The sequence below is a fragment of the Streptomyces roseirectus genome, assembly GCF_014489635.1.
Taxonomy (GTDB): Bacteria; Actinomycetota; Actinomycetes; order Streptomycetales; family Streptomycetaceae; genus Streptomyces; species Streptomyces roseirectus.
The window spans coordinates 6423537-6481207 of record NZ_CP060828.1; the positions used below are offsets into that span (position 1 = coordinate 6423537).

General features: G+C 71.2%; 46 protein-coding genes and 1 pseudogene (2 of these 47 cut by a window edge). 27 read left to right on the forward strand and 20 right to left on the reverse strand.

All coding sequences use genetic code 11. The features are described from left to right. The 12 genes from IAG44_RS27460 to IAG44_RS27515 form a co-directional block, all read left to right on the forward strand. A protein-coding gene (locus IAG44_RS27460; protein WP_187749746.1) for an immunoglobulin domain-containing protein crosses the window boundary here: on the forward strand, nucleotides 1-2316 show its 3' portion. It extends 330 nt beyond the left edge of the window; only the last 2316 of its 2646 coding nucleotides appear in the window; its start codon lies beyond the left edge, outside the window; the stop codon is at nucleotides 2314-2316. Between the two features lie 74 nt (nucleotides 2317-2390). After that, nucleotides 2391-3680, forward strand: a complete 1290-nt coding sequence (locus tag IAG44_RS27465) for a glucarate dehydratase family protein (protein WP_187749747.1) — start codon at nucleotides 2391-2393, stop codon at nucleotides 3678-3680. Between the two features lie 663 nt (nucleotides 3681-4343). Beyond that, nucleotides 4344-5486 carry a carbohydrate kinase family protein gene (locus IAG44_RS27470; RefSeq protein WP_425508471.1) on the forward strand — a complete coding sequence of 381 codons (1143 nt, stop codon included), beginning with the start codon at nucleotides 4344-4346 and terminating at the stop codon, nucleotides 5484-5486. Between the two features lie 937 nt (nucleotides 5487-6423). Then, nucleotides 6424-8484 carry a PhoH family protein gene (locus IAG44_RS27475; protein ID WP_425508472.1) on the forward strand — a complete coding sequence of 687 codons (2061 nt, stop codon included), beginning with the start codon at nucleotides 6424-6426 and terminating at the stop codon, nucleotides 8482-8484. Nucleotides 8485-8497: 13 nt separating this feature from the next. Beyond that, the gene (gene ybeY / locus IAG44_RS27480) at nucleotides 8498-8995 is read left to right on the forward strand and encodes an rRNA maturation RNase YbeY (RefSeq protein ID WP_187749749.1); all 498 of its coding nucleotides are present in this window, start codon (nucleotides 8498-8500) and stop codon (nucleotides 8993-8995) included. Next, nucleotides 8992-10287, forward strand: a complete 1296-nt coding sequence (locus tag IAG44_RS27485) for a hemolysin family protein (protein ID WP_187749750.1) — start codon at nucleotides 8992-8994, stop codon at nucleotides 10285-10287. Before ybeY ends, IAG44_RS27485 begins: the two co-directional genes overlap by 4 nt. Further along, nucleotides 10284-10643 (forward strand): MmcQ/YjbR family DNA-binding protein, encoded by a 360-nt coding sequence (locus tag IAG44_RS27490; RefSeq protein WP_187749751.1) that lies wholly within the window; start codon nucleotides 10284-10286, stop codon nucleotides 10641-10643. Before IAG44_RS27485 ends, IAG44_RS27490 begins: the two co-directional genes overlap by 4 nt. Before the next feature lie 166 nt (nucleotides 10644-10809). Further along, complete coding sequence (locus tag IAG44_RS27495; protein WP_187749752.1) at nucleotides 10810-12204, forward strand: SMI1/KNR4 family protein; 1395 nt, start codon at nucleotides 10810-10812, stop codon at nucleotides 12202-12204. Between the two features lie 1433 nt (nucleotides 12205-13637). Then, entirely contained in the window at nucleotides 13638-13991 is a 354-nt protein-coding gene (locus IAG44_RS27500; RefSeq protein ID WP_187749753.1) for a cytidine/deoxycytidylate deaminase family protein, read from the forward strand. Between the two features lie 146 nt (nucleotides 13992-14137). After that, nucleotides 14138-14611, forward strand: coding sequence for a hypothetical protein (locus tag IAG44_RS27505; RefSeq protein WP_187749754.1), 474 nt, complete (start codon nucleotides 14138-14140; stop codon nucleotides 14609-14611). Nucleotides 14612-14794: 183 nt separating this feature from the next. Next, entirely contained in the window at nucleotides 14795-16114 is a 1320-nt protein-coding gene (locus IAG44_RS27510; RefSeq protein WP_187749755.1) for a beta-xylosidase, read from the forward strand. A 91-nt stretch (nucleotides 16115-16205) separates the two neighbouring features. Next, entirely contained in the window at nucleotides 16206-17210 is a 1005-nt protein-coding gene (locus tag IAG44_RS27515) for a COG1470 family protein (protein WP_187749756.1), read from the forward strand. On the opposite strand, the gene IAG44_RS27520 is transcribed toward IAG44_RS27515, so the two are convergent. Together IAG44_RS27520 and IAG44_RS27525 are read right to left on the reverse strand one after the other, a co-directional pair. Next, nucleotides 17207-17545 carry a P-II family nitrogen regulator gene (locus IAG44_RS27520; RefSeq protein WP_010354845.1) on the reverse strand — a complete coding sequence of 113 codons (339 nt, stop codon included), beginning with the start codon at nucleotides 17543-17545 and terminating at the stop codon, nucleotides 17207-17209. The two genes, IAG44_RS27515 and IAG44_RS27520, sit on opposite strands and share 4 nt — an antisense overlap. Continuing rightward, nucleotides 17542-18852 (reverse strand): ammonium transporter, encoded by a 1311-nt coding sequence (locus IAG44_RS27525; protein WP_187749757.1) that lies wholly within the window; start codon nucleotides 18850-18852, stop codon nucleotides 17542-17544. Before IAG44_RS27525 ends, IAG44_RS27520 begins: the two co-directional genes overlap by 4 nt. 197 nt (nucleotides 18853-19049) lie before the next feature. On the opposite strand from IAG44_RS27525, the gene era reads away from it, so the two are divergent. Beyond that, nucleotides 19050-20012, forward strand: a complete 963-nt coding sequence (gene era / locus IAG44_RS27530; RefSeq protein WP_187749758.1) for a GTPase Era — start codon at nucleotides 19050-19052, stop codon at nucleotides 20010-20012. A gap of 8 nt (nucleotides 20013-20020) precedes the next feature. Here the strand turns inward: era and IAG44_RS27535 are convergent, their stop codons facing one another. From IAG44_RS27535 to IAG44_RS27555, 5 genes are read right to left on the reverse strand one after another with little or no spacing between them, the layout of a single operon-like run. Further along, a complete protein-coding gene (locus IAG44_RS27535; protein ID WP_187749759.1) occupies nucleotides 20021-20419 on the reverse strand; it encodes a DNA-binding protein in 399 nt (132 codons plus the stop codon). Next, nucleotides 20416-20667 carry a type II toxin-antitoxin system CcdA family antitoxin gene (locus IAG44_RS27540; protein WP_187749760.1) on the reverse strand — a complete coding sequence of 84 codons (252 nt, stop codon included), beginning with the start codon at nucleotides 20665-20667 and terminating at the stop codon, nucleotides 20416-20418. Before IAG44_RS27540 ends, IAG44_RS27535 begins: the two co-directional genes overlap by 4 nt. Before the next feature lie 44 nt (nucleotides 20668-20711). Then, the gene (locus IAG44_RS27545) at nucleotides 20712-22022 is read right to left on the reverse strand and encodes a GH1 family beta-glucosidase (protein WP_187749761.1); all 1311 of its coding nucleotides are present in this window, start codon (nucleotides 22020-22022) and stop codon (nucleotides 20712-20714) included. A 58-nt stretch (nucleotides 22023-22080) separates the two neighbouring features. Beyond that, a complete protein-coding gene (locus tag IAG44_RS27550) occupies nucleotides 22081-22347 on the reverse strand; it encodes a protealysin inhibitor emfourin (RefSeq protein WP_187749762.1) in 267 nt (88 codons plus the stop codon). Between the two features lie 21 nt (nucleotides 22348-22368). After that, complete coding sequence (locus IAG44_RS27555; RefSeq protein WP_187749763.1) at nucleotides 22369-23436, reverse strand: M4 family metallopeptidase; 1068 nt, start codon at nucleotides 23434-23436, stop codon at nucleotides 22369-22371. Between the two features lie 320 nt (nucleotides 23437-23756). On the opposite strand from IAG44_RS27555, the gene leuA reads away from it, so the two are divergent. Then, complete coding sequence (leuA, locus tag IAG44_RS27560; RefSeq protein WP_187749764.1) at nucleotides 23757-25478, forward strand: 2-isopropylmalate synthase; 1722 nt, start codon at nucleotides 23757-23759, stop codon at nucleotides 25476-25478. Between the two features lie 181 nt (nucleotides 25479-25659). Further along, a complete protein-coding gene (locus tag IAG44_RS27565; protein WP_187749765.1) occupies nucleotides 25660-26355 on the forward strand; it encodes a TerB family tellurite resistance protein in 696 nt (231 codons plus the stop codon). A gap of 38 nt (nucleotides 26356-26393) precedes the next feature. Here IAG44_RS27565 and IAG44_RS27570 read toward each other — a convergent pair whose 3' ends face one another. Together IAG44_RS27570 and IAG44_RS27575 are read right to left on the reverse strand one after the other, a co-directional pair. Then, entirely contained in the window at nucleotides 26394-27140 is a 747-nt protein-coding gene (locus IAG44_RS27570) for a hypothetical protein (protein ID WP_246564503.1), read from the reverse strand. Between the two features lie 751 nt (nucleotides 27141-27891). Then, a pseudogene (locus IAG44_RS27575) lies at nucleotides 27892-28401 on the reverse strand (SigE family RNA polymerase sigma factor); the annotation flags it as partial. 71 nt (nucleotides 28402-28472) lie between these two features. Here IAG44_RS27575 and IAG44_RS27580 point away from each other — a divergent pair. Next, on the forward strand, nucleotides 28473-28901 hold the full coding sequence (locus IAG44_RS27580) for a protein-tyrosine phosphatase family protein (RefSeq protein ID WP_187749767.1): 429 nt from the start codon (nucleotides 28473-28475) through the stop codon (nucleotides 28899-28901). A 283-nt stretch (nucleotides 28902-29184) separates the two neighbouring features. Here IAG44_RS27580 and IAG44_RS27585 read toward each other — a convergent pair whose 3' ends face one another. Next, on the reverse strand, nucleotides 29185-30426 hold the full coding sequence (locus IAG44_RS27585; protein ID WP_187749768.1) for an MFS transporter: 1242 nt from the start codon (nucleotides 30424-30426) through the stop codon (nucleotides 29185-29187). Between IAG44_RS27585 and recO the strand changes: the two genes are divergently transcribed. From recO to IAG44_RS27600, 3 genes are read left to right on the forward strand one after another with little or no spacing between them, the layout of a single operon-like run. Continuing rightward, nucleotides 30425-31174 carry a DNA repair protein RecO gene (gene recO / locus IAG44_RS27590; RefSeq protein ID WP_187749769.1) on the forward strand — a complete coding sequence of 250 codons (750 nt, stop codon included), beginning with the start codon at nucleotides 30425-30427 and terminating at the stop codon, nucleotides 31172-31174. The genes IAG44_RS27585 and recO overlap by 2 nt on opposite strands. Nucleotides 31175-31233: 59 nt before the next feature. Next, nucleotides 31234-32112, forward strand: a complete 879-nt coding sequence (locus IAG44_RS27595; protein WP_187749770.1) for an isoprenyl transferase — start codon at nucleotides 31234-31236, stop codon at nucleotides 32110-32112. 59 nt (nucleotides 32113-32171) lie between these two features. Further along, nucleotides 32172-33512, forward strand: coding sequence for a histidine-type phosphatase (locus IAG44_RS27600; RefSeq protein ID WP_187749771.1), 1341 nt, complete (start codon nucleotides 32172-32174; stop codon nucleotides 33510-33512). Here IAG44_RS27600 and IAG44_RS27605 read toward each other — a convergent pair. The 4 genes from IAG44_RS27605 to IAG44_RS27620 all read right to left on the reverse strand — a co-directional run bounded on the left by IAG44_RS27605 (nucleotide 33509) and on the right by IAG44_RS27620 (nucleotide 36618). Then, nucleotides 33509-33919, reverse strand: coding sequence for a Fur family transcriptional regulator (locus IAG44_RS27605; protein WP_187749772.1), 411 nt, complete (start codon nucleotides 33917-33919; stop codon nucleotides 33509-33511). The two genes, IAG44_RS27600 and IAG44_RS27605, sit on opposite strands and share 4 nt — an antisense overlap. Nucleotides 33920-33980: 61 nt before the next feature. Next, nucleotides 33981-34877, reverse strand: a complete 897-nt coding sequence (locus IAG44_RS27610) for a metal ABC transporter permease (RefSeq protein ID WP_187749773.1) — start codon at nucleotides 34875-34877, stop codon at nucleotides 33981-33983. 1 nt (nucleotide 34878) lies between these two features. Then, the gene (locus IAG44_RS27615; protein WP_187749774.1) at nucleotides 34879-35634 is read right to left on the reverse strand and encodes a metal ABC transporter ATP-binding protein; all 756 of its coding nucleotides are present in this window, start codon (nucleotides 35632-35634) and stop codon (nucleotides 34879-34881) included. Nucleotides 35635-35658: 24 nt separating this feature from the next. Continuing rightward, the gene (locus IAG44_RS27620; protein WP_187749775.1) at nucleotides 35659-36618 is read right to left on the reverse strand and encodes a metal ABC transporter substrate-binding protein; all 960 of its coding nucleotides are present in this window, start codon (nucleotides 36616-36618) and stop codon (nucleotides 35659-35661) included. Between the two features lie 208 nt (nucleotides 36619-36826). On the opposite strand from IAG44_RS27620, the gene IAG44_RS27625 reads away from it, so the two are divergent. Beyond that, on the forward strand, nucleotides 36827-38209 hold the full coding sequence (locus tag IAG44_RS27625; protein ID WP_187749776.1) for a glycine--tRNA ligase: 1383 nt from the start codon (nucleotides 36827-36829) through the stop codon (nucleotides 38207-38209). A gap of 318 nt (nucleotides 38210-38527) precedes the next feature. On the opposite strand, the gene IAG44_RS27630 is transcribed toward IAG44_RS27625, so the two are convergent. After that, nucleotides 38528-39973: an MFS transporter gene (locus tag IAG44_RS27630; protein WP_187749777.1), complete on the reverse strand. Its 1446-nt coding sequence runs from the start codon at nucleotides 39971-39973 to the stop codon at nucleotides 38528-38530. A gap of 106 nt (nucleotides 39974-40079) precedes the next feature. On the opposite strand from IAG44_RS27630, the gene dusB reads away from it, so the two are divergent. Then, nucleotides 40080-41222: a tRNA dihydrouridine synthase DusB gene (gene dusB, locus IAG44_RS27635; protein ID WP_187749778.1), complete on the forward strand. Its 1143-nt coding sequence runs from the start codon at nucleotides 40080-40082 to the stop codon at nucleotides 41220-41222. Between the two features lie 46 nt (nucleotides 41223-41268). After that, nucleotides 41269-41796 (forward strand): hypothetical protein, encoded by a 528-nt coding sequence (locus IAG44_RS27640; RefSeq protein ID WP_187749779.1) that lies wholly within the window; start codon nucleotides 41269-41271, stop codon nucleotides 41794-41796. Between the two features lie 4 nt (nucleotides 41797-41800). Here the strand turns inward: IAG44_RS27640 and IAG44_RS27645 are convergent, their stop codons facing one another. The 3 genes from IAG44_RS27645 to IAG44_RS27655 form a co-directional block, all read right to left on the reverse strand. Then, nucleotides 41801-43747, reverse strand: a complete 1947-nt coding sequence (locus tag IAG44_RS27645) for an LTA synthase family protein (RefSeq protein ID WP_187749780.1) — start codon at nucleotides 43745-43747, stop codon at nucleotides 41801-41803. A 132-nt stretch (nucleotides 43748-43879) separates the two neighbouring features. Then, the gene (locus tag IAG44_RS27650; RefSeq protein ID WP_187749781.1) at nucleotides 43880-45817 is read right to left on the reverse strand and encodes an amylo-alpha-1,6-glucosidase; all 1938 of its coding nucleotides are present in this window, start codon (nucleotides 45815-45817) and stop codon (nucleotides 43880-43882) included. Then, on the reverse strand, nucleotides 45814-47307 hold the full coding sequence (locus IAG44_RS27655; protein ID WP_246562134.1) for an MGH1-like glycoside hydrolase domain-containing protein: 1494 nt from the start codon (nucleotides 47305-47307) through the stop codon (nucleotides 45814-45816). Before IAG44_RS27655 ends, IAG44_RS27650 begins: the two co-directional genes overlap by 4 nt. Nucleotides 47308-47431: 124 nt before the next feature. Here IAG44_RS27655 and IAG44_RS27660 point away from each other — a divergent pair, with 124 nt between their 5' ends. The 3 genes from IAG44_RS27660 to IAG44_RS27670 all read left to right on the forward strand — a co-directional run bounded on the left by IAG44_RS27660 (nucleotide 47432) and on the right by IAG44_RS27670 (nucleotide 52859). Further along, nucleotides 47432-48652, forward strand: coding sequence for an ROK family protein (locus tag IAG44_RS27660; protein ID WP_187749782.1), 1221 nt, complete (start codon nucleotides 47432-47434; stop codon nucleotides 48650-48652). A gap of 346 nt (nucleotides 48653-48998) precedes the next feature. Then, nucleotides 48999-51719: a pyruvate, phosphate dikinase gene (gene ppdK / locus IAG44_RS27665; RefSeq protein WP_187749783.1), complete on the forward strand. Its 2721-nt coding sequence runs from the start codon at nucleotides 48999-49001 to the stop codon at nucleotides 51717-51719. Nucleotides 51720-51941: 222 nt separating this feature from the next. Beyond that, nucleotides 51942-52859, forward strand: a complete 918-nt coding sequence (locus IAG44_RS27670; protein ID WP_187749784.1) for an oxidoreductase — start codon at nucleotides 51942-51944, stop codon at nucleotides 52857-52859. On the opposite strand, the gene IAG44_RS27675 is transcribed toward IAG44_RS27670, so the two are convergent. After that, the gene (locus tag IAG44_RS27675; RefSeq protein ID WP_187749785.1) at nucleotides 52844-54676 is read right to left on the reverse strand and encodes a SulP family inorganic anion transporter; all 1833 of its coding nucleotides are present in this window, start codon (nucleotides 54674-54676) and stop codon (nucleotides 52844-52846) included. The genes IAG44_RS27670 and IAG44_RS27675 overlap by 16 nt on opposite strands. Then, nucleotides 54673-55278 carry a carbonic anhydrase gene (locus IAG44_RS27680; RefSeq protein WP_187749786.1) on the reverse strand — a complete coding sequence of 202 codons (606 nt, stop codon included), beginning with the start codon at nucleotides 55276-55278 and terminating at the stop codon, nucleotides 54673-54675. The genes IAG44_RS27675 and IAG44_RS27680 overlap by 4 nt, the downstream gene beginning before the upstream one ends. A 252-nt stretch (nucleotides 55279-55530) precedes the next feature. Here IAG44_RS27680 and IAG44_RS27685 point away from each other — a divergent pair, with 252 nt between their 5' ends. Both IAG44_RS27685 and IAG44_RS27690 read left to right on the forward strand, forming a co-directional pair. Then, on the forward strand, nucleotides 55531-56397 hold the full coding sequence (locus IAG44_RS27685; protein ID WP_187749787.1) for a response regulator transcription factor: 867 nt from the start codon (nucleotides 55531-55533) through the stop codon (nucleotides 56395-56397). Then, a protein-coding gene (locus IAG44_RS27690; RefSeq protein ID WP_187749788.1) for a sensor histidine kinase crosses the window boundary here: on the forward strand, nucleotides 56394-57671 show its 5' portion. Its footprint extends 222 nt past the window's final position; 1278 of the gene's 1500 nt are visible here — the first part of the coding sequence; its start codon is at nucleotides 56394-56396; its stop codon lies off the right edge, out of view. Before IAG44_RS27685 ends, IAG44_RS27690 begins: the two co-directional genes overlap by 4 nt.

Consider the following 57671-nt stretch of genomic DNA (forward strand, 5'->3'; position numbering starts at 1 on the left):
TCGAAGTGGATCGTCCCCGCCGACTCGGCCGAGGCCCCGGCCGGCGTCGCCGAGAAGTGGGGCGCGGGCGGCACCTTCGACGTCCGGCTCGACCTCGAGGCCGCGGGCGGCGGCCTCGACTGCGCGCGGGTCGCCTGCTCGGTCGTCACCCGCGTCGACCACAACGCCCCCGGCGACCGCTCCCAGGACGTCCGCATACCCGTAACCTTCAAGGGCCAGAACCCGGGCGGCGGTGACGGCGGCGGAGACGGCGTCGACGTGCCCGCCGGGACCGTCAGCTACGTCCGGGCGGCCGAGTTCACCACGGCGGGTCGTCCTCTGGATGTACTGGTCCACCCCGACTCCGGGAAGCTGTACGTCGGTTCGGACAACATCCCCGACACCTCCGACGTCGCCGAACAGGGCCTCTACGCCCTCGACCCGGCGACCGGCAGGGCCCTCAGTCACATCGCTCAGGCCCCCGGCGCGGGCGGCACGCTCGCCGCGCGCGTGGTCCGGCAGATCATCGCCCCGCTGGCCGGCGACGGCGTCTCCTTCCACTTCCCCCTGCGCGGCCTCGCCACCGCCAAGGACGGCGACGCGCGCGCCCAGGGCAGCTGGCTGAACGGCTCGACCGTCACCGGCACCGGGCCCGCGACCGCCTCGACCGTCCTCGTCGCCCAGGGCGCGACGCTCTCCGAGGTCGAGACCGCGACCGGCACCGTCAGGCGGGCCATCTCCCTTGAGGGCGGCGCCCAGTTGGGCGTCGACACCGCCAACGGCGTCGCCTGGTCGGTGGGTTCGGAGGGCGGCAAGAAGGTGCTGCGGCGCGTCGACACGCGGTCGGCCGAGTTCAAGGTCACCGCGACCGCCGAACTCGGCGCCGGAGCCGTCTACTTCGTCGAGGCCGACCCCGCCACCGGGAACGTCTGGGTCACCAGTGACGACGACGTCGTCGTGTACGACCGGAACGGGGCGCGGCTCAAGACGCTCACCGCGAAGGACCGTCCGCTCGCGATGGCCTTCGACAGGGCCACGGGCCGCGCGTTCGTCCTGCGCGAGGACTACGGCACGGCGGCCGAGGGCGCCGACGGCGCCGGGTCCCTCCAGATCCTCTCCAGCACGACCTTCGAGCCCGCCGCCGCGCCGGTCGCCCTGCCGGGCAGCATCGCCGGCACGGTCCACGCGGGCGTCGCCGTCGCCCCCGGCGCGACCTCCGTCTACCTGACCAAGTACGCGGAGAGCAAGGTCGTCAAGCTGGACCTACGGGTATCCCCTAAGGTCACCCAGACCCCGACCGACCAGACCGTGAACGCCGGGGACACCGTCACCTTCGTCGCCGCCGCCGACGGGGTTCCGGCGCCCGCCCTGAAGTGGGAGGTCAGCCCCGACGGCGGGCAGACCTGGAGCGCGATCGCGGGGGCCACGGCCAACACGTACTCCTTCACCGCCCGCGCCGCGCAGGACGGGTACCGCTACCGGGTCGTCTTCACCAACCCGGCGGGTACGACGCGGAGTTCGGAGTTCACGCTCACGGTCAGGGAAGCCGGGGGCGGCACCGGCGGGGGTAGTACCAGCGGGGGCGGGGAGTCGCCGGGGACGACCGAGCCGTCCGGCACCAGGACCGGCACCGGGGCCGGGGGCCAGAAGCTGACCGTCACGCCGGTCAACGGCCTCGCCGTCGCCAAGCAGACGGTGAAGGTCACCGGCTCCGGGTACGACGAGGCGAAGGGCGTCTACGTCGCCCTCTGCGTCGACAACGGGGCGGGGGAGCTGCCGACGCCGTGCGTCGGGGGCGTCGACATGACCGGCGCGTCGCACTCGTCGGCGTGGATCTCCTCCAACCCGCCCGACTACGGGGAGGAGTTGGCGACTCCGTACGGGGCCGGGGGGACGTTCTCCGTCGAGCTGACCGTCGACGCGAAGGACGCGTACACCGACTGCTTCAAGGTGACGTGCGTGCTGGCGACGCGGGCGGACCACACGCTCTCCGGGGACCGGTCGCAGGACGTGAAGGTGCCGGTGAGCTTCGTGGGGCAGGCGCCGGTGGAGACGGACCCGGCGGGTACTACGGGGGGTACGGGGGGATCGTCGAACGCCGGAGGTACTACGGGTACTACGGGGTCCACCGGGGGCGACTCAGGTACTACGGGTAGTACGGGGTCCACGGGCGGGACGGCGTCGTCCGGGTCCGGGGGGTCCGCCGGAGGTACTACGACCTCCGGGGGGAGCCTCGCCTCCACCGGGGCGACGGTCGGCACGGTCGCCGGGATCGCGGCGCTGCTGACGGGGGCGGGGGTGTACGCGATGCGGCGCGCTCGGGCGGCCACCCGTTGACGGCACCTGTTCAGCTACCTAGCCTCTGTCTTCGTATGTGGATGACGGCTGGCGGCTGACAGGGAGATGACCAGGTGGACCTCACGATCACCGACGTACGCCTCACACCGATCCTGGTCGCCGACCCGCCGCTGCTGAACACGCAGGGCGTGCACCAGCCGTACACACCCCGCCTGATCATCGAGGTCGAGACCGCCGACGGGGTCACCGGGCTTGGGGAGACCTACGGGGACACCAAGTACCTGGAGCTGGCGCGGCCGTTCGCCGGGCGGCTGCTCGGGCGGTCCGTCGCCGACCACAACGGGCTGTTCACGGTGATGAACGGGGTGGACGTCGACCGCGAACGGGTCGTCGACCAGGTCGACGTCGGCGGGCTGCGGGGCGTGCAGACGGCGGACAAGCTGCGGCTGTCCGTCGTCTCCGGCTTCGAGGTCGCCTGCCTCGACGCGCTCGGCAAGGCACTCGGGCTGCCCGTGCACGCGCTCCTCGGCGGGAAGGTGCGCGACGCCGTCGAGTACAGCGCGTACCTGTTCTACAAGTGGGCCGAGCACCCCGCGGGCGTGGCCGCCGAGCGGGACGACTGGGGGGCCGCCCTCGATCCCGCCGGGGTCGTCGAGCAGGCGCGGAAGTTCACCGAGCGGTACGGGTTCACGTCCTTCAAGCTCAAGGGCGGCGTCTTCCCGCCCGAGGAGGAGATCGCCGCCGTCCGCGCGCTCGCCGAGGCGTTCCCCGGACACCCCCTGCGGCTCGACCCCAACGGGGCCTGGTCCGTGGAGACGTCCCTCACCGTCGCCAAGGAACTCGGCGACGTCCTCGAATACCTGGAGGACCCCGCCCTCGGCACCGACGCCATGGCCGAGGTCGCCGCGCGCGCGGGCGTGCCGCTCGCGACGAACATGTGCGTCACGACGTTCGCCGAGATCCCCGACGCGTTCACCCGGGGGGCCGTCCAGGTCGTCCTCTCCGACCACCACTACTGGGGCGGCCTGCGCAACACCCAGCGACTTGCCGCGATCTGCCGGACGTTCGGGGTGGGCGTCTCCATGCACTCCAACACCCACCTCGGCATCTCCCTCGCCGCGATGACCCACGTCGCCGCCACCGTCCCCGGCCTCCACCACGCCTGCGACTCCCACTACCCCTGGCAGTCCGAGGACGTCCTCACCCAGCGCCTCACCTTCGACGCCGGCCGCGTCACGGTCACCGACACCCCGGGCCTCGGCGTCGAACTCGACCACGACCGGCTCGCCTTCCTCCACCGCCGCTGGCTCGACGACGACGGCACCCTGCGCGACCGCGACGACGCCGCCGCGATGCGGGTGGCCGAGCCGGGGTGGGAGACGCCCTCGGTGCCGCGGTGGTGAGGGTGGTGAGTGGGGGTACGCGCGCGTAGGGCGTGAATCGAGCTTCCACGCGTGCGTGGAGGGTGAGTCGGGGTGCACGCGTGCGTGAGGGCGGGGCGGGGAGGGGGTGTGTGCGGGCGTGTGGGTGAAGAGGGCTGTGCGCGTCAGCCGTGGCGGCGGACGTATCCGGCGTTCGCGCGCGGGAGGATCGGGACGGGCGAGAGGGCACCGTGCGCGCACGCGCGTGCGTCAGGGCGGCCTGGCCACGCGCGGGCCGGCTGGCCGGCTGTCCCCGTGCGCGCGCCGCGCGGTTCTGGGCCGCTCAGGAGGCCGTGACGTCTCCCGCTCGTCTTCGTGCGCGCACGCGCGTGAGCTTCGAGGCCGAGCCGCAGGTGTGGGGGCGTCCTGCCTGCCTGCGCGCCCGCTTTCCGCCAGTGCCCCGGCGGCCTGCTCATGCCGGACGGTCTGTCCATGCCGGGTGGAGCGTCCCCCGATGCCCCGGCCTCGCCCCCGGTTCGCTTCCCATGTGGGGGTCCCGTGAGGCTCCGGGCGGTGGCGGGCCTGTTGTGGGGCCCGTTGTCGGTGGGGTGGTGCACACTGGCCGGATCGGCACATCGCGAGGGCGCACCGTCGGTGGGGCGTCGTCGGGGTGGCTGGATCGGCACCACTCGCAGGGAGCGCACCGTGACCCCGTCCGACGCGTCGGCAGGAGAGACCGTATCGAGGAGCAGGATCCGTCCGGACCGGCAGTGTCCGATGGATCCGCTGGCCGCCGTGCGGAGGCCCGACGATCCGGCGTGCGACGTGTACCTGACGGGAACGGTCTTCCTGGACATCATCTTCACCGGCCTCGACTCCGCGCCCGTGCGGGGCACCGAGTCGTGGGCCAGGGGGATGGGATCGAGCCCCGGCGGCGTCGCCAACATGGCGACCGCGCTGGCCCGCCTCAACCTGCGGACGTCCCTCGCGGCGGCCTTCGGCGACGACCACTATGGCGAGTACTGCTGGGACGCGCTGGAACAGGGCGAGGGCATCGACCTGACGCCCTCGCGCACAGTGCCCGGCTGGCACTCCCCGGTGACCGTGTCCATGGCGTACGAGGGCGAACGCACGATGGTCTCCCACGGCCACGAGGCACCCCCCGAGAAGCCCGCCCCCACCTGCCCGCCGCCCGCGCGCGCGGCCGTCGCCTCCCTCACCCCCGGCAGACGCGAACCCTGGATCGCGCAGGCCGCCTCGAAGGGCACCCGCATCTTCGGCGACGTCGGCTGGGACGACACCGGCGCGTGGGACCTCGCCGGGCTCGCCGACCTGGAGCACTGCGAGGCGTTCCTGCCCAACGCGGAGGAGGCGATGCGGTACACGCGCACGGACTGCCCCCGCAAGGCCGCCCACGCCCTCACCGAACACGTGCCGCTCGCGGTCGTCACGCTGGGCGCGCAGGGCGCGTACGCGGTGGACCGGCGCACCGGCGAGACCGCCGAGGTGCCCGCGATCGCCGTCGAGGCGCTGGACCCGACCGGCGCGGGGGACGTCTTCGTCGCCGGTTTCGTCACCGGTACCCTCGCCGGCTGGCCCCTCGCCGACCGCCTCGCCTTCGCGGGCCTCACGGCGGCCCTCTCCGTCCAGGAGTTCGGCGGCTCCCTCTCCGCCCCCGGCTGGTCCGAGATCGCCGCCTGGTGGCGCAAGGTCCGCTCCCTGCCCGACCAGGACCCCGAGGCCCTGCGCCGCTACGCCTTCCTCGGCACCGTCCTGTCAGCCGACGACGCCCGCCCCTGGCCCCTCCGCAGAGCCGTACCGACGATCGGCTTCCGCCGCTCGGCCTGAACCACGCGCCCCCGCGGACGCGCATGGCCGGACGGACGAACAACACCGACCACCGCCGAACCGCCGGCCGGCGTACGGGGGGCCACTCACACGCGGGGCCACACGGCGGACCGCCCCCCCCCGCGCGCGTGGGCGACTCCGCGAGGGTGTCCGCTTCGTGGACGTCGCACGGGGACCGCCCCCGCGCGCGTCGGTGACTCCTGCGGCGCCGCACCGCCGAGTCGCCGACGGCCGGGCCGCACTCCCGCGCGCGGGCGACTCCGTGCCGGGCACGGAGGTATCCGGCGTCGACCTGGCCCACACACGCGTGCGTGGCCGACTCCCCGGGGCACGGGGTCGGCCCGGCGAACCGCACCCTCGTGCGCGGGGGCCCAGAACTATCAGGACCCCGCTGACTACCCGCACGCCCGTGCGCGCGGGGCGACGAGGCGTCCGGGAAACCGGGCGTGCACAGCCCGTCATCCGCCCGCCCGTGCGTGGGGGCGAGGAAGCCGAGCGGCGGTCACGGAGCCCCCACCGGCCCGCCCGCACACGCGGAGGGCGAGGGGCAGCCGTCCGGAGCACGCGCGAGCGACGGCCGTAGCCGGCCGTCGGAGGCCGCCGCGGTCGGATGTCGCCCTCCGCGCGCGTGGCCCCCGGCGCCGCAATGATCCAGCTCGGCGGCAACAGCCGCCCTCCGCGCGCGTATGTCCCCGGCGGCGCCCACCGCACCCCCTTCCGCCTCCCCACCACCCCCGCACTCCCGTGCGAAAAGCCCTTCGGTGTTGTCAGTGACAGGGCGTAGGCTTGAACGTGCCAGGCCGCCCTTGTGGTAGGCGAGACGCGTTCGGGAGGACGTAGAGGCCCAGCGGGCCGGACTATGACTCAGACACCCACAGCCCAGACCCCCGCGCAGGGGAAGGCGAGAGCACAGTTCACTGTCCCCGCCCAGCACCCCATGGTGGCCTTGCTGGGATCCGGCGACGCCCTCCTGCGCGTGATCGAGAAGGCTTTCCCGGCGGCCGACATCCATGTCCGGGGCAACGAGATCAGCGCGGTCGGCGACGCGAGGGAAGTCGCCCTGATCCAGCGCCTGTTCGACGAGATGATGCTGGTGCTCCGCACCGGGCAGCCGATGACGGAGGACGCAGTGGAACGCTCGATCGCCATGCTGCGGGCGAGCGAGAACGGGACGAGCGACGGCCAGGAGACCCCGGCCGAGGTACTCACACAGAACATCCTGTCCTCGCGCGGTCGCACCATCCGCCCCAAGACCCTCAACCAGAAGCGCTACGTCGACGCCATCGACAAGCACACGATCGTCTTCGGCATCGGCCCCGCGGGCACCGGCAAGACCTACCTCGCCATGGCCAAGGCCGTCCAGGCCCTCCAGTCCAAGCAGGTCAACCGCATCATCCTCACCCGCCCCGCGGTCGAGGCGGGCGAACGCCTGGGCTTCCTCCCCGGCACCCTCTACGAAAAGATCGACCCGTACCTGCGCCCCCTCTACGACGCCCTCCACGACATGCTGGACCCCGACTCGATCCCGAGGCTCATGGCGGCCGGGACGATCGAGGTGGCGCCGCTGGCATATATGCGTGGGCGCGCGATGCCGGTCTTCACCAACGTCCTGACACCGGACGGCTGGCGTCCCATCGGCGACCTTGAGGTCGGCGACCTGGTCATCGGTTCCAACGGCGAGCCGACCCCGGTCCTGGGCGTCTACCCGCAGGGCGAGAAGGACGTCTACCGGGTCACCGCCCAGGACGGCTCCTGGACGCTGGCCTGCGGCGAGCACCTGTGGACCGTCCGCACGCGCGACGACAAGCGCCGTGACAAGCCGTGGCGGGTCCTGGAGACCCAGGAGATGATCGGCAACCTGCGGGCGGGGCACTACCGTCGCTACGAACTGCCGATGCTCACGGCCCCGGTGTGCCTCCCGGAGCAGGAGGTCCCCATGGACCCCTACGCGCTGGGACTCCTGCTGGGCGACGGCTGCCTGACCGGCTCCACCACGCCTTCGTTCGCCACGGAGGACCCCGAGCTGGCGGTCGCCCTGGAATCGGCGCTGCCCGGCGTGCGGCTACGGCACAAGGGCGGGCCCGACTACGTCCTCAACCGGATCAAGGCTCCCGGAGACGTCGTCACCCTGGAGAACCCGGTCACCCGTGTCCTGCGCGAACTCGATCTCCTGCGGACTCGCTCGCACACCAAGTTCGTGCCGGACGCCTACCTGCACAACTCCGCCGAGGTACGGCTCGCGGTCCTGCAGGGCCTGCTCGACTCCGACGGCGGCCCGGTCACGCAGAAGGACCGGACCTGCCGTATCCAGTACGCGACGACGTCGATCATGCTCCGCGACGACGTGATCGCCCTCGTGCAGTCGCTCGGTGGGGTGGCCTACACCCGGCGCAGGCCGGCTGAGGGACGGAAGCCGGGCCTCGCGAAGGGGCGGGAAGTCACCTACCGCCACGACGCCCACATCATCGACATCCGTCTCCCCAAGGGCATCGAACCCTTCCGCCTCGCCCGCAAGCGCGACAAGTACCTCGCGGCCGGTGGCGGTGGACGTCCGATGCGGTTCATCGACTCGATCGAGCCGGCGGGCCGGGAGGAGACGGTCTGCATCCAGGTGGCGGCGGAGGACAGCCTCTACGTCACCACGGACTACCTGCTGACGCACAACACCCTGAACGACGCTTTCATCATCCTCGACGAGGCGCAGAACACGTCGCCCGAGCAGATGAAGATGTTTCTGACGCGGCTCGGGTTCGATTCGAAGATCGTGATCACGGGGGACGTGACGCAGGTCGACCTGCCGAGCGGGACCAAGAGTGGGCTGCGGCAGGTGCAGGACATTCTGGAGGGGGTCGACGACGTGCACTTCGCGCGGCTGTCGTCGCAGGATGTCGTCCGGCACAAGCTGGTGGGCCGTATCGTCGACGCGTACGAGAAGTACGACAGCCAGAACGGTACGGAGAACGGCGGCCACAAGGGCGGCCGGACCAAGCGGAAGTAGCGAAACCAGCGCCATGTCGATCGACGTCAACAACGAGTCCGGAACCGAGGTCGACGAGCAGGCGATCCTCGACATCGCCCGCTACGCGCTGGCGCGGATGAGGATCCACCCGCTGTCGGAGCTGTCGGTGATCGTCGTGGACGCCGACGCGATGGAGCAGCTGCACATCCAGTGGATGGACCTGCCCGGACCGACGGACGTGATGTCGTTCCCGATGGACGAGCTGCGCCCGCCGAGCAAGGACGACGAGGAGCCCCCGCAGGGCCTGCTCGGGGACATCGTGCTGTGCCCGGAGGTCGCGAAGAAGCAGGGGGACGAGGCGCCCACGCGGCACTCCATGGACGAGGAGCTTCAGTTGCTCACCGTCCACGGGGTGCTGCACCTGCTCGGGTACGACCACGAGGAGCCCGACGAGAAGGCCGAGATGTTCGGCCTCCAGGCGGCCATCGTGGACGGCTGGCGGGCCGAGAAGGGCCTCACCGGCCCGTCGCCCGCGCCGACCGTGTCATGAGCGTCCAGCTCGTCGCGGGCGCCGTCGCACTGGTCGTCGTCGCCTGGCTCGCCGCCTGCGCGGAGGCGGGCCTCGCGCGCGTGTCCAGTTTCCGCGCCGAGGAGGCCGTCAAGTCGGGGCGGCGCGGCAGCGCGAAGCTCGCGCAGGTCGCGGCCGACCCGACGCGCTATCTGAACGTCGCGCTGCTGGTCCGGGTGGCCTGCGAGATGGCCGCCGCCGCGCTGGTGACGTACGCGTTCCTCCAGGAGACCGGCGAGACGTGGGCGGCGCTGCTGTCCGCGATCGGTGTGATGGTCCTCGTCTCGTACGTCGCCGTCGGCGTCTCGCCGCGCACGATCGGCCGTCAGCATCCGCTGAACACGGCCACGGCCGCCGCGTACGTCCTGCTGCCGCTCGCGCGGATCATGGGCCCGATCCCCTCGCTGCTGATCCTCATCGGCAACGCGCTCACCCCCGGCAAGGGTTTCCGGCGGGGCCCGTTCGCGTCCGAGGCGGAGCTGCGCGCGATGGTCGACCTCGCGGAGCAGGAGTCGCTGATCGAGGACGACGAGCGCCGGATGGTGCACTCGGTGTTCGAGCTGGGCGACACCCTGGTGCGTGAGGTCATGGTCCCCAGGACCGATCTCGTGGTCATCGAGCGGTACAAGACGATCCGTCAGGCGCTGACCCTGGCTCTCAGGTCGGGGTTCTCCCGGATACCGGTCACGGGGGAGAGTGAGGACGACATCGTCGGGATCGTCTATCTCAAGGACCTGGTCCGCAAGACGCACATCAGCCGTGACACCGAGTCCGACCTGGTGTCGACGGCGATGCGGCCCGCCGCGTTCGTCCCGGACACGAAGAACGCCGGTGACCTGCTGCGGGAGATGCAGCAGGAGCGCAACCACGTCGCCGTCGTCATCGACGAGTACGGCGGCACGGCCGGGATCGTCACCATCGAGGACATCCTGGAGGAGATCGTCGGCGAGATCACCGACGAGTACGACAGGGAACTCCCTCCTGTGGAGGACCTGGGTGACGACCGGCACCGGGTCACCGCGCGTCTGGACATCACGGACCTCGGTGAGCTGTACGGACTTGAGGAGTACGACGACGAGGACGTCGAGACGGTCGGCGGGCTCCTCGCGAAGGCGTTGGGGCGGGTGCCCATCGCGGGTGCCTCCGCGGTCGTACGTCTTCCGGACGACCGGACGCTGCGGCTGACCGCGGAGGCGGCGGCCGGGCGGCGGAACAAGATCGTGACGGTGCTGGTGGAGCCCGTAGGGGAAGACCCGGAGAAGGAGTCGGTGTGACCCCGCAGGAGCTGCGTGACCTGTGTCTGTCCTTCAACGCGGCCGTCGAGGACTTCCCGTTCTCGCCGGAGATCTCCGTGTTCAAGGTCCGCGGCAAGATGTTCGCGCTGTCCTGGATCGACGCGGTGCCGCTCAAGGTCAACCTCAAGTGCGACCCCGAGGACGCCGTACGACTTCGGGGGGAGTACCCGGGTCTCGTCACTCCCGGGTATCACATGAACAAGCGGCACTGGAACACGGTCGTGCTGGACGGGGAGCTGCCGGGGCGGCTGGTGCGGGAGCTGGTGGAGGACTCGTACGACCTGGTGGTGGCGGGGTTGCCGAGGGCGGAGCGGTTGCGGCTGGACCGGGCGTAGGGGCGGCGCCGGGGTCGGGGGAGCTCCGGGGTCTGGGGGTGCGGGGAGCCGGGCGTCGGGGGTGTGCGGGGCGGTGTGATAATCGCCCTCGCCCGCTTGTCACCCTCGCGATCACGCCGGATCACCCTCGTGATTCCGCCCTGGTCGCCGGACGTCCGGAGGCCCCATGCCCGCGCTGTACGACTTCGCGACCTGGGCGCCGATGCTCAGGGTGATCCGGGAGAGCAATGCCGCGATCCTCGCGGTGCCCGGTGGGTACGTGCAGGGGAATGTCGGGCAGGGGTCGTGGAGCGTGCCGGTGCGCCGGGTGTCGCCGCCGCCCGGGCAGGCGGCCCAGCTCTCGGACATGCAGGAGGAGTGGGACGCCGTCGAGCTGGTGCGCGGCGCGCTCGTGGAGGCCGGGGTCGAGCGGGTGCCGTTCGTCGTCGAGTGCACGCCTCAAGGGGCCGCCGTCCTAAGGCTGTTCGGGCCGCATCCGCACGTCGAGTCCGGGGCGGACGGGCCGCAGGGCGGCGCGCTGATCCTGGTGGACGACGCCGTTCCCGCGCCCTGGCGCAGGCTGCCCGCGCCGGTGCCGGGCGCGGTGCCGGCGCCGACGGCGGACCCGGGGGAGCTGGGGCGGGTGCTGCGTGAGCGGTTGCCGGACGCGGTCGGGGCGAGCGAGGAGGAGCTGGCGGAGGCGGAGGCGCGGCTGGGTGTAGTACTTCCGGAGGAGTTGAAGGCGCTGTACCGGGTCGTACGGGGGCGGTGGGAGGACTGGGAGGGTGACTTCGACGTCGCCGACCGGGTCGCCGAGACGGTGGGGTGTGAACTCCTGCCGCTGGACCAGGTGTTCGTCGCCGACGTGTCGACCCGGCCGTGTCCCTGGCGGTTCGCGGCGATGGAGGCGGCCGTCACCCGGGCCGACGACGCGGTGCAGGGTGTCGTCGGGTCGCCCGGCTGGATCGTCTTCGGTGACAACGGGGGTGGCGACTCGCTCGTCGTCGATCTGACGCCTGGTCCTCAGGGGTATGTGGGGCAGGTAGTCCTTCTGAGCCACGAGGCGAACATCGGGGGTGAGCTGCTTGCCGACTCCCTCACGGATCTGGTCCTCAGGGGGGAGCGGGAGGACGACGGCCGTTGGCAGCGGGACGAGTTGCCCGAGGTGGCCCGGGTTCATCACCGTGCTCTGCGGAGCGTCGAGGCCGCCGCGCATCCCGCGCTGGAGGTGCTGTCCCTCGGCGTCTGGGACGAGGAGCCGTTCAGCCTCGCTCCCGTCGTCGGCCTCCCTCACCTGCGTACGCTCACCGCCTACCCCGGCACCCTCGCCGACCCCCTCGAAATCGCCTCCCTCCCCGGCCTCGAATACCTCGAACTCCCCCCGGAATACTGGCGCCCCCTCCTCGACGCCGGCGCCGTCCCACCCACCCTCCTCGCCGCCTCCATCGAAACCAACAGCCACTCCGACCACCACCACCCCCTGACCCTGGCCGCCCTCGCGGACGAGATCCTCGCCCAGTTCGGCCGACCGGCGATACCGGTACGGGTGCTGGAGGGGGACTTGGGGCCGGTCGGGGGGTGAACGGGGCTTGAGACGACCGGAGTTGGCGTGGAGGGGGTTGGGCTTAGGCGGGGGTGACCTCGGCTCGGGCCGCCCGGGGCTTGAGGCGGGGGTCTGGGGCTGTCCGGAGATCGTGGCGAGCGTTGGCTTGGGGATGGCGGGAGTCTTCGGGCGGCTGGAGTCGGCGGCGAGCGGGCTGGGCTGAGGCGGGGGTGACCTCGGTCTGGCCGGAGACTGCGGCGGACGATGGCCGCCCGGGGCTTGAGGCGGGGGTCTGGGGCTGTCCGGAGATCGTGGCGAGCGTTGGCTTGGGGATGGCGGGAGTCTTCGGGCGGCTGGAGTCGGCGGCGAGCGGGCTGGGCTGAGGCGGGGGTGACCTCGGTCTGGCCGGAGACTGCGGCGGACGATGGCCGCCCGGGGCTTGAGGCGGGGGTCTGGGGCTGTCCGGAGATCGTGGCGAGCGTTGGCTTGGGGATGGCGGGAGTCTTCGGGCGGCTGGAGTCGGCGGCGAGCGGGCTGGGCTGAGGCGGGGGTGACCTCGGTCTGGCCGGAGACTGCGGCGGACGATGGCCGCCCGGGGCTTGAGGCGGGGGTCTGGGGCTGTCCGGAGATCGTGGCGAGCGTTGGCTTGGGGATGGCGGGAGTCTTCGGGCGGCTGGAGTCGGCGGCGAGCGGGCTGGGCTGAGGCGGGGGTGACCTCGGTCTGGCCGGAGACTGCGGCGGACGATGGCCGCCCGGGGCTTGAGGCGGGGGTCTGGGGCTGTCCGGAGATCGTGGCGAGCGTCGGCTTGGGGACGGCGGGAGTCTTCGAGCGGCCGGAGTCGGCGACGAGGGCCCGCCTCGGGCGGGTTGGGATGGGTGGTGGGGTGCTTCGGGGAGGTGCGGCCCTGCGGCCCTGTCACGGTTACGTCCCGTTGGGTGGTGTAGCGGCGTGGAGCCGGTGACTTCGCGGGGCGGCCTGCCGAGGCGGCGTCGCCGCGGCGCGTCGGGGTGCCGGCGCCGGTGAGCAGCCCACGCCGTGGCCGGGCGAGCGGGACGACGGGCGCCGCTTCGGCTCCGGGAGGGGACGGCGGCCCCGCGTCGCCACATCACCCTGCGGGACGCCATCCCCATCACCCTGGCACCTGAACGACCAGCCCCCGTCACCCGTCACCCGTCATCTGCCACCCTGCCCCGTCACCCGTCACCCGTCACCCGTCATCTGCCACCCTGCCCCGTCGCCCGTCGCCCGTCGCCCGTCGCCCGTCGCCCGTCGCCCGTCGCCCGTCGCCCGTCGCCCGTCGCCCGTCGCCCGTCGCCCGTCGCCCGTCGCCCGTCGCCCGTCGCCCGTCGCCCGGCGCCCGGTACCCTGTCGCCCCACCCCCGTCGCCCCGGCACCCCTCACCCTGTCGCCCCGCCCCCGTCGCCCCGGTACCCGAACAACCCACCCCCACCCCCTTCCGTATGCTCTGGGCATGACCGATGCGAACTCCCTCGCTCCTGAGGACCTGAAGATCGTTACGCTGGCTCGTTCCGCGCGGGCGCGGAATGGTGTTGCGGAGGGGGCGGCGGTGAGGGACGAGACGGGGCGGACGTATGTGGCGGCGACGGTGGAGTTGCCGTCGTTGAGGCTGAGCGCGTTGCGGACGGCGGTGGCGATGGCGGTGGCGTCGGGGGCGGAGTCGTTGGAGGCGGCGGCTGTGGTGACGGCCGGGGGAGAGGTCGCGGCGGAGGACTTGGACGCCGTAAAAGATCTGGGCGGCGTGGGGACGCCGGTGTTGGTGGCGGGCCCCGACGGGACCGTACGCGCCACCGTCGCCGTTGGCTGAAACGGGGCCTTGCCCTCGTCCGGCTCCCACGCATGAATGGAGCCGTTGATCCCGACGGACCGTCAGTTTTCCCCACCGGGGCCGGAGTCCGCACCCTCCCGCCCCGATCGGCCGTCCGTCTCCCCCTGGAAGGAGCCGGAAACTCCATGAGAGGCAAGCGAATCGGATCAGGTGCGGCACTGCTGGCCGGGGCCCTCGCGGTCACGGGTCTGGCACTCGCTCCCGCGGCAGCCGCCGTCACCCCCACCACGGCGACGTTCACCGCCAGTTGCGGCATCTTCGGCGGTGGCTCGGCCACCCTCACGGCGACCCAGTCCGGGACCGCCGCCACCCTCACCCTGTCCACGACGGCGATCAAGGCTCCGCTCAAGATCACCGCCAACAGCATCAACTCGACGCTCACGATGGCGAATTCGACGGGTTCGAACCGGGTCTTCACCGGCAACGCGAACCCGGAGATGAACATCAACGACCCGATCACGGTCGGCCCGCTGAACGGCACCGTCGCCTCGGGCGACAGGCTGGACATCTTCGGCGGCGGCCTGACGATGGTCGTCTTCGGTATCACCGTCACCTGTACGGCGACCGCCGCGCAGGCCCCGGGGTCGTTCGTCTACTGAACCCCCGCACCGCTGAACCCCCGCACCTGCGAATCGAGTTGACGGTCTGTCAGATCCGGAGCTGACCGACCGTCAGCTTTGTCCGCCGTGTCCATTGACTTCTTCGGCCGCCTCCACGTCAATGCCCCCTGTCGGCGCAGAAGAGCCGCTGCGCCCTCACCCCAACAGAAGGAGGGGGCACCCATGGGTTCCACACCCACCCGAAGACGGCGCTGGACCGCACTGCTCGGGACGGCCGTGCTCACGGCCGGCGTCGGCGGCGCGCTCACCGGCCCCGCGTCGGCCGTGACGAACGTCGACTTCGCCACCCACTGCATCCCCCCGGCGATCTCCGGGCTTCCGCCCATCGACGGCACCACCACCGCGAAGATCACCGCCGACAACACCGCGCCCAAGGTCGGCGACACCGTGAACATCACGTACACGGTCGTCACCCCGGCCGCCGGCAACCCCACCGACCTCGCCCTGCCGGCCGACATCATGACCCCGACCGGGAAGGTCACCCTCGGCGGTGCCCAGACCGGCAGCGTCACGGTCGCCGGGCCCAAGAAGAACGACCCGGTGCCCGGCCGGGCACCCTTCCCGTCGTTCTCCATGACCGGATCGTTCACCGTCACCGAGCCCGGCGCGATCACCCTCTCGCCCGGCGACTACAACATCCACACCAGCTACATCCTGGAGCTGGACACCCCCTGCACGGTCACCAACCCGCCCGCGGGAGTCTCGGAGACGGTCACCGCCACCGCCAATCCGCCCGCCAACACCCGCACGATCAGCCTGGGTTCGGCATCGGGCGCGCCGGGGGCGGCAGTTGCCGTCAGCGGCAGCAACTTCACCGCGGGCGCGACCGTCACCCTGGCCGGGCGCGCGGGCGCGAACCAGACCCAGGACACGGCCACCGTGACGGCCAACTCCAGTGGGGCGATCAGTGGTTCGCTCACCGTCAACGACCTCGCCACCACCGGGATCGTCGCCTACGAAGGCAGTGCCTGGAGCGACACGAAGGGGGCCGGACCGGCCGCCTACGCCGTCGTCGACGACCCGCCCGTACCGCCGGGCAGCCAGAAGGTGACGGCCACGGTCAAGGCCGGGACGCTCTCCATGGCCCAGGCCGGCGACTCGGTCGCGCTGTCCGCCGTCGACTTCGGCAGCGGCACCGCGTCCACGGGCGCGCTCCAGGCCGTCACCGTCAAGGACTTCCGCGGCGGGCCCGCGGGCTGGTCGCTGACGGGGAAGGTCACCGACTTCACCGGGCCCGGCGCCAAGATCGCGGCGGGCAAGCTGAGTTGGACGCCGGCCTGCGCGACGAAACCGGGCTCGCCGAGCACCTGCCAGGCGGGCAGCGCCGGTGTCGTCGGCAGCGCGGGCGCGACCCTCGCGTCCACGCCCGACGGGACGGCGACCGGCGGCGAGTTCACGGCCAACGCGCAACTCTCCCTCGACGTACCGGCGTTCACGCCTCCGGGCAGCTATGCCGGCGTCCTCACCCTGACGCTCACCTGAGCGCCGGGGCCTGGACGGTTGGGCGTCCACCCCACGGGTCCGCATCCGCCCAGCCGTCCGACAGCCCTTCGTTCCAGGGGAGTTCGTCACCATGCGGAAACTGTTCGGCCTGGTCCCGCTGTTCGTCCTCCTGTTGTGCGCGCCGGCCCCGGCTCAGGCCGCCGACAACGGGAATTGGTCCGTCTACCCCGCCGCCACGACCGCCGCCGCGCGGCCCTACTTCCACGTCTCCGCCGATCCCGGCAACGCCGTCCGGGACAAGGTCGTCGTCGCGAACAGGACCGGCCGGCCGATGACGTTCCGGCTCTACGCGGCGGACGCGTACAACACCGCCCGCGACGGGGGCTTCGCCGTCAAGTCGGCGGACGAGAAGATGACCGGCGTGGGGGCCTGGGCCGAACTGCCCGAGAACGAACTCACCGTGCCGGCCCGGGGGACCGTCACCGTGCCGTTCACCATCCGCGTGCCCGAGGGCGCCGAGCCCGGCGACCATCCCGGCGCGATCGTCGCCCTCGACGAGCGGGTCGACAAGGCCGGCTCCGGGGTCGCCCTGGGGGTTCAGCGGGCCGTCGGCGCGAGGGTGTACTTGCAGGTCACGGGCCCCTCCCTGCCCGCCCTGGCAGTCGAGGACGTCCGCATCGCCCAGGACCGTCCCCTGGTACCGGGGTTCGGGGACAGCACGGCGACGGTCTCGTACACATTGCACAACACGGGCAACGTCACCCTGGACCCGCGCGTACGCCTGAAGGCGACGGGCTTGTTCGGCCGCACCCTCCTGAACCGCGAACTCACCAAGGTGCCGGGCCAGTTGCTGCCGGGCCAGAGCGTGAGACTGACCGAACGCTGGAGTGACGCGCCTCAGTTGGACCGGGGGCACGTCACGCTGACCGCGCGGGCGACGGGCACGGAGGAGAAGGCGGGCACGTCGTTCCTGGCGGTGCCGTGGCTGCCGGTGGGGGTAGGGGTAGTAGGGGTGAGTGTGGGTGCGTGGCTGCTCCTGAGATGGCGGCGAAGCCGCCTTTCAGGGGCGCGGGGAACTGCGCGACCAGCCACAACGAACCCGCAGACGAAAATCGGCATCCCCGGCGGAGCCTAAAGCGCGTCGGGGCCCCGCTCCCCCGTCCGTACCCGCACCACCGTCTCCACCGGCACCGCCCACACCTTCCCGTCCCCGATCTTCCCCGTCTGCGCGGCCTTCACGATCGCCTCGATCGCGGGCTCGACGTCCGCGTCCTCGACGACGAGTTCGATGCGGACCTTGGGGACGAGGTCGATCTGGTACTCGGCGCCCCGGTACACCTCGGTGTGGCCGCGCTGGCGGCCGTACCCGCTGGCCTCGGTGACGGTCAGACCGTGGATGCCGAGTTCCTGGAGGGCCGTCTTGACCGCGTCGAGGCGGTACGGCTTGACGATCGCGGTGATGAGCTTCATGCGGACGGCGTCACCTTCTGGGCGGAGGGGAGGGTGGAGTGGCTGACCGGGGCGCCGTGCCCCAGGACGCCGTGATCGTATGCGGTCTCGGCGTGCACCGTAAGGTCCAGGCCGGTGTGCTCGTGCTCCTCGTCGGCCCGGAACCCCATGGTCTTGTCGATCAGCTTGCCGATCCCGTACGTCACTCCGAAGGCGTAGCCGGCTACGACCAGCACCGCGAGCGCCTGCTTGCCGAGCTGGCCCACCCCGCCCCCGTAGACCAGTCCCTCCGTGGAGCCGGTCATGCTCTCGACGGCGAAGACGCCGATCAGCAGCGTGCCGATGACCCCGCCGACGAGGTGCACGCCGACGACGTCCAGGGAGTCGTCGTAGTTCAGCTTGAACTTCCAGCTCACGGCGTACGAGCAGACGACACCGGCGGCGAGCCCCACGACCAGCGCGCCGAGCAGCGAGACGGACCCGCAGGACGGCGTGATCGCGACGAGCCCCGCGACCGCGCCGGACGCGGCGCCCAGCGTCGTCGGGTGGCCGTCGCGCTTCTGCTCGACGAAGAGCCAGCCCAGCAGGCCGGTGCAGCCGGCGGCGAGGGTGTTGAGGAACGCGGCGGCGGCGAGGCCGTTCGCGCCGAGCGCGGAGCCGGCGTTGAAGCCGAACCAGCCGAACCAGAGGAGACCGGCGCCGAGCATGACCATGGGGAGGTTGTGCGGGCGCATGGCGTCACGCTTGAACCCCAGACGCGGGCCGACGACGAGCGCGAGGGCCAGTCCGGAGGCGCCCGAGGTGATTTCCACGGGCAGTCCGCCCGCGAAGTCCAACGCCCCCAGCTTCTCCAGGATCCAGCCGCCGGGGCCCCAGACCCAGTGCGCGACGGGAACGTATACGAGGAGCGTCCACAGGGGGACGAAAACCAGCCACGCGCCGAACTTCGCGCGGTCCGCGATCGCGCCGCTGACCAGGGCGGCCGTGATGATCGCGAAGGTCAGCTGGAAGGTGGCGAACAGGAGGGTCGGGACGGTGCCCTGGACGCTGTCCGGGGTGATTCCGGCCATGCCCGCGTGCGCGAGGCCGCCGATCAGGCCGGCGCCGGCGTCGTCCCCGAAGACCAGGGAGTATCCGGCGAGCAGCCAGACGACCGTCACGAGGGCGATCGACACGAAGCTCATCATCAGCATGTTGAGGACGCTCTTCGTGCGGACCATGCCGCCGTAGAAGAGGGCCAGGCCCGGGGTCATCAGCAGGACGAGGGCGGTCGCGGCGAGCAGCCAGGCGGTGTCGCCGGTGTTCACCTGTGCGGCGGCGAGGGGCACGGGGGTCTCCAACGGGGTCGGGGCTCGTCAGAGGGTCACCGGCTCCGGTTTCCGGCCGCGTACGGATGTGTTTCGGTGGCGTTTCGTTGCGTACGGGTTTCCAGAAACTCACCGCGAGGTGACTGCCGGGGCCACCGCCGGGGCGGGCGGCCGTTCGTGTGTGCGGCGAGGCTCCGTGGATCAGGGAGAATGGGGGTATGAGCGTTCGTTCCCAGTCATCCTCGCCGTCCGAGAAGTCGGGCGGCGCCGCCCACCGCGCGGGCTTCGCGTGCTTCGTGGGGCGTCCCAACGCGGGCAAGTCCACCCTCACGAACGCTCTCGTCGGGAAGAAGGTGGCGATCACCTCGAACCGGCCGCAGACGACGCGGCACACGGTCCGGGGCATCGTCCACCGCGACGACGCGCAGCTGATCCTCGTCGACACGCCTGGCCTGCACAAACCGCGCACGCTGCTCGGTGAGCGGCTGAACGACGTGGTGCGCGCGACGTGGGCCGAGGTCGACGTCATCGGGTTCTGCCTGCCGGCGAACGAGAAGCTGGGGCCCGGGGACCGGTTCATCGCCAAGGAGCTCGCCGGGATCAAGCGGACGCCCAAGGTCGCCGTCGTCACCAAGACCGACCTCGTCGACTCCAAGACGCTCGCCGCGCAGCTCATCGCCATCGACCAGCTCGGCAAGGAGCTGGGGATCGAGTGGGCGCAGATCGTGCCGGTGTCGGCGGTCGGGGGCAAGCAGGTCGATCTCCTCGCCGATCTCCTCGCGCCGATGCTGCCCGAGAGCCCGCCGCTCTACCCCGAGGGTGACCTCACGGACGAGCCCGAGCAGGTCATGGTCGCCGAGCTGATCCGCGAGGCCGCGCTGGAAGGCGTCCGCGACGAGCTGCCCCACTCCATCGCCGTCGTCGTCGAGGAAATGCTCCCCCGCGAGGACCGCCCCGCCGACCGGCCCCTCCTCGACATCCACGCGAACATCTACATCGAACGCTCCAGCCAGAAGGGCATCATCATCGGCCCCCAGGGCCGCCGCCTCAAGGACGTCGGCATCAAGTCCCGCAAACAGATCGAAGCCCTCCTCGGCACCCCCGTCTTCCTCGACCTCCACGTCAAGGTCGCCAAGGACTGGCAACGCGACCCGAAGCAACTCCGGCGACTGGGGTTCTGAGCGGGGGCTCAGAGCTGGACGACGCGGGCCTTCGTGCCGCAGAGCTTCTTCATGTCGTCCACGTCCGAGGTGAGGATCGCCACGGGGGCGGGCTGTCGGAGCGCGGCTTCGGCGACCGTCGCGTCGATGGCGTACTTGTGACCATGGAGCCCGGCGTCCTTGAGGAGCCTCGCGGCGTCCTTGGCGGACTGTTCGGTGACGGGTTCGACCTTGACGCGGGAGAGCATCCAGTTCAGCCGGGACATGTTCGTCCCGGCGTGGGCCGCCTCGATGATGGTGTTCGCGCTGATGACGATCTGACTGTCGTGGCGCCAGGCGGAGTCGACCGCGCCCAGGACCTTGCGGTCCTGGGCGAGCCAGCCGCTGAGTCCTTCGCTGTCGAGGACCAGCGTGCGGGGAGGGGTCACGCGGCCTCCGCCCGGGGCAGCTCGCCGGATTCGGACGTGCCGCACAGCAGGGCGTCCGCCGCCGCCCTCTCCTCATCGGTGAAGGCGCCGTACTCCTCCTGGTACTGCTGGAGGTCCCTACCGAGCAGTTCGTGACGGACCCTGGCGGCCAGCGCTTCCGCCGCGAACCCGGACACGTTGTCGGTCAGCCCCCGTGCTGCTTCGACAATCTCTTCCGGCACCGTGATGGTGATCTTTTTCGTAGCCATACGGCCACCATAGCGCGATATGGCGACCCTGTGCGCGGCGTTCCTCAGCGCTGCCCCCGTAGTACCTCCCGGTACCACCCGTACGACGCCTTCGGGGTTCGCTTCTGGGTCTCGTAGTCCACGTGGACCAGGCCGAAGCGGCGGGCGTAGCCCTCGGCCCATTCGAAGTTGTCGAGGAGGGACCAGATGAAGTAGCCGCGTACGTCGACGCCGGCTTCCATCGCCTGGTGGAGGGCTTGGAGGTGGGTGGTGTGGTAGGCGATGCGGGACTGGTCGTCCAGGCCCTCGTAGGAGCAGCCGTTCTCGGTGATGACGATCGGGGGGAGGCGGGTGGTGTAGCGGGAGTTGAACGTCGTGAGGAGTTCGGTCAGGGCCTCGGGGACCACCGGCCAGCCGAAGTCGGTGGTGGGGACGTTCTCGATCTGGCGGACGGAGAACGGGAGTTCGGCGGGCATGGTGACGCCGCCGAAGTTGATCTCCTCGCCCTGGGGGGCGCCCACGCGGGTGGGGGCGTAGTAGTTGACGCCGTACCAGTCGAGGGGTTCGGAGATCACCTTGAGGTCCGCCGCCACGTCGCCCGGCATCAACTCGCCCAGCCCGTCGGGGTATTCACCCAGCAGGACGGGTTCGGCGAAGAGTCGGTTGAGGAGCGTGTCGTAGAAGGCCGCCGCCTCGATGTCCGGCTGCTCCTGGGACGAAGGCCAGGTCGGGCCATGGGAGTTGGTGAGGGCGACGTCGGTGGCACCGGCCGCGCGCAGGGCCTGGACGGTGAGCCCGTGGGCGAGGAGGAGATGGTGGGCCACGGGCAGCGCGTCGAAGAGGAGTTGCCGGCCCGGGGCGTGCGTGCCGAGCGCGTGGCCGAGCAGCGTGTGTTCCGCGGGCTCGTTGATGGTGATCCACTTCGACACGCGGTCACCGAGCCGCGCGGCGACACCGGCGGCGTACTCCGCGAGCCGGGACGCCGTGTCGCGCTCCAGCCAGTCGAGCCCGACGGGCAGGTCCCAGTGGAACAGCGTGGGCACCGGCTGGACACCGGCCGCGAGGAGTTCGTCCACCAGCCGGTCGTAGAAGTCCAGCCCGCCCGGCGACTCGACGCGCGGCCACGAGACGGAGAACCGGTACGCGTCGACGCCGAGCCCGGCGAGCAGGGCGACGTCCTCCCGGTAGCGGTGGAAGTGATCGCAGGCGACCTCGGCCGTCGAGCCGTCCTTCACCTTGCCGGGCTCCCCGGAGAACGCGTCCCACACGGACGGCCCGCGCCCGGCCGCCCCCTCGATCTGGTGCGCCGAAGTCGACACACCCCAGAGGAAGTCGCCGGGGAACTGGGGAATCGGATGACCCGCGTCAATCGCCATGCGCGGATCATCCGTACCGGCGGGTAGCGAAGTCAACGCCCTTACGGCAACCCGCTGTTCAGGCCCCTTCCTTCAACACCCAGGAGATCAGCCTGCGTTGCTCGTCGGTGAGCCGGGGATCCGCCGCGTACACGGTCTTCCCGTCCACCGTGATCTGGTAGCTGAACCCGTCCGGGACACCGACCGGCCGTACCGTGCGCGCCCCCGCGACCGCGACTTCCGCGAGGGCCTGCCATTCGGCCGCGTCGGGGCGGCCGGTGGTGTCGATGGAGGCGTGCCGCTCGATGCCCGCGAACCCGCCTGTGCGCCGTACCTGAATACGCATGGGTCCTGTCTAGTACAGAACTCAGGCGGTGGGCACCCCGACCTTCTGCCACGCCTCCAGGACGGCCTTCTCGACCTCGCCCTCGCCGTAGCGGGCCTTGGCCGCCGCGACCGTGAGCCCGGCGAAGGCCACGAAGTCGGCGTCGGTCGCCAGCTCGCCGCCGGTCAGGACGTCGTACCAGACCTGCCCGGCCTTCTCCCACGCGTTGCCGCCGAGCGCGGTGGCGAGGAAGTAGAACGCCCGGTTGGGGATGCCGGAGTTGATGTGGACGCCGCCGTTGTCGCGGCTGGTGCGGACGTAGTCGTCCATGTGGCCGGGCTGCGGGTCCTTGCCGAGGACGTCGTCGTCGTACGCGGTGCCCGGGTCCTTCATCGAGCGCAGGGCCTCGCCCCGGTCGATGGCGGGGCCGAGGAGCCCGGCGCCGATGAGCCAGTCGGCCTGGTCGGCGGTCTGCCCGAGGGCGTACTGCTTGATGAGGGCGCCGAAGACGTCGGACACCGACTCGTTGAGCGCCCCGGACTGCCCGTAGTACTCCAGGTTGGCGGTGTACTGGGTGACGCCGTGGGCCAGCTCGTGCCCGATGACGTCGACGGGGATGGTGAAGTCGAGGAACAGCTCCCCGTCGCCGTCCCCGAACACCATCTGCTGGCCGTCCCAGAACGCGTTGTCGTAGTCGCGGTCGTAGTGGACGGTCGCGTCCAGCGGGAGTCCGCTGCCGTCGATGGAGTCACGGCCGTAGACGTTGAGGAAGAGGTCGAACGTCGCGCCGAGCCCGGCGTGCGCGCGGTTGACGGTGGCGTCCTTGGAGGGGCCGTCGTCCTCGCTGTGGACCTTGCGGCCGGGCAGGTTCGTGCCGTGCCCGGCGTCGTAGATGGTGCGGTTCGGCTTGCCGGACGGCGCGGTGGGCGCGGCGGCGGCCAGGCCGCGCAGGGCGTTGACGCGGCGGCGGGTGCGCTGGGCGGAGTCGTGCTCCAGGGTGCGCGCGACCCGCTCGGCGATGGCCGAGTCCTCGTGGCGGGCCACGTGGTCCAGGACGTGCGGCGGGATGATCGTGCAGAAGACGGGCTCGAAGCCCCCGTGGTGAGTCATGTCGGGCACCTTGGCACTGAGTCATGCCTGTGTCACTACCCGCAACCATGATTGGTGAAATACCCCCACATAGGGACGCGGTCCGCGACGCTGTGTGGTACGGCGCACGTTTCGCCCCTTTCGTCCCACCGGTCCCGCATACTGGGACGGAGCCGCGCCCCACCAGTGCCTCCGCTAGAGTGCGGAGCACTATGCGTTTCGGGCTGCTTCTCCTTAGCTGCCGCGGCGAGGGCCTGTAGAAAAGGCCGACCCCCTCCCCGCGGAGCTTTGGCGTTGCGTGTCGGCCGGTCATCCGGACACCTTGAGGAGCCTGAAGCCCCATGGCGAACCGCCAGCAGCCCAGCCAGATGCCGATCCACAAGTACGGGCAGTACGAGCAGGTCGACATCGCCGACCGCACCTGGCCGAACAACCGGATCACCACCGCCCCCCGCTGGCTCTCCACCGACCTGCGTGACGGCAACCAGGCCCTGATCGACCCGATGTCGCCCGAGCGCAAGCGCCGGATGTTCGACCAGCTGGTCAAGATGGGCTACAAGGAGATCGAGGTCGGCTTCCCGGCCTCCGGACAGACCGACTTCGACTTCGTGCGCTCGATCATCGAGGAAGAGGGCGCGATCCCGGACGACGTCACGATCTCCGTACTGACCCAGGCCCGTGAGGACCTGATCGAGCGGACCGTCGAGTCCCTGAAGGGCGCCAGGCGCGCCACCGTCCACCTCTACAACGCGACCGCCCCCGTCTTCCGCCGCGTCGTCTTCCGGGGCTCCAAGGACGACATCAAGCAGATCGCCGTCGACGGCACCCGCCTGGTCATGGAGTACGCCGACAAACTGCTGGGCCCCGAGACCGAGTTCGGGTACCAGTACTCGCCGGAGATCTTCACCGACACCGAGCTGGACTTCGCGCTGGAGGTCTGCGAGGCGGTGATGGACGTCTGGCAGCCCGGACCGGGCCGCGAGATCATCCTCAACCTGCCCGCCACCGTCGAGCGTTCGACCCCGTCCACGCACGCGGACCGCTTCGAGTGGATGCACCGCAACCTCTCCCGCCGCGAGCACGTCGTCCTGTCCGTCCACCCCCACAACGACCGGGGGACGGCCGTGGCGGCGGCCGAACTGGCGCTGATGGCCGGCGCCGACCGCATCGAGGGCTGCCTGTTCGGGCAGGGCGAGCGCACCGGCAACGTCGACCTGGTCACCCTGGGCATGAACCTCTTCTCCCAGGGCGTCGACCCGCAGATCGACTTCTCCGACATCGACGAGGTCCGCCGCGTGTGGGAGTACTGCAATCAGATGGAGGTCCACGCGCGCCACCCGTACGTGGGCGACCTGGTCTACACGTCCTTCTCCGGCTCCCACCAGGACGCCATCAAGAAGGGCTTCGACGCGATGGAGGCCGACGCCGCCGCGAAGGGCGTCACCGTCGACGACATCGAGTGGGCCGTGCCGTACCTGCCCATCGACCCCAAGGACGTCGGCCGCTCCTACGAGGCCGTCATCCGCGTCAACTCGCAGTCCGGCAAGGGCGGTATCGCCTACGTCCTGAAGAACGACCACAAGCTGGACCTGCCGCGCCGGATGCAGATCGAGTTCTCGAAGCTGATCCAGGCGAAGACCGACGCCGAGGGCGGCGAGGTCACCGGCTCCGCCATCTGGTCCGTCTTCCGCGACGAGTACCTGCCCAACCCCGAGAACCCCTGGGGGCGGATGCAGCTCAAGGCGGGGCAGTCGACGACCGACAAGGACGGCGTCGACACGCTGACCGTCGAGGCAGAGGTGGACGGCGTCGAGACGACGCTGGTCGGCAGCGGCAACGGTCCGATCTCGGCCTTCTTCCACGCGCTCCAGGGCATCGGCATCGACGTACGCCTGCTGGACTACCAGGAGCACACCATGAGCGAGGGCGCGTCCGCGCAGGCCGCCTCCTACATCGAGTGCGCCGTCGGCGACAAGGTCCTGTGGGGCATCGGCATCGACGCGAACACGACCCGCGCCTCCCTGAAGGCCGTCATCTCCGCCGTCAACCGCGCGACGCGCTAGCTCACCCGGCCGTGTAAGGGCCCCCGACCGCCGTACCTGGCGGTCGGGGGCCCGTCGTATATCGGCCATTCCAGGGTGCAGATCACGAGGAGGTCTCGTCGGAGGTGCTGACTGCACCTCATCGATGTGGCTAACATCACGCAGACGTGGCGATGTTGCCACGTGGTTACGGAGGTGCGACGTGCTGCCAGGACCGGGACGAGACCGCCGATCCACCGGGGTTGCCCGCATCCTGGGCATCCGGACCGCGTGGACACCCGTAGGGGACGGGGAGTTCTTCTGCCCCGGCTGCGGGGGCGACCGCAACTACCAGCGCCTCACGGGCCGCCGCCGGTTCACGTGTCTGGGGGTACCCGTACTACCCAGGGGGGACGCCGGACCCGTCGTCGAGTGCGCGGCCTGCCGACGGCACTTCGCCACGGACGTCCTCGACCATCCGACGACCACCCGCTTCTCCGCGATGCTCCGCGACGCCGTGCACACGGTCGCCCTCGCGGTGCTGTCCGCCGGGGGGACCTCGTCCCGGACGGCGCTGGACACGGCCACGGCCGCCGTGCGCGCCGCCGGGTTCCAGGACTGTACGGGAGAGCAGCTGGTGGCCCTCGTGGAGGCCGTCGCGGCGGACACCGGGCGGGCCTACGGGACGCCCTGCGGGCCCGGACTCGCGATAGAGCTGCACGAGGCGCTGGACCCGCTGGCGCCGCACCTCGCCGCCGTCGGGCGGGAGTCGATCCTCCTCCAGGGCGCGCGGATCGCCCTCGCGGACGGGCCCTACACACCGGCCGAACGGGAGACGCTGGCGACCGTGGGGACGGCGCTGATGATCCAGGCGGAGGATGTGACGCGGCTGCTGGCGGCCGCTCGGACGCCGTCGTGAGGGGTATTACGGGTACTACGGGTACTACGGGTGACGTGTCAGGGCAGGGTGCTCTGGTACGTCTCGTCCTCGTTCGAGTCGTAGACCAGGGTCCCTCTTGAGTCGTAGCCCTTGAGGTGGGGGGCCCGGGTCGTCTGGCGGAGCAGGGTGCCGGTCGCCACGTACCAGCCGTGGTCCAGCGTCGCCTCGACGGGGGCGGAGCCGCCGTACTCGGCCGTCACCCGGGTGACGCCGGGGGTGAGTGTGCCGATGACGCCCCAGCGGAACGGGAGTTTCCAGCGGCCCCGGTCCAGGAACGACTGCTGGTAGAGGCGGCCGGCGTTGGGGTCGGGGGTCAGCGGGTGGGACGTCTCCTCGGGGCCGCCGCTGCTCGCGTTGACGCCCCGGGCCTCGCCGTCGCGGAGTGTGCAGATCAGGCGGGCCGGGCGGGGGGCGTCCCGGACGGCGACCACGAAGACGCCGTCGCCGGGGACGTTGGAGTCGCCGGTGCTCCGCATCGCCAGGAGGATGCGGTACTCGGCGGGGGAGCCCAGGCCCTCGTCGCCGGGCGGGCCTGCGCCCTGGCGGTCGAACGCGATGCACTTGCGCAGGCCGTCGGCGGCCTCGGTGAAGGTGATGCCGTCCAGGAGCTGGGCGTCGGTCGCGGGGCGTGCGGGGGTGTCGGCGGGGGTGGGGCTTGGTGTTCGGCTTGGGCTGGTGTTGTTGGTTGGTTCCACCACTGCGGTGTCGATGCCTTGGCGGGCCTTCACGAGGAACAGGCCCACCGGGGCTGCGCTCAATGCCACCAGTACGGCTCCGGCTACCGCCAGGCGTCGCCTTCGCTCGGCCCGGCCGCGTCGTCTGATCGCCGGGTACGGGATTTGGGGGGGCTGGATGGCGTAGGCGTTCTCCGCGAGCAATTCCCTTACCCAGTCCTCGGTTTCGGTGTCCCCGAGGTGTGCGTTCGGGCCCGTGTGGCCGTTCTGCTCACCACGCATGGTGGGGTCCTTTCTGGATCGCGGGGGTGAGGGGGGAACGGGGGGTGAGGGGGCTGAGGGGGGACTGGGAGGAGGAAGGGGTCGGGGGAGTTGAGGTGGGTGAGGGGTGGGCGGGGTTGTGGTGGTCAAAAGCGTGGGCAATTGCCGGGGGAGGGGGAGGGGGAGGGGGAGGTGGGGGAGCGGACGGCGTCTCCGGACCGCCGGCGCGGGCCGCAAGGTGAGTTGGTGGTGTGCCGGTGTGGGTGGGGTGGGTGGTGGCGTGTGTTGGTGGCTTGGTGGTGTTGGTGAGGTGGGGCGCAACGGGCGTTGGTGGTGTGGCGGTGTTGGTGGGGCAGGGCGGAGCGGGTGTGGGCTCGGGCGGACGTCGTGTCCCCGGCTTCCCCTCGCCCCCGTCCCCGTTCACCGAAACCGGCGTCTCCGTAGTGGAGTTCGCCGTCCCGACACCGGCCAGGGCCCTCGCCCCGAGGTCCCGTCCGGCCTCGCCGCCCACCTCGGCTCCCGCCCCGTCCCCCGCCTCGGCTCCCCCAGACCCGGACGCCCGGGCGGGCCCACCCCCGTGGGACCCACCCCGGGGCGTCCGGGTCAGCTCTGGATGTGTGCGCAGCTTTGCGAGGCCCTTGGATGCCTGGCTCTTGACGGTTCCGATCGAGCAGCCCAGTACCTCGGCGACCTCGGCCTCGGACAGGTCCTCCCAGTAGCGCAGGACGACCACCGCCCGCTGGCGGGGCGGGAGTTCGGCGAGCGCGGAGAGGAGTGCGCCGCGTTCGTCGATGTGGTGGTGGGGGTCGGCGGTGGACGGCGTGTCCGGCGGCGCGGACGTCAGCGCCTCCCGTACCCGGCGCTTGCGGAAGCGGTCGCTGTTGCAGGTGACGAGCATGCGCCGGACGTACGCCTCGGGGCTGTCCGAGCGGGAGACGCGGCGCCAGGAGCGGTACGCCTTGGCGAGGGCGGTCTGCGTGAGGTCTTCCGCGTGGTGCGCGTCCCCCGTCAGCAGGTACGCCGTTCGCACCAGCCGCGACCACCGCGCCCGGACGAACTCCTGGAACTGCTCTTCCAGCTCGTCACGCATCAGGTACCCCTCCTCGCCCTCCAGACCGCGAACGGCGTGAATTCGGTTGCCCCGGTGAGCAGAATGGTCGGATGGAGACCTGGGAGAGGACCGAACCCGGCGTGCTGGAGCTGCCGTCGGGACGCCGGATACGCGGACGAGGCTTGCGCGACCCCGCGCCTGAGACGCCGCCCGCGTACGGCGTCTACCTCCTCGGCAGCCCGCCCCCGGCCTTCGGCTGGCCCTCCCGCTGGCTCCACTGGCCCGACTTCCGCCTCCCGAAGGACAGGCGGGACGCCCGCGACGCCCTCACGGAGGCATGGCACCGGTCCACGGAGGAACGCGTCGAACTGGCCTGCGGCGGCGGCCGGGGCCGCACCGGCACCGCCCTCGCCTGCCTCGCCGTCCTCGACGGCGTCCCCCCGTCCGAGGCCGTCGCCTACGTACGCCGCCACTACCACCGCCGGGCCGTGGAAACCCCCTGGCAGGCGAGGTACGTGCGCCGGTTCGGCGACACGTAGCGCGCGCCGCGACACGTAGCGCGCCGCTCACCGGCGAGGAGCTGCCCTCTACGCCGCCGCCCACTGCTAAGAGCCGCCCCTGCACCACCGCCCACCGGTGGCGTCCCGACCAGTGGTGTAGCCGCTCGGCCGTCGCGGCTTCGCAGGTCGTGGCCGAGTTCCCCCCATCGGCGAGGAGCCGCCCCCGACTCCGCCAAGCCCCTACGCCGCCCCCCCCACCGGCGAAGAGCCCCCCTGCACCACCACCCATCGGCGAGGAGCCGCCCCCGCCCCCGCCAATCCCCTACGCCGCCTCCACGAACCTCCTCCCCCGCCGCACCCCCCTCAACAGCAACGGACTCGCCAGCAAGATCACCCCCGCCACCCCCAGTGCCGTCCGAGTCCCGGCCACCCCCGCGACCACTCCCCAGAACGCGGTGAGCCCGGCGATGCCCGCCTTCGTGCTCACCGACCAGGCCGACAGCACCCGGGTCACCCGGTCCGCCGGGGTCCACTCCAGCCGGACCGTCGCCAGCACCGTGTTGTACGCCCCGGCGCAGGTGATCAGGCCCAGCTCGACCAGTATGATGAGGACGAGCCCGGACGGCCCGGCGTGCACGAAGGCGAGGCCCACCGGCCAGCAGGCCCGCAGTGTGCCGAACCACAGCAGCAGCCGGCGCCGCCCGAAGCGGGGGACGAGGCGCCGGGCGAGCCGGGAGCCGACCAGACCCCCGATGCACGGCACGGCGAACGCCATCGCGTACTGCCAGGGCGGGAACCCCAGCTCGCCGAGCATGAGGACGGCCAGCAGCGGCGCCCCGGCCATGATCAGCCCGTTGACGAGCGCCGCGTTGAGGAGGAGGGCCCGCAGGACGGGGTGGGCGAGGACGTACCGCCAGCCCTCCACCAGCTCACCCCAGCCCGGCGCGGGCGCCTTCGCGGGCTGCGGCTCCCGCCCCCTGACCCGGGCCAGCCCCAGCGCCGAGAGCAGGAAACTCACGGCGTTCCCGACGACCGTGACGACCGGCCCGACGACCCCGATCGCGGCGCCGCCGAGCGGCGGACCCAGCATCGTCGCCGTCCACATCGTCGACTCGAAGCGCGCGTTGGCCGTCAGCAACTGGTCCTTGGGGACGAGCCACTTGAGGTAGGCGCCGCTCGCGGAGGTGAACGTGATGTCGGCGGCGGCCACGATCACGGAGACGACCAGCAGCTGGCCGAGCCCGAGCACCCCGAACGCGTACGCGAGCGGCACGCTCAGCAGCGCCGCGCACCGCACGAGGTCCGTCGCCACCATCACGGGCCGCTTGCGCCGGAACTCCACCCACGGCCCCAGCGGCACCGCCGCCAGCGCCCCCACGGCGGGCCCGACGGCCGCGAGCGCGGAGACCTGCGCGGGCCCCGCGTCCAGCACCAGCACCGCGATCATCGGAAACGCGTCGAACGCCAGCCACGTCCCGAACACACTGACCGCGTACGCCCCCCACAGCCACCGGAAGTCCCGACCCGTCAACGCCCCTGCCTTCCGATGCGAGAATGAACCCATGAGCCTGTTCCGCGACGACGGCATCGTCCTGCGCACCCAGAAGCTGGGTGAAGCGGACAGGATCATCACTCTGCTCACACGCGGCCATGGCAGGGTACGTGCCGTCGCGCGCGGCGTGCGGCGGACGAAGTCGAAGTTCGGGGCACGCCTCGAACCGTTCTCGCACGTCGATGTGCAGTTCTTCACCCGGGGGAGCGAACTGGTCGGCCGGGGGCTCCCGTTGTGTACGCAGAGTGAGACGATCGCGCCGTACGGTGGCGGCATCGTGAGCGACTACGCGCGGTACACCGCCGGGACGGCCATGCTGGAGACGGCCGAACGGTTCACGGACCACGAGGGGGAGCCGGCGGTGCAGCAGTACCTGCTGCTGGTGGGCGCGCTCAGGACGCTCGCGCGCGGCGAACACGCCCCCCACCTCGTCCTGGACGCGTTCCTGCTGCGCTCCCTCGCCGTCAACGGCTACGCCCCCAGCTTCGGCGACTGCGCCAAGTGCGGACTGCCCGGCCCCAACCGCTTCTTCTCCGTCGCCTCCGGCGGCTCCATCTGCGTCGACTGCCGCGTCCCCGGCAGCGTCGTACCCTCGCCGCAGACCCTGGTCCTCCTGGGCGCGCTGCTCACGGGAGACTGGGAGACGGCGGACGGCGCGGAGGGGCGGCACGTCCGCGAGGGCAGCGGACTGGTGTCCGCGTACCTGCACTGGCACCTGGAGCGCGGGCTGCGCTCGCTCAGGTACGTCGAGAAAAGCTAGCGGTACCCCGAGAAGAGCCAGCGGTACCCAGAGAAGAGCTAGAGGGAGACGAGAAGGACATGGTCGTACGCGGGATCCTGGGGCGTCAGCGGCGCGAGTACCGGACGCCGGAGCCGCACCCCTCCGGCGCGCGCCCCCCGAAACTCCCCGGCGAGCTGGTGCCGAACCACGTGGCGATCGTCATGGACGGCAACGGCCGCTGGGCCAAGGAGCGCGGGCTGCCCCGCACGGAGGGCCACAAGGTCGGCGCCGAGCAGGTCCTCGACGTCCTCCAGGGCGCCGTCGAGATGGGCGTGGGCAGCATCTCGCTGTACGCCTTCTCCACCGAGAACTGGAAGCGCTCGCCCGACGAGGTCCGCTTCCTCATGAACTTCAACCGCGACTTCATCCGCAAGAGCCGTGACCAGCTCGACGCGCTCGGCATCCGCGTGCGCTGGGTGGGCCGGATGCCCAAGCTGTGGAAGTCCGTCGCGCAGGAGCTCCAGATCGCCCAGGAGCAGACGAAGGACAACGACAGGCTGACCCTCTACTTCTGCATGAACTACGGCGGCCGCGCCGAGATCGCCGACGCGGCGAAGGCCCTCGCCGAGGACGTGAAGGCGGGCCGGCTCGACCCGTCCAAGGTCAGCGAGAAGACCCTCGCGAAGTACCTGTACTACCCGGACATGCCGGACGTCGACCTCTTCCTGCGGCCCAGCGGCGAGCAGCGCACCTCCAACTACCTGATCTGGCAGAGCGCTTACGCCGAGATGGTCTTCCAGGACGTCCTGTGGCCCGACTTCGACCGCCGTGACCTGTGGCGCGCCTGCGTCGAGTTCGCCTCCCGCGACCGGCGCTTCGGCGGGGCGGTCCCGAACGAGAAGCTGCTGGAGATGGAGGCGGCGATGAAGGGCCGTCCCGCCGAATCCGCCGAGCCCACCGACTCGGCCACTTCGTAGCCACCCGGACTTCACCCGACCGGTGGACGGGGGTCACGGACTTCACGGACGATCCGCCCATGAAGTCCGTAACCCCTTCCGTCGCGGCCCTGTGCGCCCTGCTGGCCGTCGCCGCCCCCGCCGCCCACGCGGACGGCCGGCAGCCCGCGCACATCGACAGCTACGGCACCAAGGCGCCCTATGCGCCGGAGCAGAACCCGGCCTCCTACTCCAAGGCCCCCGCCGGGTTCGTCCCCGTCTTCACCGAGAACGTCTCCCGCCACGGCTCCCGCGCCGCCTCCGACAGCGAGGACGGCGACCTGGTCCTCGGGCTGTGGAACCGGGCGTCCGCCGCTGGCCAACTCACCCGCAAGGGCGAGGAGTTCGGGCCCAAGGTGCGGGCGCTGCTCGCCGCGATGGACAAGGTCGGGTACGGCAACCTCAGCGGCCGGGGCCGCGCGGAGATGCGCGCCACCGCCGACCGCATGGCCGCCCGCGTCCCCTCCCTGTTCGCCGCCGTCGCCGCCAAGGGCGAGAAGATCGACGTCGTCAGCTCCGGGCAGGGCCGCGCGGTCGACAGCGCGAACGAGTACGCCGGTGAACTCGCCGTGAAGGACCCGGCGTTGAAGCCGCTCATCGGCGTGACCCGCACCGACAAGGACCTCCTGTACTTCCACAAGTCGGCCGGCGGCAAGGCGTACCAGGGGTACCTGGCGAACGACCAGCGCCTCGCGGCGACGCTGAAGTCCATCACCGACCAGCCGAGGACCCAGCGGGCCGCGAACAGCGTCCTGCGGAAGATCTTCAAGCAGAGCTTCATCGACGGCATGCAGGCCGAGGATCGGGTCGCCGCCGCCGAAGCCGTCTACAACCTCTACGCCATCGCCCCCGCGATGATCCAGGAAAGCCCCGGCGGAAAGGGCTGGGGGCTCGACCGCTTCATCTCCCGCACCGACGCCGCCTGGTTCGGATATCTCGGGGACGCCGAGGACTTCTACGAGAAGGGCCCCGGTTTCGCGGACTCCGACATCACCTACAAAATGGCCGGCGTGCTCCTGGACGACTTCTTCAAGCAGGTGGAGGCCAAGAAGTCCGGCACCTCCTCCCTGGGCGCCGAACTCCGTTTCACCCACGCCGAGGAGATCATCCCCCTGGCCGCCCTGATGGGCCTGCCGGGCAGCACGAAACCGGCGACTCCGGGCGAAACCTACACCTACGCCAACAACCCCTGGCGCGGCGCCGCCGTGTCCCCCCTGGGCGCCAACATCCAGTGGGACGTATACCAGAAGGGCACCCGCTATCTCGTCCGGATGCTCTACAACGAGAAAGAGGTGCCCTTCAAAGCGGAATGCGAGCCGGTCGCGAAGAACAGCACGTTCTACGACTTCACGGAATTGCGGCGCTGCTTCAAGCGGGGCTAATTCGTGGCGCAGTCCGCACAGGTGCCGAAGATCTCCACCGTGTGCGCGACATTGACGTACCCGTGTTCCGCCGCGATCGCCTCGGCCCACTTCTCCACCGCCGGGCCCTCCACCTCGACCGCCTTGCCGCAGACGCGGCAGACGAGGTGGTGATGGTGGTCGCCGGTGGAGCAGCGGCGGTACACCGACTCGCCGTCGGACGTGCGCAGGACGTCCACCTCACCGGCGTCCGCGAGGGTCTGGAGCGTGCGGTAGACGGTCGTGAGGCCCACCGAGTCGCCCTTGTGCTTGAGCATGTCGTGGAGTTCCTGGGCGCTGCGGAACTCGTCGACTTCGTCGAGCGCCGCAGCCACCGCGGCACGCTGCCGGGTGGAGCGACCCTTCACGGGCGGTCCAGCGGTCGTCACCGGTTGCCTCCAAACGTCTGAACACCTGCCGGGCCATTGTGCCAGCCCGGTAGGTGCCCGGTCAGACGCCGACTCCGTCGTCCGTCTTGCGGACGGCCGGAACAGCGCACTCCGCGGGGTCCCCGGCGGGGTGTTCGTGTGCGCGGGCGCGGCGCCTGGCGAGGGGTGCCGAGAGCGCCGTCAGCGCGATGAACGCGCCGATGGTCAGCAGCACGATCGTCGCGCCGGGCGGCACGTCCTGGTAGTACGAGGTGACCGTCCCGCCGATGGTGACGCTCACCCCGATCGCGACGGCGATGACGAACGTCGCCGCGAAACTCCGGCTGAGCTGCTGGGCCGCGGCCACGGGGACCACCATCAGCGCGCTGACCAGCAGCAGCCCGACGACCCGCATGGCGACGGTGACGGTGACGGCCGCCGTCACCGCGGTGAGCAGGTTCAACGCCCGCACCGGCAGCCCCGTGACCCGCGCGAACTCCTCGTCCTGGCTGACCGCGAAGAGCTGCCGGCGCAGCCCCAGCGTGACGAGGACGACGAACGCGGCGAGGACGCAGATCGCGGTCACGTCGGACTGCGAGACGGTCGACAGCGAACCGAACAGGTACGACGTCAGGTTGGCGTTGGAGCCCGCCGGTGCGAGGTTGATGAACATCACACCGCCCGCCATGCCGCCGTAGAAGAGCATCGCCAGCGCGATGTCGCCGCGCGTCTTGCCGTACCAGCGGATCAACTCCATGAGGACCGCGCCGAGCACGGACACCAGCGTCGCCATCCACACCGGCGACCAGGACAGCAGGAAGCCGAGACCGACGCCGGTCATCGCGACATGGCCGATTCCGTCCCCCATGAGGGCCTGGCGGCGCTGGACGAGGTAGATGCCGACGGCGGGGGCGGTGATGCCGACGAGGACGGCGGCGATCAGGGCCCGCTGCATGAAGGCGTAGTCGAGGAAGTCCATGTCAGCTCAGCAGTCCCGTGTGCAGCGGCTCGTGGGGGTGGACGTGGTCGTGACCGGGCAGGGCATGCTGGCCGACCGCCTGCGGGGGCGGGCCGTCGTGCAGGACGCAGCCGTCGCGCAGGACGACGGCCCGGTCGATCAGCGGCTCCAGGGGGCCGAGTTCGTGCAGGACGAGCAGGACCGTCGTCCCCGCCGCTACCTGGTCCTTGAGGGTCCGGGCCAGCACTTCCTGGCTCGCCAGGTCGACGCCCGCCATCGGCTCGTCCATGATCAGCAGCTCGGGCTCGGAGGCGAGGGCGCGGGCGATGAGGACGCGCTGGTGCTGGCCGCCCGACAACGCGTCCACGTTGTCCTTGGAACGATCGGCCATGCCGACGAGTTCCAGGGCCCGCCGCACGGCCGCGTGGTCGGCCTTGCGCAGCACGCCGAAGCGGGCGCGGGAGAGGCGGCCGGAGGAGACGACCTCGGTGACCGTCGCCGGGACGCCCCCGGCGGCGGTGGTGCGCTGCGGGACGTAGCCGACGCGTGACCAGTCGCGGAACCGCTTGCGGGGCGTGCCGAACAGCTCGATCTCCCCGTCACTGAGCGGTACCTGGCCGATCACGCTGCGGATCGCCGTCGACTTGCCGGAGCCGTTGGCGCCGAGCAGCGCGACGACCTCACCGCGCCGCACGGTGAGGTCGATCCCGCGGAGGACGGGCCGCGAGCCCAGCTCGGCGCGGACGCCGCGCAGGGATATGACGGGCTCGGTGCTCATGCCGTCCTCCAAGTCACTTCGGGCTCACTTTGTTCCCAGGGCGGTCTGGAGCGCCTTGAGGTTGGCTTCCTGGACCGTGAAGTAGTCCGTGCCGCGGGACTTCTCGGTGATGCCCTCGATCGGGTCGAGGACGTCCGTCTTCAGCTTCGCGTCCGAGGCGATGGTCTTCGCGGTCTTGTCGCTGACCAGCGTCTCGTAGAACACGGTCGTGACGCCGTCGGCCTTGGCCATCTTCTCAAGGTCCTTCACGCGCGCGGCGCTGGGCTCCGACTCGGGGTCGAGGCCGTTGATGGCCTCCTCGGTCAGGCCGTAGCGCTCGGCGAGGTAGCCGAAGGCGGCGTGGGTGGTGATGAAGACCTTCGTCTTCGTGTTCGCGAGGCCCGCCTTGAACTTGGCGTCGAGCGCGTTCAACTTGGTGACCAGCGCCGCGGTGTTCTTCTTGTAGTCGGCCGCGTGGTCCGGGTCGGTCTTCTCCAGGGCGCTGCCGACGCCCTGCGCGACCTGCGCGTAGCGGACCGGGTCGAGCCAGATGTGCGGGTCCAGGCCCTCGAGTTCGTCGTTGTGCTCGTGGTCGGCCTCGGCCGCGTGGCCGCCGACCTCGTTGCCGTGCTTCTCCAGCGAGGTGAGGGAGGCGGCGTCGATCTTCGTCTTGACGGACGACTGCTTGACGGCCGCGTCGACCGACGGCTGGAGGTTCTTCAGGTAGACGATCGCGTCGGCCTTCTCCAGGCTCGCCGTCTGCTTGGCGCTGATCTCCAGGTCGTGCGGCTCCTGGCCGGGCTCGGTCAGGCTGGTCACGCTGACGTGGGCGCCGCCGATCTGCTCGGCGAGGAAGGCCATCGGGTAGAACGACGCGACGACGTCCAGCTTGCCGTCGCCCTTGTCCGCGGCGGCGCTGTCGGAGGAGCAGCCGGTGAGGGCGGCCAGGGAGAGGGCGCCCGCCGCCGCGAGAGCGGTGCCCGATATGAGTCGTCGTACGTTCATGAAAGCCATTTTCAACAAATATGGAAACCGTTGTCAACAAGCGTTCGGAAAGGCCAGGTGACGGGTTCGATTTGTAGGTGGGGGAGTCTGCGCCGGTACCCTGAGGGTTCGCTCCGAAGCGGCGCTCTGAAGCAGGTCCCTTGGCTTCACGCGCGAGCGTTTTCGCTTCGTCGTCCGTCGTCGTTACCGTCGTTATGAAGAGAGCACCGTGGCCGCCGACAAGATCGACACCATCGTCAGCCTGAGCAAGCGCCGTGGCTTCGTTTTCCCCTGCAGCGAGATCTACGGCGGCCAGCGCGCCGCCTGGGACTACGGCCCCCTCGGTGTCGAGCTCAAGGAGAACCTGAAGCGCCAGTGGTGGCGTTACATGGTGACGTCGCGCGAGGACGTGGTCGGTCTCGACTCGTCCGTCATCCTGGCCCCCGAGGTCTGGGTCGCCTCCGGCCACGTCGCCACCTTCTCCGACCCGCTGACCGAGTGCGTCTCCTGCCACAAGCGCTACCGCGCCGACCACCTGGAAGAGGCGTACGAGGCCAAGCACGGCCGCCTGCCCGAGAACGGCATGGCCGACATCAACTGCCCCAACTGCGGCAACAAGGGCCAGTTCACCGAGCCCAAGCAGTTCTCCGGCCTGCTCTCCACGCACCTCGGCCCGACCCAGGACACCGGCTCCGTCGCCTACCTGCGGCCCGAGACCGCGCAGGGCATCTTCACCAACTTCGCGCTGGTGCAGACCGCTTCGCGCAAGAAGCCGCCGTTCGGCATCGCGCAGATGGGCAAGTCCTTCCGCAACGAGATCACGCCCGGCAACTTCATCTTCCGCACCCGCGAGTTCGAGCAGATGGAGATGGAGTTCTTCGTCAAGCCGGGCGAGGACGAGAAGTGGCAGGAGTACTGGATGCAGGAGCGCTGGAACTGGTACACCGGCCTCGGCATGCGCGAGGAGAACATGCGGTGGTACGAGCACCCCAAGGAGAAGCTCTCCCACTACTCCAAGCGCACCGCGGACATCGAGTACCGCTTCCAGTTCGGCGGCAACGAGTGGGGTGAGCTGGAGGGCGTCGCCAACCGCACGGACTACGACCTCACCGCGCACTCCAAGGCGTCCGGCCAGGACCTCCACTACTTCGACCAGGAGGCCGGCGAGCGCTACACCCCGTACGTCATCGAGCCCGCCGCCGGTGTCGGCCGCTCCCTGCTGGCGTTCCTGCTCGACGCGTACGTCGAGGACGAGGCGCCCAACGCCAAGGGCAAGCTGGAGAAGCGCACGGTCCTGCGCCTCGACCACCGCCTCGCCCCCGTGAAGGTCGCGGTCCTGCCGCTGTCCCGCAACGCCGAGCTGTCCCCCAAGGCCAAGGGCCTCGCCCAGGCCCTGCGCCAGCACTGGAACATCGAGTTCGACGACGCCGGCGCCATCGGCCGCCGCTACCGCCGCCAGGACGAGATCGGCACGCCGTACTGCGTCACCGTCGACTTCGACACCCTCGACGACAACGCGGTCACCGTCCGCGAGCGTGACTCCATGAAGCAGGAGCGGGTGTCGCTGGACCAGATCGAGGGCTACCTCGCGAGCCGGTTGATCGGCTGCTGACGCTCCGCACCGCACCGTACGCCGGGTCCCTGTCGGTCGGGGGCCCGGCGTCACTGTGTGTGGTGGGACGGGGTGGACGGGGCCTGTCGACGGGAAGGGCGGTCAGGTTGCCGGCCGGCCCGCACGGTCGCCGTCGCCGTCGCCGTGCCGTCGGTGAGCAGCTTGCCCACGGCCGCCTGTTCCACGCGGCCGTGGGCAGACGCGAGGCGCCCCAGGCGGTACAAGTGGGCGCCGAGGCGCCATGTCGGCGGGGGCGGACGCCGGTGCCTCTGCTTCCACCGGATCCGCACTCATCCGCGCACCGTCACCCCCCCATGCTCACCCCACGCCCGCCCCCACCCCTCGGACCTCCGGTGCCCGCAGGCGTTCGGCGGTTCGCTCCGCCGTCTTCCGGGCCCAGCGGCCGCTGGTGACGGTGCCCAGGATGAGGACGGCGAGGCCGCAGGTGACGATGATCCACCAGCCGGGGGTGGCGGCGGAGGAGAAGGTGGCGCGGTAGGCGGTGGGGGTGATGCCGGCCGCGAGGACGGCGCCGACGACCGCGACGCCCAGGGTCTGGCCGAGTTGGCGGCTCGTGGAGGCGACGGCCGCGGCGACGCCCGCCTGGGCGCGGGGCATGCCGGAGACGGCCGTGTTGGTGATGGGCGCGTTGACGAAGCCGAAGCCGATGCCGAAGAGGAGGTAGCCGAGGAAACGGCCGGCGGCCGAGGTCTCGGCGTGGAAGGCGGCGAAGAGGAGGGCCCCGGAGGTCATGGCGACCCCGGCGATGAGGAGGGGGACGCGGGGACCGCGACTGCCGACGAGCCGCCCGGAGATCGGCGCGCACAGGAACGTCGGCACCGCCATCGGCAGCATCCACAGCCCCGCGTGGAGCGCGCTGAGCCCCTGGACGTTCTGGAGGTACAGCGTCGACAGGAACAGGAACCCGGCGAGCGCGGCGAACGCGCTGATGGCGATCACGGTCGCCCCGCTGAACGGCGCGGACCGGAAGAACCGCAGGTCGATGAGGGGATCGGCGCGCCGGGGCTCGTACCACAGCAGCCCGGCGAGCGCGGCGGCGGCGAGGACGGCGAACGGCACGCTGGTCCCGGCCCCCGACACCGGCGCCTCGATGATCGCGTAGGTGAGCGCCCCGAACAGCACGATCACCAGCGCCTGCCCGACGGGGTCCGGCCGCCGCGCCCGCTCCGCCCGCGACTCGGGCACGAACCGCAGCGTCAGCAGCACCGCCGCGAGCCCCACGGGGAGGTTCAGCCAGAAGATCGCCCGCCATCCCACCGAGTCGACGAGCAGCCCGCCGACCAGCGGCCCGGCGGCCATGGATATCCCGACGACCGCGCCCCACACACCGATCGCCCGCGCCCGCTCACGCGCGTCGGTGAACGTGTTGGTGATGATCGACATGGCGACGGGGTTGAGCATCGACCCGCCCACGGCCTGGATCATCCGCGCCACGATGAGCAGGTCGAGGCTCGGCGCGAGGGAGCAGAGCAGGGAGCCGAGCGAGAAGACCACGAGCCCGGTCATGAACACCTTGCGCCGCCCGATCCGGTCGGCGGTCGACCCCGCGAGCATCAGCAGCGACGCGAGGACGAGCGTGTACGCGTCGATCGTCCACTGGAGCCCCGCCGTACTCGCGTCCAGATCGCGCTGCATCGCGGGCAGGGCCACGTTCAGCACAGTGTTGTCCAGGCTCACGATCAGCAGGCTCATACAGCAGATCGCGAGCACGAGCAGTCGACGGCGATGGCTCAGCTCCGGCATGCCCACCACTGTACGCCCGAATCGATAGTGCGTCTAACTAATGACCGATACAAGATCCCGCGCTTCACCCGTTCGGCCCACTCGTCGCATGCGCGACAATGGGGGAATGTCCACGACCGCCGCGCCCCTCCAGATCGGCCCGCACACCGTCCAGCCGCCCGTCGTCCTGGCGCCCATGGCCGGTATCACCAACGCGCCCTTCCGCACCCTCTGCCGAGAGTTCAGCGGCGGAAAGGGCCTGTTCGTGAGCGAGATGATCACTACGCGCGCACTGGTCGAGCGCAACGAGAAGACCATGCAGCTCATCCGCTTCGACGCGACCGAGACGCCCCGCTCGATCCAGCTCTACGGCGTCGACCCGGCGACCGTCGGCAAGGCCGTCCGCATGATCGCGGACGAGGACCTGGCCGACCACATCGACCTGAACTTCGGCTGCCCCGTCCCGAAGGTCACCCGCAAGGGCGGCGGCTCGGCCCTCCCCTACAAGCGCAACCTCCTGCGCGCGATCCTCCGCGAGGCCGTCTCCGGCGCCGGGGACCTGCCCGTCACCATGAAGATGCGCAAGGGCATCGACGACGACCACATCACCTACCTCGACGCCGGCCGCATCGCCGTCGAGGAGGGCGTGACGTCGATCGCCCTGCACGGCCGCACCGCCGCCCAGCACTACGGCGGCACCGCCGACTGGGACGCCATCGCCCGCCTCAAGGAACACGTCCCCGAGATCCCCGTCCTCGGCAACGGCGACATCTGGTCCGCCGAGGACGCGCTGCGGATGGTCCGCGAGACCGGCTGCGACGGCGTCGTCGTCGGCCGTGGCTGCCTGGGCCGCCCGTGGCTCTTCGCGGACCTCGTCGCCGCCTTCGAGGGCCGCCTGGACGACATCGCGCGACCGGCCCTGCGCGAGGTCGCCGACATCATGGTCCGCCACGCCGCCCTCCTCGGCGAATGGCTCGGCGACGAGTCCAAGGGCGTCATCGACTTCCGCAAGCACGTCGCCTGGTACCTCAAGGGCTTCGCCGTCGGCAGCGAGATGCGCAAGCGTCTCGCGATCACCTCCTCCCTGTCCGAACTCCGCGCGGGCCTCGACGAGTTGGACCTCGACCAGCCGTGGCCGACCGGCGCGGACGGCCCTCGCGGCCGCACCTCCGGCAACAACCGCGTCGTCCTCCCCGACGGCTGGCTCAAGGACCCCTACGACTGCGCGGGCATCAGCGAGGACGCGGAACTGGACACGTCGGGGGGCTGAACACGCGTTCTCGACACCGGCCGGGGCCGGACACACACTGGCCGGTGTGGACAGTGCGGTGTGGGTCGCGGCTCTGACCGGGGGAACGGCGGTGCTGGCGGGGTGGGTCACCACCTTGGGCAACGTCCGCGCGGCCCGGGTCCAGGCGGAGGAGTCCGCGCGAGCCCAACAGGTCGGCAGGGTGCGGGAGTTGCGCCGGGAGGCGTATCTGGAGCTGATGCGGCGCTCGCACGAGATGAGCGAGCTCTACTGGAAGGTCGGCGAGGTCCGCTACGAACCCACCGACCCCGCAAGCTTTCTGACGCGCATTCAGCAACTGCGCGTCGAGGCGCGCGAGGCGTACGACCCCCTCATGCACAGCGTGCGCGTCATCGCGTTGGAGGGGCCCGACCGGCTCGCCGAACTGGCCAAGGCCGTGCTCGCGGCGGCTGCCCTCACCAACGGTTCACTCGCGGAGGTCCACCGCAGCGGGGCCGGGGCGTTCGCGCGCTTCGACGCGGCCATGGAAGCCTACGGGCTCTCCCTGGCCGCGTTCGTGGAGGCGGCGCGTGACGCGATGAACGAGCCGTTGTGAGACGTCAGTCGCTCTTCGGGTGCGGGGTCGAGCCGTAGGCCGTGAGGAAGCGGTCGCGGAACTGGTCCATCTTCCAGACGGGGGCGTCGTGGGCGGGCTTGAGACCGTCCGTCCAGTTCCAACCGGCCACCTTCTCCAGGACCTTGGGGTCCTTGGCGACGATGGAGACGGGGACGTCGCGGTTGGCGTTGACGCCGCTGACCCTGGCGTTGGGCTGGTGGTCGCCGAGGAAGACGAGGACGGTGTCGTCGTCGGCGTAGCGCTCCATCCACTGGGTGAGCGCGGTCACCGAGTACTGGATCGACTTGCCGTACTCCGTACGGGCCTTGGTGTCGTCGTTGTAGACCTCGGAGGACTTCAGGCCCTCCTTCTGGATCTCGTGGAAGACCGAACCGTCGCCCACGTCCGCCCAGTCGACCATCTTCGGGATCGGCGCCCACGGCATGTGACTGGACGTCAGGATGATCTCGGCCATCAGCGGCTTGTCGCGCTTCTTGCCGTGCTCCAGGCGTTGGTAGGACTCCAGCGCGTACTGGTCCGGCATCGTCGACCAGCTGAACTTCGGCCCCTTGTAACCCATTTGGAAGGCGTTGTAGACCGTGTCGAGCCCGTAGTACTTCTGCTCGGGCCAGCTCTTCTGCACCCCGGGCATGATGCCGACGGTGTCCCAGGCGCCGGTCTTCTGGAACGCCTTGGTGAGAGAGAGGTGGTCGCTGGCCATCACCGTGCGGTACCGCTGCTGGTTGTCGATCCACAGCCCCGACATGGTCGTCGAGTGCCCGAACCAGCTCCCGCCGCCGTACGTCGACGACGTCAACCACCCGCTCTTGGCGTGGAATCCGAGCTTCGCCAGCGCCGCCGTGCTCTCCGTGAGCGTCTTGCCGACGCCCGGCGCGATGACCGGGTCCTCGATCGCGCTGCGGCCGTAGCTCTCGATGAACGTGAACAGCATGTCCTTGCCCCGCAGGTCCGGAACGAGCTGCGCCGGGGGCGTGTTGCCGAACCTGTCGTTCTTCGCGACCTTCGCGAACGCGGCCTCGTCCTTCAACGTCGCCTGGACCTGCCGCCGTTGGGAGTTCAGCGCGTTCGCGGCCCGGTACGAGGCGAACGGGATCCCGGCGACGTTCACCGTGAGGATCGTGCACGTGATCCACGCCGTCCCCACCAACAGCGTTCCCCGCGTGGCCCGTTGGACGTCCCGGCCGAGGATGTTCCCGATCCGGATCAGCGCCCCGACCATCCCCGCGAACAGCAGCACGACGAGGACGACCAGGCCGATCGCGAGCGCGTTCGCCGCCGTCCTCCCGGACGAGTCCGCCACGTACGACTTCGCGTCGTCCAGCAACTCCCAGTCCAGCACGGGGTTGAAGCTCCGCCCGAGGTAGTCCCGGTAGCCCATCTCCAGGCCGTTCACCACGGTCAGCGCGGCCAGTCCGATACCGCCGACGATCGCGAACACGAGCCGGGGGCGCCTGGGCAGCGCGATCAGCAGCGCGGCGGTGACGATGGCCTCGCCGGGGAGCCGCAGGAACGTGCTCAGCTTGAACGTCGAGACGGGTACGGGCAGCAGGAACGCGGCGTAGACCAGTGCCACGGACAGTACGGTTCCGGTCCACCACACGATCCGCGCGGCGACGGGGTACCGCTCACGCCAGGCCCGGAGCCGGGCGAAGCGTGTGCCGGGCGGCGTGCTCTCGGCGTCTCCTTCGACCGTCTCAGCTGCCTCAGCCGTCTTGGGTGTCTCGACCGTCTCGGCCGCCTTCTCCGCCTCGGTACTCACGGCGTCCACCGTATCCGCGCCGAGGTCGGCGGCATCCCCCGCACCCTCGGGTGGGGTCGGTTCCGGCTGTTGGCGTGAGCGTGTGGAGACAGGCACCCGAAGGTCCTTCCGTACGAAGCTGTGGCCCAGGAGGGCGGCGGACCCGGTGTGGAGGTCCGGGTCCGCCACCATTTCGTACGGGCTGCTCCCGGGGTGTGTTCAGCCGCCGGGGGCAGAAACAGGCAAACGCAGGGCAAATGGCGAACCAAGGGGTGAACGATGTGCCCTCAGGGTTCTACGGGTACTACAGGGGTTCTCCGGGTACTACGCCCCTCCCACCGCCGTCAGCAGTGCCAGCGGTGCCGCCGCCGAGCGGGATTCGCGAACGCACGCGTGCGGGTACGGCACCGGTACCCCGTGGGTATCCCTCCCGTACCCCGCGAGTACCTCCGGCAGCCGGTGCCCGGTGGCGGTCGCGGCGTCGACCAGGGCGTGGGCGACGGTCCGGGCCTCGTCGTGCAACCCGTACCGCGCGAGACCGAGGGTGATGAGCGCGTTGTCGTGGGGCCACACGGACCCCCGGTGGTACGAGAGGGGGTGATACGCGGCCTGCCCGGAGGCCAGCGTCCGCACCCCCCACCCGGAGAAGAAGTCGGGTTCGAGCAGCCGCCGCCCCACGACCTCCCCGTACTCCTTGTCCAGCAGCCCGGACCACAGCAGATGCCCGGCGTCGGAGGCGAGCGCGTCGACGTGCCGCCCCTCCCCGTCGAGCGCGAGCGCGGGGAAGGAGGCGTCCCGCATCCAGAAGTCCCGCTGGAACCGGTCCCGCAGATCGGCCGCCGCCTGTTCGAGCAGCGCCGCGTAGGTGTCGTCCGCCCAGGCGGTACGTGATACCCAGGCGGTACGCCGAAGGGCGTCGTACGCGTACCCCTGGGCTCCCGCGGCCATCACGGTGCCGCGCGCCCGGGTCCCGTCGGCGGAGCAGATCGCCCCCGGCGAGTCCTTCCAGTTCTGGTTGGCGAGCCCGCCCTGGTCCGCGCGGTAGACGAGGTAGCCCCGCGAGGAGAGCCCCCCGTGGTCGAGCATCCAGTCGACGGCCGCGCGCGCGTTGCCCTGGAGCCGCCGGGCGAGCGAGAGGTCCCCGGTGCGTTCGACGTACATCCCGAGGAGGACGAGGAACAGCGGCGTCGCGTCGACGGACCCGTAGTACCGCCCGTAGGGGACCTGCTGGAAGTGCGCCAGCTCCCCGTGCCGCACCTCGTGGACGATCTTCCCGGGCTGCGCGACGGCGTGCGGCCCGGTCTCGGTGGCCTGGCTCGCGGCGAGCGCCCGTAGCGTCGAGGCGGCGAGCTGGGGCCGGTAGGGCAGCGCGAACAGGGACGTGAGCAGCGCGTCCCGCCCGAGCAGCGCGAGGAACCAGGGTGCCCCGGCGGCCGGCACCCGCAGCTCCTCCCCGTCGGGTCCGACGGCGGGCACCTGGAGCGAGGCGAGGTCGGCGAGCCCGCGGGCACACGCGGCGGCCAACTCCGGCCACCCGGTGGGGAACGCGACCCCTTCGACGAACTCACCCTCGGCGGCGAGGAGTTGTTCGCTGAGCGCGGCCGGCGAGCTGGGCACCCGCAGCGCCCGCTTCTCCCCGTGCGGCCGGGCCATCACCCGCAGGGTCACCTCGGCCGACCCGTGCGGCGCCAACTCCAGTGCCCACACGAGCCGTCGGGCCCCGGTGCCGGTCTCCTCGACCCCGTCGGGCGCGGGGTCGGCCGTCACGGTCGTGACCGACCGCCACTCGCCGCGCTGATAGGTGAACTCGACGCCGTCGTCGAGGACTTGGCGGCGGCGCACGACGCCGGACTTGGCGTAGGTGCGGTGGTCGGAGCGGAGTTCGAACTGGTCGGTGAAGTCGGCGTCGGCGGTGACCGCGAGCCGCACGGTCGTCGGCACCGGACGGTTGCTGACGACCCGCAGCGACTCGATGAACGCCCCGTCCCCGACGGCCTGTTCACGGAAGAGCGTGCAGGACGGCGGCTCGCCGCGCCCGCCGCGCGGCACGAGGACGCAGCTCGCGGTGTCCCCGGCGGTGACCGGTGCCAGCGCCTCCGGGACGGCCCCGTCCACGGTGAGCTGCCAGCGGCTCAAGTGCCGTGCGTCGCGCACGAACAGCCCCTCCAGGGAGGTGCCGGAGCCGACGCCGCTGATGTCCCCGCGGTCGCCGACGGCGGCGAACGTCCCGCCGTGCACGAGCAGATGATGCCGGTCCGTCATTCCCGGTCCCCTCCCTTGTTCCCCGCGATCGTGTTGCCCGCGGTCGTGTTCCCCGCGACCCTGTCGCCCGTGCCTGTACCCGTGACCCCGCCCGCCGTGCCGGTCACGGCGTCGGCTGACGTGTCGTCAAGTTCCGTGTCGTGCAGGAGATCCAGCGTGAGCGCGGCGGTCCAGCCGAAGCCGGTCGCCCCGCACGCCTCGCCGGTGTACGGGTCGACGTACTCCGCGAACTCCGAGTCCCCGGCGGCCCGGAGGAAGGCGGTGCGCAGCGCGTCGGCCCGCGCGCTCTCGCCGTGCTGGCGAAGCCCCCGCTCCAGCAGCCAGCTCGTGTTGAACCAGGCGGGCCCGCGCCAGTACCGGTGCGGGTCGAACGCCTCGCCCAGCAGGTCGTAGGAGGGGACGAGCCGGGTGGCCGCCCCGAGCCCGAAGTGCCGTCCGCCCAGCGTTCGTACGACCGCCTCGGCGACCTCGCGCGGCAGGCCGGGCAGCAGCAGCGGGACCAGTCCGGAGACGCCGCGCTCGCGGATCAGGCCGCCGCCGACGACGTCCCGGCAGAAGAACATCCCCTCGGCCGGGTCCCAGAGCCGGTCCAGCAGCGCGGCCGTCAGGCGTTCCGCGCGCGCGTGCCGGGCGGTGCCCGTCGCCCCCAACTCGTGGGCGATCCGGGCGAGTGCGTGCTCGGAGGCGACGAGCAGGGCGTTGAAGGCGGGGTCCTCGACGGCGAACTCCCCGGCGCCGTCGGCGTATCCGCCGTCCCGGTAGTCGGTCGCGAGGCGGACGTAGCGGCCGTAGTCCAGGTCCGTCGGCCGGTCCTCGGCGGCCCCGTGGTCGAGGTCGGCGCGCCGGAAGGACCGCGCGGGCGCCGGGGTGATCCGCGCCAACGGGGCGTCCCAGCAAGGGGAGTTGTCCATGCCCTGCTCCCAGGGGTGGACGACCGAGGCGAGGCCGGCGCCGCCGAGGTCACGCCGGTGCAGCAGATAGCGGTGCCAGGCCGCGAGCCGTGGGTACACCCGGGACAGGAAGCCGCGCGCCCGCGACACACCGGGGTCGGCGCAGTGCACCAGCCAGGCGGCGAGCGCGTGCACCGGTGGCTGCACGATGCCGGAGGTCTGTACCGTGCGCGGGGCGCCCGCCGCGCGCCCGGCGACCGAGGAACGCCAGAAGTCGGGGCTCGGGAAGTACGCGTCGAGCGGGACGGAGGGGTTGAAGACGATGTGCGGGATCCGTCCGTCGTCCCACTGCGCCGCGAGCAGCGTCTCCAGTTCGGTCTGCGCGCGCACCGGCGAGACGTGCCTGAGGCCGATCGCGATGAACGCCGAGTCCCACGACCACTGGTGCGGGTACAGGCTGCGGGAGGGGACCGTCGAGGTCCCGGTCCAGTTGTCCCGTAGTACCCCTACCGCCCTGAGGTGCAGCGACCCCGTACCACCGGGATCGTATGCAGTGGTGTACCCCGCGGTGCGGGCGATGAGCTGGGCAGTGCGATCCACGCGGGGCTCCCCGACGACGACATGGCTGACCGGCCGGTTCGGTAGTGGCTACCGTAGGGTTACGTCTATTTAACACGCAAAACTCAATATGTAATGCAGGCTTGGGAAACACAAGGGGGTGCGCATGACCGGTCGGACGTCCGCACGGGGTCAGGTTCGGGGTCAGGCGAGCGCCGGAGAACTGCTCGCCCTGGTACGCAGCGGGCGGGCGACGACGCGCGGTGCGCTCCAGCAGCTGACGGGGCTCTCGCGGGCCACCGTCGGGCAGCGGCTCGACCGACTCTTCCGCGCGGGCTGGCTGCGCGAGGGCGCCGGGGGACCGGTCGACTCACCTCTGGGGGGACGGCCGTCCATCACCCTGGAGTTCGACGACGCGCACGCCGTCGTCCTCACGGCGGACCTGGAGACCCGGCACGCCCGCGCGGCCGTCCTCTCCCTCACCGGCGAGATCCTGGCCGAGCACTCCGGGACCCTCGTCATCGAGGACGGCCCCGAGCAGGTCCTCACCGAACTCGGGCGCTGGTTCGCCGAGTTGCTGGAGAAGGCGGGCCACCGGGCGGACGAGGTGTGCGGCATCGGCCTCGCGGTGCCGGGCCCCGTCGACATCGAGACGGGCCGCGTCGTCCAGCCGCCGATCATGCCGGGCTGGGACGGCTACGACATAAGAGGCCGCCTCTCCAGGGCCTTCACCGACCATACCGGGGCGCCCCCGGTGCCGGTGCTCGTCGACAACGACGCCAACCTCATGGCGTACGGGGAGCAGCGCTCCGGGCACCCGGACTGCTCGGCGTTCGTGCTGGTCAAGGTGTCCACCGGGATCGGCGCCGGCGTCGTCGTCGGCGGCTCGGTCTTCCGGGGGATCGACGGGGGCGCGGGCGACATCGGGCACATCCGGGTGGGCGCCGAGGCGCTGTGCCGCTGCGGGTCGTACGGGTGCCTCGCGGCCGTCGCCAGCGGGGGCGCCGTCGCGCGTCGGCTGGCGGAGGCCGGGGTGCCGGCGGCCTCGGGGGCGGACGTGCGGGACCTGCTCGCCTCGGGGCACCCGGAGGCGGCGGCGCTCGCGCGGGAGGCCGGGCGGCAGGTCGGCGACGTCCTCGCCACCGTTGTCACCCTCCTCAACCCGGGCGTCCTGATGATCGCCGGGGACCTCGCGGGGACGCCGTTCCTCACCGGGGTGCGGGAACTGCTCTACCAGCGGGCCCTGCCGCGCTCGACCGCTCATCTGGAGGTGGTGACCTCGCGGCTGGGGGAGCGGGCGGGGCTGGTCGGGGCGGGGGCGATGGTGGTGGAGCACCTGTACGCGCCGGAGCGGGTGGAGGAGCGGTTGGTGGCTCTCGGGTACTAGTGATTCTCACCACGTCTGATAGGGGTTCTGCTCACATGAGCGGATCTTGAGTGACTGCACTTCCTCAAGGGGTGGCACCGAGTGTCACCCCTTGATCGTTCATCGATCAAAATCATGCGTGTTGAATAGCGCTCATATGAGCGCTAGGGTGGAGGGGGTGGGGGTTCCCGCATTCAAGAAGTGAACGAAAGGTCTGGCTGTCCATTACCTTGGCTTGACTTTCGATCTGCTGGTTCACGGCGGGTTACGGGCAAGTGACATGCGCCTGGACCTGCCGGGAAGCCTTTGATCTGGGTATGTTCCTGGCCGTCAGGGCAGCCGCCGCGTCCTTGAGGAGTCGAGAACCGTGTCGGAGAACAACACAGCGCACACCGCGAAGTTCGTTTATGACTTCACCGAAGGAAACAAGGACCTCAAGGACCTCCTCGGTGGAAAGGGCGCGAACCTCGCCGAGATGACCAACCTGGGGCTACCCGTACCTCCTGGGTTCACCATCACGACCGACGCCTGCAAGGTCTACCTGGAGACCGGCGCCGCCCCCGAGGCACTGAGTGACGAGGTGAGTGCGCACCTCGACGCGCTGGAGACCCGGATGGGCAAGAAGCTCGGCCAGCACGACAACCCCCTTCTGGTGTCGGTCCGTTCGGGCGCCAAGTTCTCCATGCCCGGCATGATGGACACGGTCCTCAACATCGGCCTCTCCGACAAGTCGGTCCAGGGCCTCGCCGCCCAGGCCGGCAGCGACCGCTTCGCCTGGGACTCGTACCGCAGGCTGATCCAGATGTTCGGCAAGACCGTCCTCGACGTCGACGGCGACCTCTTCGAGGAGGCGCTGGAGAAGGCCAAGCAGGCCAAGAAGGTCACGGTCGACACCGAGCTGGAGGCCGCCGACCTCAAGAAGCTCGTCGCCACCTTCAAGAAGATCGTCAAGAAGGAGACCGGCCGGGACTTCCCGCAGGACCCGCGCGAGCAGATGGACCTCGCGATCAAGGCCGTCTTCGACTCCTGGAACACCGACCGCGCCAAGCTCTACCGCCGCCAGGAACGCATCCCCGGCGACCTCGGCACCGCCGTCAACGTCTGCTCCATGGTCTTCGGCAACCTCGGCCCCGACTCCGGCACCGGCGTCGCCTTCACCCGCGACCCCGCCTCCGGGCATCAGGGGGTCTACGGGGACTACCTCCAGAACGCCCAGGGCGAGGACGTCGTCGCCGGTATCCGTAATACCGTCCCCCTCGCGGAGCTGGAGACGATCGACAAGGCGTCCTACGACCGGCTCATGGCGATCATGGAGACGCTGGAGAACCACTACAAGGACCTCTGCGACATCGAGTTCACCATCGAGCGCGGCCAGCTCTGGATGCTCCAGACCCGGGTCGGCAAGCGCACCGCCGGCGCCGCCTTCCGCATCGCGACCCAGCTCGTCGACCAGGGCCTGATCGACGAGACCGAGGCCCTGCAACGCGTCACCGGCGCCCAGTTGGCGCAGCTGATGTTCCCCCGCTTCGACGAGCACGCCAAGGCCGAGCAGGTCGGCCGGGGCATCGCCGCCTCGCCCGGCGCCGCCGTCGGCAAGGCCGTCTTCGACTCGTACACGGCCGTCAAGTGGTCGCGCTCCGGCGAGAAGGTCATCCTGGTCCGCCGCGAGACCAACCCCGACGACCTCGACGGGATGATCGCCGCCGAGGGCATCCTCACCTCGCGCGGCGGCAAGACCTCGCACGCGGCCGTCGTCGCGCGCGGCATGGGCAAGACCTGTGTCTGCGGCGCCGAGGAGCTGGAGGTCGACACCAAGCGGCGGCGGATGACCGTACCGGGCGGGCGAGTTGTGGAGGAGGGCGACCTCATCTCCATCGACGGCTCCACCGGCAAGGTCTACCTCGGTGAGGTGCCGGTCGTGCCCTCCCCGGTCGTCGAGTACTTCGAGGGCCGCATGCACGCGGGCGCCGACGACGCCGACGAACTCGTCGAAGCCGTCCACCGCGTCATGGCGTTCGCCGACCGCAAGCGCAGGCTGCGGGTGCGTGCCAACGCCGACAACGCCGAAGACGCCCTGCGCGCACGGCGGTTCGGCGCCCAGGGCATCGGGCTGTGCCGCACCGAGCACATGTTCCTCGGCGACCGGCGGGAGTTGGTGGAGCGGCTGATCCTCGCCGACACCGACACCGAGCGGGAGGAGTCGCTGAAGGAACTCCTCCCGCTCCAGAAGCGGGACTTCGTCGAGCTGTTCGAGGCGATGGACGGACTCCCCGTCACCATCCGCCTGTTGGACCCGCCGCTGCACGAATTCCTGCCCGACATCACCGAGTTGTCGGTCCGCGTCGCCCTCGCCGAGTCCCGCAAGGACCCGCACGAGAACGACCTGCGCCTCCTCCAGGCCGTCCACCGCCTGCACGAGCAGAACCCGATGCTCGGCCTGCGTGGGGTGCGCCTCGGCCTCGTCATCCCCGGTCTGTTCACCATGCAGGTACGGGCCATCGCCGAGGCCGCCGCCGCCCGCAGGGCCGCCAAGGGCGACCCGCGCGCCGAGATCATGATCCCGCTCGTCGGCACCGTCCAGGAGCTGGAGATCGTCCGCGAGGAGGCCGACCAGGTGATCGCCGAGGTCGAGGCCGCCACCGGCACCGAACTCAAGCTGTCCATCGGCACGATGATCGAGCTGCCCCGCGCCGCCCTGACGGCCGATCAGATCGCCGAGGCCGCCGAGTTCTTCAGCTTCGGCACCAACGACCTCACCCAGACCGTCTGGGGGTTCAGCCGCGACGACGTCGAAGCTTCCTTCTTCACCGCCTACTTGGAGAAGGGCATCTTCGGGGTTTCCCCGTTCGAGACGATCGACCGCGACGGCGTCGGCTCCCTCGTCAGGTCCGCCGCCGAAGCCGGCCGCCGCACCCGCCCCGACCTCAAGCTCGGCGTCTGCGGCGAGCACGGCGGCGACCCCGAGTCCGTCCACTTCTTCCACGAGGTCGGCCTCGACTACGTCTCCTGCTCCCCGTTCCGCATCCCCGTCGCCCGCCTCGAAGCGGGCCGGGCCGCGACCCAGTCCGAGGGCAGCGACCACCGCTGACCACTCCCCGGCCCCGGAGCCGCCGACGGTCCCCGACCCTCACCGATCGGCGGCGGCTCCGGTACACAGGAGAGGGCGGCGCCCTGTGCGGGGGCGCCGCCCTCCGTGCGTCATACCCGTACTACTTTCGGTGTTCACCGTTTCCGTGCTGTCTACATACGCCGTCCCGACAGGCCCCCTCCTAATGTGGGCAGGTCACCATTCAGGAGGGAGCGGCGGGCCATGCGCGGCTGGAACACGGGGGACATGCCGGATCAGGAGGGCCGGGTGGCGGTCGTCACCGGGGCCAACAGCGGCCTCGGGTACGTCGCCGCGCGGGAGCTGGCGCGCAAAGGGGCGTGCGTCGTGCTGGCCTGCCGCAGCGAGACCCGGGCGAAAGCGGCGGCCGAGCGGCTGCGGGGCGAGACACCGGACGCGAACGTCGAGACGCGGCTCGTGGACCTCGGCGACCTGCGCTCCGTCCACCGCTTCGCGGAACGTTTCCCCTACGACCGGCTCGACCTCCTCGTCAACAACGCGGGCGTGATGGCCGTCCCCTACGGGACCACCGCGGACGGCTTCGAGACGCAGTTCGGCGTCAACCACCTCGGGCACTTCGCGCTGACCGGGCTCCTGCTGCCCCGGCTCCTCGCCGCCGAACCCGGCGCGCGCGTCGTGACCGTCTCCAGCATGATGCACGCCATGGCCAACGTGGACCTGCGCGACCCCAACGGGCTGCGCAGCTACCACCGGTGGACCGCCTACGCCCGGTCCAAGACCGCCAACCTCCTCTTCACCCACGCCCTCGCCCGGCGCCTCGCGGACGCCGGGTCCGCCGTCGTGGCCGCCGCCGCGCACCCCGGGTACGCCTCCACCGGGCTCGCGGCGGGGGTCGGCGGGCGCGGGAGCCGGCTCCTCATGGAACTCGGGGACCGGGCGATCGCCCAGTCGGCGGAGACCGGCGCGCTGCCCATCCTCTACGCGGCCACCGCCGACGCCGTCCGCCCCGACTCCTTCACCGGGCCGTCCTTCGCGATGTGGCGGGGGGCGCCGGCGCCGTCGTGGCGGGCACCGCGGACGCGGGACGACCGGGTGGCGGAGTGGCTGTGGGAGGTGTCGGAGCGGATGACGGGGGTGGTGTGGGATCAGCGGTTGGCGTAGTACCCGTACGACTCCTGGGGTGACCCGTAGTACCCGTACGACTCCTGGGGCGGCTCGTAGTACCCGTAGTCCTGCGCGGCGTACTCCTGCGGGTAGCTCTCGGGCATGGGGGTCGTGTCGAGGTAGAACCACTCGGCCGTAGGGGAGGGAGCCGTGGGGGAGGGGGCGGAGGGGGTAGGGGGCACCCTGAGGGGCAGCGGCGTCTCGACGGCCGGGGTCTGCGGGGTCTGCGAAGTTTGCGGGGTCTCCACGGCCTCCCGCTTCTCGTGCGGCATCAGTAACTCGACCCGCACCCCCTTCCCCCGCTGCTGCGCCACGAACTCCTCCACCTGACTCCGGCAGGCGTGGTCGAGGTGGGTCACCCCCGTCAGGTCCAGCCGGATCCGCGGCTTGCCCGACTCCGCCGCCCCCTCCAGCGCCTCGATCACCTCGGGCAGCCGCAGGAACGTCGCGTTGCCGGCCATCACGACCTTCGCCGTGTCCTCGTCCTCGTGCCGCCGGATCACGGTCCGCGACATCCGCAGCGCGGCCAGCACGATCCCGGCGGCGAGCCCGATCAGCACCCCTTCGAGGAGGGCCGTCGCGACGATGACCAGCGTCGTGATCGTCATGACCGCGAACTCCCCGCGGTCCTGCCGCCACATCTTCGGGAACTCCTCCGGCGCGAACAACTTCCAGCCGCTGTGCACCAGTACGCCCGCGAGGACCGAGATCGGGATCAGCGCGAGCACCTGCGGAAGCAGCAGCGCGAACGCCAACAGCCATACGCCGTGCAGGGTTCGCGACAGCCGAGTCTTCGCCCCGGCCTGCACGTTGGCCGAACTCCGGGCCACCACAGCGGTGATGGGCAGCGCGCCCAGCAGCCCGGCGACCGTGTTGCCCGCACCCTGCGCGATCAGCTCGGGGTTGTAGCGGGTGCGCGCCCCGTCGTGCATCCGGTCCACGGCGGCGGCCGTGAACAGCGACTCGGCGGAGGCGATCACGGTGAACGTCAGGACCGCCGTGATGATCCCGGCGTCCGCGAGCCCCGCGAACTCCGCCGGACCCGGCACGTTCACCGACGCCAGCAGGTTGCCGACCTGGAGCGTCTTCACCTCGACGCCGGGCAGCGCCGCGACGCCGATCCCGATCGCCACGGCGACCAGCGCGGCCGGCACCTTCCTGACCGGCCCCGGCACCTTCTTCCACAGGAAGCTCAGGACGACGGTGACGACGCCGAGCCCGGCCGCGATCAGCGCCTGCGGGTTCGCGAACGTGTCCGCGAGGAGCCCGGGGATGCCGGCCATGTTCTCGATCGGCGTGCCCGGCGCCTTCGCGTCCATCATCGGATACGCCTGGCCGAACATCAGCGGCAGCCCGATCCCGGCGAGCATCCCCTGGACGACGGCCAGCGAGATCGCCTGGAAGAACCGCCCCAACCGCACCAGCCCCAGCACGATCTGGAGCAGCCCGGAGAACAGCACGATCACGCCGAGCATGGCAACTCCGTGCTCCAGCACGGTCTCCGCCACCAGCGCCGCCAACCCGGCTGCGGGGCCGCTGACTTGGAGTGTCGAACCCCGGGCGACCCCGACGACGAGCCCGCCGATCACCCCCGAGATGATGCCGAGTTCGGCCGGGACGCCCGAGGCGACGGCGACGCCGATGCACAGGGGGAGGGCGACGAGGAACACCACCAGCGAGGCGGTGATCTCGGTACCGAGGTCGCTCTTGGGTGACTTGGCCGACTTCGCCGACTTTGCCGTCTTGGGATCAACTCCCACTCCCTGGAACCGACTTCGTCCCCGGCCCATCCGCGCCGCATGCGTCCCGCTCATGCCGCGTGCACCCGGAACGCCCCGTCGGTGTCCAGCTCGTGCACCTGACCCGTGTCCACCTCGTAGTACCACCCGTGCAACCGCAGCCGCCCCTGTTCCACCCGCCGCCGAGCGACCGGGTAACTCCCCAGCTCGGCAAGCTGGTTGACGACGTTCAGCTGGACGACGTCCGGCAGGGACGGCTCGCGCGGCACGGAGTCCAGGGCGGGCGCGAGACCCGGCCGGGCCAGCCCCAGCCAGGCCGCGACACCGGGCAGCGTCGACAGGTCGTCGCCGGCGGTCAGCGCGCCCATCGCGCCGCAGTGCGAGTGACCGCAGACGACGACGTCCTGAACGCCCAGCACCTCCAGCGCGTACTCGATGGTGGCGGCCTCGCCGGAGGGGCCCTGCCCGTCGTGCGGCGGGACGATATTCCCTGCGTTGCGCAGCTCGAATATCTCGCCCGGACGCGCTCCGGTGATCAGCGCGGGTATCACGCGCGAGTCCGAGCAGGTGATGAACAGAACCTCCGGACTTTGCCCCTCAGCCAGTTTCCGGTATTCACCGCTTTCGAAGTCGACCCGCCGCTTGAACGACCGCGCGCGATCCAGCAAAGCCTGCACGATTCCTCCCGATGAACGCGTACTGCGGAGAAAATCCGCAGGTCAGAGGTGTGTGTCCAGAACGTTAGAGGAGGACGGGCCAGCGGAAGGTTAGCGGAACACTAAATCGCCGACAGTGACCGGACATTTCTTGTCAGTGGTTTGAGGCCCCGATCACAATGGCCGGGAAGCGCGCGACGGATTCCCGGTCCTTCTTGTACGGTGGCGAATCCGCGGTGACGTATGGATATCGAATGGAAGAGACGGGAACGCATGGGTGGCGTACGAGTCCTGCTCATCGAGGACGACCAGACGATCGCCGAACCCCTCGTCGAGGGCCTGGGCCACTTCGGTCTGACGGTGCAGCACGTCCGCACCGGCGGCGAAGGACTCCGGGGCCCTCACGGCGACGTCGTCCTGCTCGACCTGGGGCTGCCGGACATCGACGGCATCGACGTCTGCCGGGGCATCCGCGCCGTCTCGGACGTGCCCATCATCATCCTCAGCGCGCGCGGCGAAGAGGCCGACCGCGTCCTCGGGCTGGAGCTGGGGGCGGACGACTACCTCGCGAAGCCGTTCAGCATGCGGGAGTTGGTGGCCCGGGTGCGGGCGGTCACGCGCAGGTCCCAACGGGTCAGCGGGGGCGGGGAGTTCACGGTCCCGGACGCCGACACGGCGACGTCGGCGGCGATCCACGCGTACGCCGCCACGCCTTCCGCGTACACCCCCGCACCGCCCCCGGCGCCCGCGTACACCCCGGCCCCCGCCTACGAGCCCCCACCCGCCCCCGTCTCCGCTCAACCCCCGTCTGCGCCGGGCCCGTTGGTGGTCGACCGGCGTACCCGGCAGGTCTGGGTCGGGGAGGACCCCGTCGTCCTCACCCCCAAGGAGTTCGACCTCCTCGCCCTGCTCACCGAGGACCCGGGCGCGGTCTACTCCCGCCAGCAGATCCTGGACCGGGTCTGGGACCCCCACTACCAGGGCCCGACGAAGACTCTGGACGTCCATGTCGCCACCCTGCGCCGCAAGTTGGGCAACCCGGCGTGGATCCAGACCCTGCGGGGCGTCGGCTTCCGGCTGGCCGTCCAGACCCAGCCGCACACCTCGGCGCCCGCCTACGACTGGACGGCGGCGCGGTGACCCGCCGCCTGCTGCTCAGCTACCTGACGCTGGCCGCGCTCGTCCTGCTCTGCCTCGAACTCCCCCTGGGATACGTGTACTCGGGCGCGGAGCGCGAGCGCGTCGTCAACCTCGCCAAGGACGAGGCGGAGTCGGTGTCGGCCTACTCCGCCCTGTCGATCGCGGCGGGCGGCGCGGCCCGGGACCTGCCGGCGCGGGCGGCCCACTGCGCGGCCCGGATCGGCGGCAAGGTCCTCATCGTCGACGCGAACGGCGGCCTGCTCGCCTCCTCCCACCCCCTCACGCCCGAGGAGGAGAGCCGCATCGCCTCCTGGCCCGGTATCGCCGCCGCGCTCAGGGGTTCACCGACCGAGGACGTCCGCACCTCCACGATCGGCGGCGTGCAGTACCTCGCGGTGGCCGCCCCCATCGGCCCCGGCGCCCGGCCGCAGGGCGCCGTGCGCATCACGGTCCCCACCCGGATGGTCCACGAACGCGTGCACCACGTCTGGCTGTTGCTGCTCGGCGGCGGCATCGCGGTCCTCGCCGCCGTGGCCGTCGTCGGCTTCGCCATCGCGAGCTGGACCAGCCGCCCGATCCGTGAACTGGAGCGCGCGACCCACGAGTTGGCGACCGGCGGCACCGCCACCCCGGTCGCCGTCACCAGCGGCCCGCCAGAAGTCCGCAGCCTCGCCGCGACGTTCAACCGCACGGCCGCCCGCCTCGAACACCTGCTGACCTCGCAGCGGGCCTTCGCGGGCGAGGCGTCCCACCAGCTGAAGACGCCACTGGCCGCGCTGCGCCTGCGACTTGAGAACCTGGAGAACCACATCGCGCTCCAGGCCCGCGGCAGCCTCGGCGCCGCGATGACCGAGACCGACCGGCTCGCGCGGATGGTCGAGGGCCTGCTCGCCATGGCCCGGCTGGACGAGAAGGCCGCCGAACGCGAACGCGTCGACCTGGACGCCGTCCGCGCCGAACGCCACCACGCCTGGCGGCCGTTGTACGAGCGCCACGGGGTGCGGCTCGCGGTCGCCGGGGACGCGGCCGGCGAGGTGAGCGCCGTGCCCGGCGCGGTCGAGCAGATCCTCGACAACCTGCTCTCCAACGCCTTGCGGGTCTCGCCCGCCGGCACCACCGTCCTCATCGACGTGCGCCGCGCGGCCCAGCACGAACGCCGGTTCACCGCCCGGCAGTTCAGCCAGCCGTTCGTCGAACTCCACGTCATGGACGAGGGTCCCGGCATGACCGAGGAGCAGCGCCGGCGCGCCTTCGACCGGTTCTGGCGGGCCCCC

Bases quoted from the DNA above. Each gene is read 5' to 3' on its own strand.
- ybeY (WP_187749749.1), top strand. From the start codon at position 8,498: ATGTCGATCGACGTCAACAACGAGTCCGGAACCGAGGTCGACGAGCAG.
- IAG44_RS27670 (WP_187749784.1), top strand. From the start codon at position 51,942: ATGCGCGGCTGGAACACGGGGGACATGCCGGATCAGGAGGGCCGGGTG.
- IAG44_RS27540 (WP_187749760.1), bottom strand. From the start codon at position 20,667: ATGGCTACGAAAAAGATCACCATCACGGTGCCGGAAGAGATTGTCGAA.
- IAG44_RS27555 (WP_187749763.1), bottom strand. From the start codon at position 23,436: ATGACTCACCACGGGGGCTTCGAGCCCGTCTTCTGCACGATCATCCCG.
- IAG44_RS27580 (WP_187749767.1), top strand. From the start codon at position 28,473: ATGGAGACCTGGGAGAGGACCGAACCCGGCGTGCTGGAGCTGCCGTCG.
- IAG44_RS27675 (WP_187749785.1), bottom strand. From the start codon at position 54,676: ATGAGCGGGACGCATGCGGCGCGGATGGGCCGGGGACGAAGTCGGTTC.
- IAG44_RS27475 (WP_425508472.1), top strand. From the start codon at position 6,424: ATGGTGGCCTTGCTGGGATCCGGCGACGCCCTCCTGCGCGTGATCGAG.
- IAG44_RS27500 (WP_187749753.1), top strand. From the start codon at position 13,638: ATGACCGATGCGAACTCCCTCGCTCCTGAGGACCTGAAGATCGTTACG.
- IAG44_RS27660 (WP_187749782.1), top strand. From the start codon at position 47,432: ATGACCGGTCGGACGTCCGCACGGGGTCAGGTTCGGGGTCAGGCGAGC.
- recO (WP_187749769.1), top strand. From the start codon at position 30,425: ATGAGCCTGTTCCGCGACGACGGCATCGTCCTGCGCACCCAGAAGCTG.
- era (WP_187749758.1), top strand. From the start codon at position 19,050: ATGAGCGTTCGTTCCCAGTCATCCTCGCCGTCCGAGAAGTCGGGCGGC.
- IAG44_RS27610 (WP_187749773.1), bottom strand. From the start codon at position 34,877: ATGGACTTCCTCGACTACGCCTTCATGCAGCGGGCCCTGATCGCCGCC.
- leuA (WP_187749764.1), top strand. From the start codon at position 23,757: ATGGCGAACCGCCAGCAGCCCAGCCAGATGCCGATCCACAAGTACGGG.
- IAG44_RS27495 (WP_187749752.1), top strand. From the start codon at position 10,810: ATGCCCGCGCTGTACGACTTCGCGACCTGGGCGCCGATGCTCAGGGTG.
- IAG44_RS27650 (WP_187749781.1), bottom strand. From the start codon at position 45,817: ATGACGGACCGGCATCATCTGCTCGTGCACGGCGGGACGTTCGCCGCC.
- IAG44_RS27515 (WP_187749756.1), top strand. From the start codon at position 16,206: ATGCGGAAACTGTTCGGCCTGGTCCCGCTGTTCGTCCTCCTGTTGTGC.
- IAG44_RS27510 (WP_187749755.1), top strand. From the start codon at position 14,795: ATGGGTTCCACACCCACCCGAAGACGGCGCTGGACCGCACTGCTCGGG.
- IAG44_RS27600 (WP_187749771.1), top strand. From the start codon at position 32,172: ATGAAGTCCGTAACCCCTTCCGTCGCGGCCCTGTGCGCCCTGCTGGCC.
- IAG44_RS27545 (WP_187749761.1), bottom strand. From the start codon at position 22,022: ATGGCGATTGACGCGGGTCATCCGATTCCCCAGTTCCCCGGCGACTTC.
- IAG44_RS27585 (WP_187749768.1), bottom strand. From the start codon at position 30,426: ATGGGTTCATTCTCGCATCGGAAGGCAGGGGCGTTGACGGGTCGGGAC.
- IAG44_RS27520 (WP_010354845.1), bottom strand. From the start codon at position 17,545: ATGAAGCTCATCACCGCGATCGTCAAGCCGTACCGCCTCGACGCGGTC.
- IAG44_RS27630 (WP_187749777.1), bottom strand. From the start codon at position 39,973: ATGCCGGAGCTGAGCCATCGCCGTCGACTGCTCGTGCTCGCGATCTGC.
- IAG44_RS27615 (WP_187749774.1), bottom strand. From the start codon at position 35,634: ATGAGCACCGAGCCCGTCATATCCCTGCGCGGCGTCCGCGCCGAGCTG.
- IAG44_RS27595 (WP_187749770.1), top strand. From the start codon at position 31,234: ATGGTCGTACGCGGGATCCTGGGGCGTCAGCGGCGCGAGTACCGGACG.
- IAG44_RS27620 (WP_187749775.1), bottom strand. From the start codon at position 36,618: ATGAACGTACGACGACTCATATCGGGCACCGCTCTCGCGGCGGCGGGC.
- dusB (WP_187749778.1), top strand. From the start codon at position 40,080: ATGTCCACGACCGCCGCGCCCCTCCAGATCGGCCCGCACACCGTCCAG.
- IAG44_RS27505 (WP_187749754.1), top strand. From the start codon at position 14,138: ATGAGAGGCAAGCGAATCGGATCAGGTGCGGCACTGCTGGCCGGGGCC.
- IAG44_RS27485 (WP_187749750.1), top strand. From the start codon at position 8,992: ATGAGCGTCCAGCTCGTCGCGGGCGCCGTCGCACTGGTCGTCGTCGCC.
- IAG44_RS27645 (WP_187749780.1), bottom strand. From the start codon at position 43,747: ATGGTGGCGGACCCGGACCTCCACACCGGGTCCGCCGCCCTCCTGGGC.
- IAG44_RS27685 (WP_187749787.1), top strand. From the start codon at position 55,531: ATGGGTGGCGTACGAGTCCTGCTCATCGAGGACGACCAGACGATCGCC.
- IAG44_RS27550 (WP_187749762.1), bottom strand. From the start codon at position 22,347: ATGCGTATTCAGGTACGGCGCACAGGCGGGTTCGCGGGCATCGAGCGG.